Raw genomic sequence first — 57671 nt, forward strand, 5'->3', positions numbered from 1 at the left:
GAACGCCGCCATCGCCTCGGCCTTCGTCATGCCGCCGTCGACCACGGCCGAGGCGGCGGCGACCTTCTGCTCGTATGTGTACCTGGCCTGCTTGCCGTCCATGGATAGCAGCACCTCGCTTCCGAACGACCGGTATACGTAGAGCCATTGTCTCACGGTGTCGCGCGGGACCGACAGCGCCTTCGCCGCCGACTCGGAGCCGTGGCCTCGCTCGAAGAGCCCGATCGCCGCCTTCCTGGCCACGATGTCGTGCTTCACCCTCAAGTCGACACGCATAAAAAGCCTCCCATTTCTCATGTCCAAGAAATGGGAGGCAGTTCACTCGCATGGGCTGTGGGGTTTTTCCTTTTAGCGATTGAGCACGCCGACAAGATAAAAGGACGGCCCCGCATCTCCCCTATCTGGAGAAATGCGGAACCGTCCCGTATATCGAACTACAAGCGAAATCGCCGATTAACGGCGCGCAGCCTTCACAAGCTCGGCGACCTTGGCGACGACCTCGTCGATCGCCACGTCCTCGCGCTCGCCCGTGGCACGGTCCTTGAGCTCGACGGTGCCGTTCTTAAGGCCACGCTTGCCGAGCACCACCTGATACGGGAAGCCCATAAGGTCATTGTCGGCAAACTTAAAGCCGGGACGCTCATCGCGATCGTCGACGACAACCTCGATACCCTCGGCGCACAGGCCATCAACGATCTGCTCGCAGACGGAAGCGCACTCCTCCTTCTTGGGGTCGAGCGGAATCACCGCGACCTCGTACGGAGCGACGGAGACCGGCCAGACAATGCCGTGCTCGTCGTTGTGCTGCTCCACGACGGCAGCGAGCGAGCGAGACACGCCCACGCCGTAGCAACCCATGATAAGCGGCTTCTCCTTGCCGTCCTCGTCCATAAAGGTGGCCCCCATGGCCTCGGAGTACTTGGTGCCCAGCTGGAAGACCTGGGAAACCTCGATGCCGCGGGCAGCGGAGAGCGGCTTGCCGCAGTGCGGGCAGGGGTCGCCGGCGACAACGGTGACCAGATCGGCCCACTCATCGACGGTAAAGTCGCGCTCGGGGCAGGCACCGGTAAAGTGATAATCGACCTCGTTGGCACCGCAGGCCCACTGCTTGGAATCGCGCAGGCTCTCGTCGCACACCAGACGAATGCCATCGGGCAGGTTAACCGGTCCGATAAAGCCCTTGTGCAGACCGTTCGCCTGAAGCTCCTCGTCGGTCATCATGCGATAGCCCTTGCCAAAGACGTGCTCGGCCTTGCAATCGTTGAGCTCGTGATCGCCCGGAACAATGGCCACGACCGGCTTGCCCTCGGCGTCGATGAGTGCCAGCGACTTGCGCGTGCCGTTCTCGGGGAACCCAAAGAACTTAGCAACAGCCTCAATGGTGCCCATGCCCGGAGTCTCAACCTTGGTGAGCGTACCGTCACCAGGACCCTCGGTCACGACGACCTTGGTGCTTGCCGCCTCGTCATCGGCAGCAAAGCCGCAATCGTCGCAGTAGACGAGCGAAGCCTCGCCGGCGTCGGCCAAAGCCATGTACTCGACGGAGGTATCGCCACCGATCTCACCGGAGTCGGCAACAACGGGCAGGGCCTTGATATAGCAGCGCTCGCAGATGTTAGCGTAGGCCTGCTTCATCTTGTCATACTCCTCCTGCAGGCTCTCCTGCGTGGCGGAGAAGCTGTAGGCGTCCTTCATGATGAACTCGCGACCGCGCATCAGGCCAAAGCGGGGGCGGAACTCGTCGCGGAACTTGTCCTGAATGTGGTACAGGTTGACGGGCAGCTGCTTGTAGGAGCGCAGCTCGTTGCGCACCAGGGCCGTGACGGTCTCCTCGTGCGTGGGGCCCAGGACGAACTCGCGACCATGACGGTCGTCAAAGCGCACAAGCTCCTTACCATAGGCGTCGATGCGGCCGGACTCACGCCACAACTCGGCGTCGACCATGATAGGCATCATAAGCTCCTGGGCACCGGCGGCATCCATCTCGTCGCGCACGATGTTCTCGATCTTACGGATCGAGCGCCAAGCAAGCGGCAGGTAGGAATACAGGCCGGCGGCCTCCTTGCGGATCATGCCGGCACGGAGCAGCAGGCGGTGACTGGCGAGCTCAGCGTCCGCCGGATCCTCTTTAAGCGTCGGCGCGTAAAGCTTAGACATGTACATTGCTCGGGTCATTTATTTCTCCTCAATAAGTTTGTCGACCTCGGCCATCAGCGCGTCGACAATTTGGTCCTCAGCTACTTTACCAATGATCTGGCCATGCGAAAAGAGCAAGGCCTGACCACGTCCGCAAGCAACGCCCAGGTCGGCATCAGAAGCCTCGCCGGGGCCATTAACGGCACATCCCATGACGGCAATCGAAAGCGGCGCGGCATAGTTCTTAAGCCGCTCGGTGACCTCCTCGGCGATGGGAATCAGGTTAACCTGGCAGCGGGCGCACGTGGGGCACGAGACAATCTCGGGACCACGGCGACGCAGGCCCAGCGACTGCAAAATCCCCCAGGCGACCGGCGGCTCCTCAACCGGATCAGCTGTGAGCGACACACGCATGGTGTCGCCAATGCCTTCGGAAAGCAAGATACCCAAGCCTACAGAGCTCTTGATGGTGCCCTGGAGCTTGGTCCCCGCCTCCGTCACGCCCAGGTGAAGCGGAACGTGTGGAATCTCACGCGACAGGGCTCGATAGGTATCGAGCGTCGTTTGCACGCTATGGGCCTTGGCCGAAAGCACAATGTTCGTAAAGCCGCGGTCCTCAAAGTGCTTGACGAAACGCTCGCTCGACATCACGAGCTTTTCGGGCTGCGTGAGGTCGTCGCGCTCAGCGATATCCTGCTCAAGCGAACCGGCATTGACGCCGATACGAATCGCACAGCCCGCGGCACCCGCGGCATCGATCACGGCATCGACCTTGGCCCAATCGCCAATGTTGCCGGGATTGATGCGGAGCTTGGCAGCACCGGCCTCCACAGCGCCGATGGCGAGCTTATGGTTAAAGTGAATATCGGCGACGATCGGCACCGGAGACTCAGCACAGATGGTGCGGAAACCCTCAAGCGCGGCCTCGGTGGGCACGCTCACGCGCACGATATCGCAGCCAGCCTGCACCAACGCGCACACTTGCGCAAGCGTTGCCTGGGCATCAGCGGTATCGGTACAGGTCATGGACTGAACCACGACCGGAGCGCCACCACCGATCTGCACGCCGCCCACATGCACGGGGCGCGTCAACTCGCGAGGCAAAGGATGGGATAAAGACAATCCAAACACTCCCCTACAGAATAAATCGAAGGATGTCGGAACGAAGCATATAGACAAACAGCAGCACAAAGAGCGCGATGCCCACATAGCTCACAATCGTCTGGACCTTGAGCGGAAGCTCGCGGCCAGCAATCTTTTGAATGATCTCGATGACCAGCTTGCCGCCATCGAGTGGTGGAATGGGCAGCAGGTTCATAAAGCCAAGCGAGAACGAAATGAGGGCGGCAAACGAAAGGAACGTGGCAGGGCCGGCAGCAGCAGCCTGTGAGGACATAACGCTAATGCCCACGATCGAAGAAGACTGATCGAGAATCTCCATCGTATGCTGCGGCTGGAGCAGGCGCATCACGCCCTCCGCTGTCTGCACGACATAGGAGAACGAAAGTCGAGCCGACGTGATGGGGTCTAAACGGACCACCTGCGTAGAGGCATACACACCTAGGCGCTCGTCCTCTTTGAGCGCAACCGCGGTCGAATGCTGCTTGCCGTCACGCTCGTACTCGATGGCGATATCGTCCTTACCGGCAGCCTTACCGATGGCATCGTAAACGTCCATCCAGGTAGAGCACGATACTCCGTCAACCGAAAGGATCGCGTCGCCGCCCTCGATACCCGCCTTGGCGGCAATAGACCCCTCGTCAACCTGACCGATCACGTTGGTATCCATCGGCACGGTGACACCCGCAATAGAGTAGATGCTCATAAGCAGCAAAAAGCCCGTCAGGATATTGACGAGAATGCCCGCGAGCAGCATAAAGGCGCGCTTGAGAAAGCCCTGGCCAAGATAGGTGTGCGAACGCTCTTGTGCAAGGAACTCGGCCTCGCCGCACGGCAGCTCCCACACATCGCCCTCGGCAGTTGAATGTTCGCGATCGAAACGGCGGCCGTCAAAGGTAGTGTAACCCGCCGCATCTCGCGGCAGCGTCTGATACTTGGTGGGATAGTAGCTCGGCAAGGGCTTCTCCCCTTCCTCATACCAGGGTGCGATGGAACCCCAGCCCAGCAACAGGGCGCATGCCTCGAGCACATCCTCCTCGGAAAGCTCAAGCTCGACAGCAAGGTCGGCCACGGTCACGCGACCATGACGATAGATAGCCGCGAGCACGCGATCGGCGCACGAGACGTCGGTCGGATCCATACCGCAGATGGCAGCGTAGCCACCCAGCAGCAGCGGGGTCACGCCAAACTTGGTTCCAATGCGACGCGACGTGTAATGGATGTCAAAGCGGCACGGCAGGCCCAAAAAGAACTCGGTCACACGGACGCCGCAGGCACGCGCCGCCAAAAAGTGGCCGCCCTCGTGCAAAAACACGAGGACGGAAAGCATCAGCAGGCCCCAAAAGACCGATGAGAGAACGCTCAGAACAGTATCCATAAAACGAAAAAGCAATCCTTATGGGTTAGGAACGGGTTGCGGCGAGTACCTGCGCAGCCTTTTCACGCGCCCACGCATCGATGTCGCGAAGCTGCTCAAACGAATCGACCGCCTGCATATCGTGGGCATCCATGCAGGATTCCACAATGCGATCGATATCGGTAAAGCTGCAGCCATCGTGCAGGAAGGCATCGACGGCGACCTCGTTGGCGGCATTGAGCACGCACGGCATGGTGCCACCCGTCTTGCCGGCACGCTCGGCCAGTGCCAGACAGCGGAAGGTATCCATGTCGGCAGCATCAAACGTGAGCTGTCCCAACTCGCGAAAATCGATACGAGGCGCCGGGGTATCCCAACGCTCGGGATACGAGAACGCGAACTGGATGGGAATACGCATGTCGGAAGCACCGAGATGCGCCATCACGGAGCCGTCGGCGAACTCGACCATAGAGTGAATCTTAGACTGACGCTGCACGACCACGTTAATGAAATCGAGGTCGCAGTTAAACAGATGCATGGCCTCAATGCGCTCCAGACCCTTGTTCATGAGGGTGGCGGAGTCGATGGTGATCTTGGCACCCATGGCCCACGTGGGATGTGCGAGAGCATCGGCACGCGTCACGCGATCGAGCTCGCCGCGCGTGCGGCCAAAGAACGGACCGCCCGAGCAGGTAAGCCAAATACAATGAGCCTCGCGTGGATTCTCCCCCAGATAGCACTGGTAGATGGCGGAGTGCTCAGAGTCGACTGGAATAAGCTGGCCCGGTTGCGCCAACGGCATAAGCAAGTCGCCACCGACGACGAGGGACTCCTTGTTGGCAAGGGCAAGGCGCTTATTTGAGGTCAAGGCCGCATGGCTCGCCTCGAGACCGGCGGCGCCCACAATAGCGACGAGCACGCAGTCGACATCGTCGCGACGCGCGAGCTCGCAAACCGCCTGCGCGCCAACGCCGAGCTTCGTTCCCTCGGGCAACTCCTGCAGCACGGCGTCATCGCCGTGAGCGACATCGGCCACGGCAACCGCCGGAACCGAGAACTCGCGGGCAGCGGCAACGAGCTCAGAGGTGCTGGAATTAACGGACAGCGCCGTCACCTGCAGGCGATCAGCATGCTGACGGCACACATCGAGTGCCTGGGTGCCGATAGAGCCCGTACAACCCAGGATGGCAACACGGAGGCGTCCATCGGGGCCATACGTCGTCTGGAATGACATTACAGCACGCCTCCGATCATCAAAAGCAGCTGAGCGGTAATGCAGCCAAAGATAAGCGAGTCGCTACGGTCGAGCATGCCGCCATGGCCCGGGATAAGGTTGCCGGAATCCTTGACGCCCACACCGCGCTTGATGCGCGACTCGATAAGGTCGCCGATAACGCCCAAAATGGACACGACCACGCCGCACAGCAGCGCATAGGGCAGGCTGAGCTTGTAGAAGTGCGTCGCCCACAGGATGAGCCAAATCAAAACCGAGCCCAGGATGCCGCCGACAAACCCCTCCCAGCTCTTTTTGGGAGAGATCTTGGGAACCATCTTGTGCTTGCCGATACGGCTGCCCACAATGTAGGCAAACGAATCGGAGACCCAAAGGGACGCGCAAACGCCCACTGAAAGCAGGGCGCCGGCAAAACCGGGCACGGCATCGCGCAGCAGCACGATAGCCGACAGCATAAAGCCAGTGTAGATGGGACCCATGAGCGTCACGGCCACATCAGAGATGCGGGTGCGCGGCGACCAGACATACCAAATGCCCACAGCGAGCATCAGGGCAAAAAGCAGGGCATTCAGCAACATCGAATCGCCCAACGCCGACAGCGGAAAGAGTACGGCGGCAGCGATACCCATGCGCTCGTTAGCCATCTTGCCATCGAGCCTCGTCATACGGAAAAACTCATAGCAGCACAGACCGCTCATGACGGAAACAAAGATGGCCGTGGGCACGATACCCAAAACCAGGCACAGGATAAAGACAACGGCGTAGACGATGCCAGCGGCGGCACGGGTAATAAAGCCCGCCAGCCACGAACCGGTGCCGCTCTTCGCTGCAGGCGCTCCCGCAGTGGCAGCTTTACGCGCAGGCGTCTTGGGAGCAGATGCCTTGGGACGATCGGACACGATTAAGCCTCCTCGGTCTTGCTCAGTCCACCAAACCTACGGTCACGGCCCTGATAGGCCAAAATGGCGTCGACAAGGCCCCAACGATCAAAGTCGGGCCAATAGGTATCGGTGACGTAGAACTCTGAATAAGCCACCTGCCACAGCAGATAGTTCGAAAGGCGCAGCTCACCAGAGGTGCGAATCACAAGCTCAGGATCGGGAAGACCAGCGGTATAGAGGTGGGAAGCCACCATATCGTCATCAATTGCGGCAGGATCGATCTTACCGGCGGCAGCGTCGAGTGCGATCTGACGGACAGCACGGGTAATCTCGGCGCGCGCGCCGTAGTTGACAGCAAGCGCCAGCGTCATACCGGTGTGATGGGCGCACTCGGCAAGACCGCGTTCAAAAACGTCGCGGGTCTTCTTGGGTAGCGCGGAAATGTCGCCCAAAAAGACAACGCGAACGTTTTCGCGCTTCAGAAGCGGCAGCTCGTCGATAAACGTCTTGGCAAACAGATGCATCAAGACGTTGACCTCATGCTGCGGGCGGCTCCAGTTTTCAGTAGAAAACGCATAGGCCGAAAGCACGTCGACGCCCAGACGCACGCAGGCGGTAATAATCTCGCGAAGGGAGACGATACCCGCCTTGTGGCCCTCGGTGCGTGCAAGACCGCGCGACGTGGCCCAACGACCGTTACCGTCCATGATGCACGAGATATGGTGCGGAATGTTATTGAGGTCAAGGTCGGAAAAACCGACGCCCGCAGGGGCGTCGGCAAAGTACTCGACCAGTTTATGCTCGTCGTATTGCACCTTAGATCTCCATGACCTCGGCTTCTTTTTCCTTCAGAAGCTCCTCGACCTTGGCGACATACTCATCAGTGTGCTTCTGGACCTTGGCCTGCTCGCGACGGACATCGTCCTCGGTGAGCTCCTCATCGCGCTCGAGCTTGTTGTTGAAGTCGCGACGGATGTTACGGATAGACACCTTGGCCTGCTCGGCGTACTCGCGGCACTCCTTGACGAGCTCGCGACGGCGCTCCTCAGTGGGAGCCGGGAACGGAAGACGGACGACGGTGCCATCGGAGTTGGGGGTAATACCCAGATCGGAAGCGCCGATGGCCTTGACGATAGCATTGATGAGCGCCTTGTCCCACGGCTCGATGAGCAGCATGTGGGCCTCGGGGGTCTTGACAGCGGCAACCTGCGTAACCGGCGTGGGAACACCGTAATAATCGACGGTGATGTCGGACAGAATGTTGGCATTGGCGCGGCCGGTACGAACCTTGGAGAAGTTATGCTTGAGGGACTCGAGCGACTTGTCCATATGGGCGGTGATGTTCTCTGCCATGCTTAATCCTCCTGATAGACGAGCGTGCCGACGGGCTCACCCGAAAGCGCGCGCTTGACGGTGTCCTCGCCATCGATGTTGAGGACCAAAATCGGCATACGGTTGTCCTGGCACAGTGCCGTAGCCGTGGAATCCATAACCTGCAGACCGCGGACGAGAACCTCGTGATAGGTAATCTTGTCAAAACGGACGGCATCGGCGCACTTGACGGGATCCTTGTCGTAGATGCCGTCAACCTTGGTGGCTTTAATCAGAATCTCGGCGCCGATCTCGCACGCACGAAGAGCCGCGGCGGTGTCGGTCGTAAAGTACGGATTGCCTGAACCGGCGGCAAAAATAACGACGTTGCCCTTGGAAAGGTGGTTGATGGCGCGGCGGCGAATATAGGGCTCGCAGATCTCGTTCATCTGGATAGCGCTCATCACGCGGCAGGGAACATCGTTATGCTCGAAGGCATCCTGCAGGGCGAGCGCGTTCATAACGGTTGCCAGCATGCCCATGTAGTCGGCCTGAGCACGCTCCATGCCACCGGCAGCGCCGGCCATGCCGCGGAAAATATTGCCGCCGCCGACAACGACGCCGACCTCATGGCCAACGGCTAGCAGCTCCTTGACCTGCTTGGCAAGATGGTCGGTAACCTTGGGGTCGATGCCATATTGGCCGTCGCCCATCAGTGCTTCGCCGGAAAGCTTAAGAAGCACGCGTTTATATCGGATGTCGGACAAAGCGATCCTCCTTTAATTAGACTCTCAATATGATATCAAAGGCTCTGATAAGAGCCATGAAAAAGCAGGCTGTGAGTAAAACCCACAGCCTGCTCATTACCAGCTACAAGAGCTTATTTACTCGCCACGGACCAGACGGTCAAAGGCAACGACGGTAATGGTGTCGCCGAGCTCCTTGGAGACCTGCTCAGCGTACTTCTTGATGGTGAGGGAGCTGTCCTTGATGAACTCCTGCTCGGTGAGCACGGACTGCTTGTAGAACTTCTCCAGACGGCCGATAGCCATCTTCTCCTGGATAGCCTCGGGCTTACCGGACTCGGCAGCCTGAGCCATGTAGATCTGCTTCTCGTGCTCGACGGTCTCGGCCGGAACCTGATCGCGGGTAGCACAGATCGGGGCGACGGCGGCAACCTGAAGGGCAACGTCGTGAGCGAAGGTCTTGAAGGATTCAGCCTGAGCGGTCTCAGCCTTCTCGAAGGCGAACTCGACGAGGACGCCGATCTTACCACCCATGTGGATGTAAGAAGCGAGCGCGCCGTTCTCAGCCTTGCGGGCAGCGAAGCGGGAGATCTTCATGTTCTCGCCCATGATGTGAATCATCTCGGTGAGCTCGGAGGAAACGGTCTCCTCGCCCATCGGCTTCTCGAGCAGAGCATCGACGTCAGCAGGCTCGGTGGTAGCGACAACCTCAGCGACCTTGGAAGCAAAGCCGGTGAACTTGGCGTTAGAGCCAACGAAGTCGGTCTCGCAGGAGAGCTCGAGCAGAGCGCCGGTCTTGCCATCCTCGGAGACGAACGCGGCGACAGCGCCCTCGTTGGTCTCACGGCCAGCCTTCTTGGCAGCCTTGGCAAGGCCGTTCTTACGCAGAACGTCGACAGCGGCGTCCATGTCGCCGTCAGCCTCGACGAGAGCCTTCTTGCACTCCATCATCGGGGAGTCGGTCATCTCGCGGAGCTGCTTGACCATAGCGGCGGTAATCTGGGCCATTGTGGTTCCTTTCAAAGAGATGAAAAAGAATTAACTAAGACTGATTTACTCGGCCTTGGGCTCAGCGGCCATCTCGGCCTCGGAGACCTGCTCCTTGCCGGAGCCAGCGAGGCAGGCGTCAGCCATGAGCTCGCACATAAGGGTGACAGCGGAGATAGCGTCATCGTTGCAGGGGATGCCGTACTCGACCTCGTCGGGATCGGAGTTGGTGTCGATCAGGGCGACGACGGGGATGTTCAGGCGCTGGGCCTCCTTGATGGCGTTCTCCTCGCGCTTGGTGTCGATGACGAAGAGAGCCTGGGGCAGACCCTTCATGTCGCGGGCGCCACCGAGGTTGGTCTGGAGCTTAGTGAGCTCCTTGCCGAGAACAGCCTGCTCCTTCTTGGGCAGAACAGCCATGCGGCCGTCCTCGACCATGGCCTCGAGCTCCTCCATGCGGTTGATGCGGGAGCGGATGGTGACGAAGTTGGTCAGCATACCGCCGAGCCAACGCTGGTTGATGTAAGGCATGTTGGCGCGCTCAGCAGCGTTCTTGACGGCCTCCTGAGCCTGCTTCTTGGTGCCGACGAACAGCACGTTGCCACCCTTGGCGACGTTCTTGACGAAGGTGTAGGCCTGGTCGGCGTCGAGGATGGTCTGCTTGAGGTCGAGGATGTAGATGCCGTTGCGCTCACCGAAGATGAACGGCTTCATCTTGGGGTTCCAGCGACGGGTCTGGTGACCGAAGTGGCAGCCGGCCTCGAGCAGGGTGCGGATATTAATCTTGGTAGCCATGTTAAACCTCCTGTGGTTTGCCTCCGCGCGGGGTCATCCTCCAAAACCAACCCGGACATGTGCTACCAAAGCCCGGGCACCACGGTATGAAGTAGCCGCGCGTGCGTGATAAAAACATGTTGCCGTGAAGCAACCCGATGAATGATAGCAGGAATGCATCTTCCTGCCAACCCGCAATCAAAACCACACACCTGAGTGCGGCGCGGGACGTCCCAGCCACTATTCGCCGCGGGGATGGGCTTGAGCCACGGCACGTTTGAGCCGATCGGGCGTGAGATGCGTGTAAATCTGCGTTGTAGACAGGCTCGCATGGCCCAGCAGCTCTTGAACCGAGCGCAGGTCCGCACCGCCCTCGAGCAAATCGGTCGCAAAGGTATGGCGCATCGCATGCGGGGCAATGTCGGCCGGAATGCCGGCGAGCGTCGCCAGCGTATGGAACCGCCGCCTGAGCATGGCGGCACTCATGCGATTGCCGCGCGCCGATATAAGCAGCGGATGCGGCCCGGTAGCGGGGTCACGGCGCTTTGCCTGAGCGAGCAACTCCGGCCTCCCCTCCTCAATATAGAGACGCGTCGCCTCGAGTGCGCGACGATACAGAGGGACGATACGCTCCTTGCTCCCCTTGCCCCAAAGTCGCAGCGTTCGCTCGGACCAACCAATAGACTCCACGTTGAGCGCCGCGAGCTCCGAGATTCGCGCGCCGGAGGCATAGAGCAACTCAAGCATCGCCGCATCGCGCAGTCCCGCGGGCGTCGAGGTATCAGGCGTCTTGAGCAGCGCCTCGACCTGCTTGGTCGTAAGGACGCCCGGCAGGTCACGCGGCAGCTTGGGCGATGCGATCGCCGAGACCGCATCGCCCTCGACAATCCCCTCGGCAGCCATCCAGCGATAGAGAGATCGGATAGCCGACAGGTGCGCCGCAAGCGTTCGGGGAGCCACCTGCTCACGCGAAAGCTCAGCAAGATAGCGACGAATGGTGCGCACGTCGGCAGCGAAAGCATCGATATCCTCGCGCTCGCACCAGGCAGCGAAGCGCTCCAGCCTCGAGCCATAGGCCGTCACCGTGTTGGGAGAAAGTCCCTCGACGCGTGCGATATAGGCGATAAACGAGTCGACGGTGTCGTACAGGTCAAAGGCTATGACCGGTCGCCTCCAAACAAGTCGGAACGCGTGGCCAAGTAGGCATCGAGGGCCTCGAGCGCACGGTCCGCATAGGCCTGATAGCGGTCGCGCTTGCTGCGGCGCTTACCGTCCTCGAGCGGCGGCACCAGGCCAAAGTTGACATGCATAGGCTGATAGCCCACGGTGGCAGGATCGGTCGCGTAGCCCACGAGCGCACCCAGGGCACCCACACGCGGCAACTCGACGCCCGCAGCACCGATAGCCTCGGCATAGGTGTTGAGCGCCGCGAGCAGACCTGTCGCCACGGCTTCCATGTATCCCTCGGTACCGGTGATCTGACCGGCCAGACGCACGCCGGTACCGGGCACGGCAAAGGTGCCATCGAGCACGTGCGGGGCGTCGACAAAGGTATTGCGGTGCATGACACCGTAGCGGAAGAACTCAGCGTTCTCCAGGCCCGGCACCATATGGAAGACGCGCTTCTGCTCGCCAAAGGTCAAGTTGGTCTGGAAGCCCACCAGGTTATAGGCGGTCTTCTCCTTGTTCTCGGCACGCAGCTGAATCGCCGCCCAGGGGCGACGTCCGGTACGCGGGTCGGTGAGGCCGACGGGCTTCATGGCGCCAAAGCGAATGGCGTCCTTGCCGGTGCGCGCAACTTCCTCGGCAGGCTGGCAGGCCTGGAACAGATCGCCGCCCTCAAAGTCTTTGAGCACCACGCGGTCGGCCGTGGTAAGCGCCTCGATAAAGGCCTCGTACTCCTCCTTGTTGAGCGGAGCGTTGAGATAGTCGCCGCTCCCCTGCTCCTCGTAGCGCGACTGCGAGAACAGCACGTCCATATCGAGCGTGGAGGCATCGACGATCGGCGCCGCGGCATCGAAGAACGCAAGGGCGTCGCCACCGACGAGCTTCATGACCTCTTCGCTCAGCGCCGGTGAACACAGCGGGCCCGCGGCAATGACCACGTGACCCTCGGGAATCTGCGTGACCTCGCCGTGCACGACCTCGATATTGGGACGAGCGGCAACCTCGGCCTCGACAAGCTCGGAAAACTTGACGCGGTCGACCGCCAAGGCGCCACCGGCGGGAACAGCCGCGCGATGGGCGCAATCGAGCAGGACTGAACCCATGCGCTCAAGCTCAGCTTTCAGCAAACCAGCCGCGGAATCCGGACGGGTCGACTTAAACGAATTGGAGCAGACGAGCTCTGCCAGATGATCGGTATGGTGGGCCGGGGAGCTCACCTGGGGGCGCATCTCGCACAGCTTTACGGCAAACCCGCGGTCTGCAAGCTGGATCGCGCACTCCGAACCCGCCAGACCGCCACCGATAACCGTCACCTGATCGAACTGCATCTGCAAACACCTTTCTAATTGACACGTTTTCCATTGTGACCGAAGGGTGTCTGGGCGTGAAGGGCAAACTTGGAGGGCGCATACCTTCCATCCATCATGCGCTCGATAAGGCCCTCGAGTTCAAGCGAACCCAAGAGTTTGAGTACGCCGACAGCATCGAGCGAGACGAGCGCCGCAATGTCGTCGACCTTGAGTGGAGAGGCGATGAGCGCATGCATCACGGTCTGCTGCGTTGGATTCAGGTCGGCAATGCCGGGAGCATCGGGGCGCGAGTAGCGCAGGGTGCCGTAGATGCGTGAGATAGCCATCTCGATAGATTCCTCGTCGATGATGCAGCAGGCACCGTTCGCAATGAGGTAATTCGTGCCACGCGACTCGGGCGATAGGATCGACCCCGGCACGGCAAGAAGTTCGCGCCCCAAATCCATAGCAGCCTCGGCTGTGGAAAACGTCCCAGAAGGCATACCCGCCTCGGATACAAAGAGGGCTTGCGACAGGGCCGCGATTACGCGATTGCGGCGCGGAAAGGCGAACTTGCGCGGACCCATGCCCCACGGAGAGATCGACACGACCGCGCCACCCGTATCAAGCGTGCGCGTAATCAGCCCCGCGCTCGAACGCGGGTAGACCACGTCGGCGCCCGTCCCCAGCACCACAACGTGTTTGCCGCCGGCGTTGACCGCAGCCCAACCCGAGGCCTGGTCACAACCGACCGCACCGCCCGAAACTACCGTCACTCCCGCCTCAACCGCCACCTTCGCCGCAAGCTCTGCCACGGCAAGACCATACGGCGAGGCCTTTCGCGCACCGATGATGGAGAGCGCGGGCGTCGAAAGCGCCTCGGGGTTGCCGCGCACATAGAGCGTCTGAGGTACATCAGAAAGCTCCAAAACGGTCTCGGGATACAACGCGTCACCTGGATGCAGCTCGAAGGTCCCCTCAACCATCATTGGTCCCTCCTTCCCTGGTACATCGCCGCCTCGAGCACGTGGTCCTGCGTCACCTGCTCGCTCTCGGCGACATCTGCGATCGTGCGCGCAATGCGAACAAGGCGCACGATGCCACGCCCTGTGAGATGCGTGCGCTTCGACAGGCCGAGCACACACTTCTCCGCCGCATCATCGAGCTCAAAGGTCGAAACGACGCCGTCAATGGACCGTGTCTCGTCATCCTCGGCCTCGGCATCCGCATCGTCCATGCGGGATTCGCGCCAAGCGCGAAAGGCGCGACCGCGCACAACGTAGTCACGTAACTCGGCCGACGACATGCCCTCCGCACCCTCGATAATCACTTGAGGGTCGGGACGGGTCACATCAATCATCATGTCGATACGGTCGGCCAAAGGACCGCGCAGTTTAGACCGATAGCGCTCGACCATCGCCGCCGAGCAGCGACACGGCACCTCGCGATCGCCCAAAAAGCCGCAGGGGCAGGGATTGCTCGCAGCCAGCAGCTGAAAGCGCGACGGGAAGGTAAAAGCCCCGTCGACGCGTACGATCCTCACGTAGCCGCGCTCGATGGGCTGACGCAGCGTCTGCAGCACGCCAGTGGGAAACTCGGCAAGCTCGTCCAAAAAGAGCACGCCGCCATGAGCAAGGCTGATCTCACCCGGGTGCACCGGGCGCCCACCGCCGATAAGGCCTGCGGTCGAAATACTGTGGTGGGGACTGCGGAAGGGGCGGTGCCCCGCCAACAAGCCATCAATGTTCTCACCCAAAACCGAATGGATGCACAGTGCCTCCTGCTGATCCTCAACGGAAAGCTCGGGTAGGATGCCGGTCATACGGCGTGCGAGCATCGTCTTGCCCGATCCCGGAGACCCGATCATGAGCAAGCCGAGTTCTCCTGCCGCCGCAAGCGCCATGCCGCGTTTAGCGACTTCCTGCCCCAGCACGTCGGCATAGTCGAGCTCGGGCTCAAAGGTCGCCTCGACACCCTCGGAATCCAAGTAGTGCCGTGCGGCATCGCCCATGCCGTGAGCAAGCTGAGACAGATGGTCGATAAAGCCGCAATCCACGCCCGCGAGTGGCACATGCTGGTCGGACCTGCCGGCGATAAAAGACAGCCCCATGTCGCGAGCCAATAGCTGAAACGCCACCTCGCCTTTGACAGGAAGCACCGTGCCGTCCAAGCCGAGCTCGCCGGCGATAAGACAACGATCGAGGTTGTCGCGGGGAATCTGACCATCGGCCGCTAGAACCGCGATGGCGATGGGCAGATCAAAGCCGCTACCGGTCTTGCGAATATCGCCGGGCGCCAGATTGACCGTAATGCCCGAGCGCGGGATCTCAAAGCCGGCCGAGCGCATCGCACAGCGAATACGACCACGTGACTCCATCACCTCCATACTCGGGATGCCGAGCATCTGAATGCCCGGAACGCCGCCGGCAAGCGAGACCTCGACCGTGACGTGAATCGCCTCGACGCCGCGGATGCAGGCCGCGTGAACGGCAAACGTCTCGAACGCCATCACGACACCTGCCAATCGAACGCGTTGTACTGGTGCTCGATCTCGGCAATATGCCCGTCGCGGATGGTGACGCCCACGGCATCGAAGCGAATCGCCTTGAGCGGATAATGCTCCATGAGATAGCAACTTGCGATGCGGCGGTAGCGGCGTTGCTTTTGGGCGTCCACGGCCTCCTCGGGAAAGACCCGCGTGTTGCAATCCAGCGCAACGCGTCTGGTCTTGACCTCGGCCATCACCACGACATCGTCGAGCTCATCGAGCAGCACCAGATCGGCCTCGCCCTCGGTGCAACGATAACCCTGCTCCAGCAAGGTGTAGCCGCGCTCGTTAAAGTAGTCGATGGTGATCAGCTCGCCCAGCATGCCCAGCTCGCGGGGACTGAGTCCCTTGATAAACTCGGGCGTCATCGCCCCGCAGTCGAGCTCGCCGTTTTCCCAACGCTCCTTGAGCTGCTGCGTCTTGCTCTTTTTGCTTGCGGCACTCATGGGGTCTCCTTTCCCGCACACTGCATTGCCCCGATGATGAGGGCACCTTTCATGCGGGTAAGTACCGGAAGCAAACCAAAAGCTGACCAAATGCCGACAAAAAACGGGCCGTACGCAGCAATGGTGCTGCATACGGCCAGCTACCAGCAGGTTTATAAAACCCCAGAGGTCCCTGTCTCCACAATTGGCCTAGAAAAGGCGCTCAGTCTGCAGAAAGTTTCCGCAAAAGCTCACGCGATGCAGCGGACAAAGTCCATGTTTGCGAATGGCCTCGATGTGCTCGGGGCTCGCATAGCCCTTCGACTCGGCCAGATGGTACTCGGGGTACTCGGCGTCGTACTCGACCATCATCTCGTCACGCGTGACCTTGGCCATGATGGACGCTGCGGCGATGCAGGCGATCTTGGCATCGCCTTTCACCACATCGCGCTCGTTAGGAACAGCGCCCAAGGGGTTGCCATCCATGAGGACCCAGTCGGGCTCGAGCCCCGTATCGGCCACGGCGCCCGCAACGGCGGTACGGATAGCACGGGCCATGCCCATCTCATCGATATCCTTAGGCGCGATATGGCAAAAACCAATCGCCGTCGCCACCTCGGCAATCTTCACTGAGAGCAACTCGCGGCGCGCCGGCGTGAGCTTTTTGGAATCGTTGATGCCCCAGACGCGCGGCTCCATGGGAAGGCACACGGCACACACCGTCAGGGGACCGGCCACCGATCCGCGACCCACCTCGTCGACACCAACGACCACCCCATCGCCGCCAAACTCATGCATAAGCTCGTACATGTCATTGACGCGCTCGCGCTCGGCAAGTTCCTTAGCATGGCGTTTGAGGGCGCGTTCACAAGCCTTGATCACCTGCTGGCGCGGGTCCTCGCGATAATGCTCCACGAGGGCGGGGATCTCCTCAAACGTTGCGCTCGCTAGCTCTCCGGCAACCTGCGATGCCGAAACCGAGCTCGTCATATTGGCCATACCAGGCCCTCCTTGCATGCAAATCAGATAAAAAGAAGGGCCACCCGAAGGTGACCCTTACGTCCAAACGAGTGGACAGACGCTGCGATCTTCTTAGCGCTTCTCGGGGATGCGAGCAGCCTTGCCCACCTTGTCGCGGAGGTAGTACAGCTTGGCGCGACGGACGCGACCATGACGAACGACCTCGAGCTTGGCGATCTTGGGGCTGTGAAGCGGGAAGGTACGCTCAACACCGACACCGAAGGACATCTTGCGGACGGTGAAGGTCTCGCGGGCACCGGCGCCGGCCATGCGGATGACGTCGCCCTGGAAGACCTGGATGCGCTCGCGGTCGCCTTCCTTAATGCGGTAGTGAACCTTGACGTTGTCGGCGACGCGAACCTGAGGAATGTCCTCGCGGATCTGCTGACGCTCGATTGCGCGGATGTAATCCATGTGCAATTCCTTACTCTTCTAGAGGTGCCGTACCACCATGGCCGGCACGTAGTTGAACAAACATATTCGAGTATACACGCGCGGGTTTCTGCTGCAAGAACAATTTTTTACGCAGACAAAAAGACAAAACCCGCACATGATAACCGCCCGTCTCACAAATGAGACGGGCGGCATGAGGGGGGGCTACACTAGGCGTCTACGCCCAAAACGTTAGGCGGAACGCTTGGCCTCGAGCTTGGCCTGGGCGGCCGCAAGACGTGCGAGGGGTACGCGATAGGGCGAGCAGGACACGTAATCCACGTCGGCCACGTTAAACAGGCCCTTGATGGACTTGGGGTCGCCGCCGTGCTCGCCGCACACGCCAAAGTGCATGTCGGGATTGGTGGCGCGACCCTTCTCGACGGCCATGCGCACCAGCTCGAGTACCGCCGAGTCGATGGTCTCGAAGGGGTTGTTCTTCAAGATCTTCTTGTGCATGTACAGCGGGATGAACTTGGCCTCGGCGTCGTCGCGGGAGAAGCCGAAGGTCGTCTGCGTGAGGTCGTTGGTGCCAAAGCAGAAGAAGTCGGCATGATGGGCGATCTCGTCGGCAACCATGCAGGCACGCGGCAGCTCGAGCATCGTGCCCACGGGAATGTTGAGCTCGACGCCCTCCTCGGCGGATACCTCGGCGATGACACGCTCGATGACCTCGCGCGTCTGGACATGCTCGGCCGTGATGGAAACGAGCGGAACCATGATCTCGGGGCGCGGGTCGACGCCTTCCTTGATGAGGCGGGCAGCAGCCGTGGCGACGGCGCGAACCTGCATGAGCGGCAGATCGCTAAAGACGACGGACAGGCGCACACCGCGCAGGCCGAGCATCGGGTTGGACTCGACCATGCCGTCGATACGACGCAGGCGGGCGCGCAGGGCTGCAAGCTCTTCCTCGCTGGCGCCGGCGGCTTCCTTCTTGGTGATGACGACCTCGAGCTCGCGAGGATTATCCAGGAACTCATGAAGCGGCGGATCGAGCAGGCGGACGACCACATCGCGACCGGACATGGTCTTGAACATCGCCAGGAAGTCCTCGGTCTGAACCTTGAGCAGGTCGGCCAGGGCCTGCTGCTTCACGGCCTCATCGTCAGACAGGATAAAGCTCTGGATGATGTTCTTGCGATCGCCCAGGAACATGTGCTCGGTGCGGCACAGGCCAATAGCCTCGGCGCCAAACTCGAGGGCGAGCTCGGCATCCTCGGGATTGTCGGCGTTGACGCGCACATGGTTGGCATGGCCACAGGTCTCGTCCAGGCGAATCTCGTCGGCCCAGGACAGGATGGTGTCCAGGTCGCCGGTAAGCTCGGCGGAGACCAGGTCGACGGGACCGTCGACGACGATGCCCTGGGTGCCGTCGATGGAGATGACATCGCCCTCGTTCAATACGCGGTCGCTGCCCTCGATGCGCACGACCTTCTCGGCGGCGTCGATGTGGAAGCGCTCAACGCCGCAGACGCAGGGCGTACCCATGCCGCGGGCGATAACGGCGGCATGGCTCGTCTTGCCACCGTGGCTGGTCAGGATGCCCTCGGCGGCGACCATGCCCTTCAGGTCGTCGGGGTTGGTCTCCCAACGAACCAGAATGACCTTGTGACCCTCGGCGGAACGCGCGACAGCGTCGTCGCTCGAGAACACGACCTCGCCCACGGCGGCACCGGGGCTGGCATTAAGACCGCTGGCGAGAGCCTCGTACTTCTTGGAGGCGTCAAACTGCGGGTGAAGGAGCTGGTCGAGTTGCGCGGGATCGATACGGCTCACGGCCTCTTCGCGGGTGATCAGGCCTTCCTCGACCATTTCGATGGCGATGCGCAGGGCGGCGGTGGCAGTACGCTTGCCCACGCGGGTCTGGAGCATCCAGAGCTTGCCCTGCTCGATGGTGAACTCGATATCGCACATATCGCGGTAATGATCCTCGAGCGTCAGGAACACGCGCTCGAGCTCCTCACCTGCGGACTCGAGGCCCGGGGTGGTCTTGAGGTCGGCGATGGGCTCGGTGTTGCGGATACCGGCGACGACGTCCTCGCCCTGGGCGTTGACCAAAAAGTCACCGTAGAACTCCTTGGTGCCGTCGGCCGGATTGCGCGTAAAGGCGACGCCCGTCGCAGAGGTCTCGCCCTTGTTGCCAAAGGCCATGGCCTGGACGTTGACGGCGGTGCCGAGCTCGTCGGAGATGCCGTGCTGTTTGCGATAGATGCAGGCGCGCTCGTTCATCCAGCTGCCAAAGACGGCCTGGATGGCAAGGCGCAGCTGGAGCTCCGGATCGTGTGGGAAGACGGGCTTGCCGTCAGCGACCTCGAGCTCGGGATACAGGGCGGCATCGACGTTCTCGGAGAAGATGCCCTTAAAAGTCTCGACGAGTTCCTGCAGGTCCTCGGCCGAAAGCTCGGAATCGACGCGAACGCCGGCGACCAGACGGGCCTGGGTCAGGGCGTTCTCGAACAGGTCGGCGTCAACGCCCATGACGACGTTGGAAAACATCTGGATAAAGCGGCGGTAGCTATCCCAAGCAAAGCGCGGGTTTTGCGTCTGGGCAATGAGACCCTGAACGGAGTCGTCGTTGAGACCCAAGTTGAGGACCGTGTCCATCATGCCGGGCATGGAAAACGGAGCGCCCGAGCGAACCGACACGAGCAGCGGATCGGAGGCGTCACCGAGCTTTTTGCCGCAGCGGGACTCGAGGTCTTCCTCGGCGGCAACGATCTCATCGAGCGCGCCTTCGGGCCAGACGTTGCCGGCACCGGAGTACTCGACACAGGTCTGGCAGGTAATGGTAAAACCACCGGGAACCGGCAGGCCGATGCGGCTCATCTCGGCAAGGTTTGCGCCCTTGCCGCCAAGCACGAAGTTCATGGACTTGTCGCCCTCGGTGACACAGGTGCCCTGGGCGTCGGTTCCAAAACGGTAAACCCTCTTGCAATCGCTCACGATACTTCCCCTTCCATGCGCTTACGCACACGACCGTGGTAACGAATCGACCCGCCAGATGCGGGCCATGAGGGAACTATACGGCGGGTTTTGAGCGGGCTTAAGCAGAGGATGCGCGGTTTGGTAAACGTGCTAAAACTGGCGGTAAATGGTAGGTAAAGGTGGTTACCTTATGAAGATACCACTGTAAGAAAGTGCAGGTCAGATGCGATATTTTTGCTAAATCGCTTTATCAAAATGCTGCTACTGTTAGGCTCGACGGGCGGCGCGGCGGGCACGGGCTTCTTGGATTTCCTCCAAGTGGCTAATGATCTCGGCAGCGCTCTCCTCGAAGGCCTTGCCGTCGGTACGCACCACAAAGCAGCCTAGCCGCTTCATGAGGGAACGGGCTTCCTCGAGCTCGCTGCGCACGCTCTCGGGCTCGGCATAGGAGCCGGCAACGGCACGAGCGTAGTCATCGCCCAAGCGGCTATCGCGAATTTCGGAAATCACATCGACGGTCGAAATCAGGCCGAACAGGCGCATCGGGTCGACCTCGTAAATCGACTTCGGCGGCTCCATGCCATGGGCCAACGGAACATTGGCAACCTTGTAGCCCTGATAAGCCAGATACATCGACAGCGGCGTCTTGGACGTGCGCGATACGCCCAGCAGCACGATATCGGCACCCGACAAATCGTCGCAACCGCGCCCGTCATCGTGCTCAACGAAATATTCCATGGCCTCGATACGATGGAAATAGCGGTCATCGGTCCTGTGAATCACGCCCGCGACGCCTTTGGGCGGCACACCGATGAGCGACGATAGCACGGCGAGCGTCGGGCCGATCAGGTCGACCGAGCGGATATGCAGCATACCCAGGTAATCGAGCACGCGGGCGCGCAGCGCCGGATCGACAATGGTATGGAACACGGCAATATCGCGATGGTCTGCATCGACACGCGGGCCCACAAATGACTTGACCTGCTCCACGGAGGTCACCTTGGGCAGGCGTAAAACGCGAAAAGCCCCTCCATCAAATTGCCCGGACGCCGCAAGCACCACCTCACAAGCGGTATCGCCGAGCGAGTCGGAGATAACGATAACGGTGGGACGAGCGGTGACCGGGCAATCCATGCGGGGCTCCTTTTGCGCTTACGCGCAGGCTGGCTTACTTTTTGCGGGCAAGCTCACCGATGTTGGCGATACCGGAGAAAACGGCCTCGAAGCGGTTGAGCAGCTTAAGGCGATTATCGCGAAGCTGCTCGTCCTTGTCCATGACCATGACCTCGTCGAAGAAGCGGTCGATCGGGGCGCGCAGGGCGGCAAGGGCGGCAAATGCGGCCGGGTAATCCTCGGCAGCAAGGGCGGCGTCGACAGCGGTCTGAGCAGCCTCGGAGGCATCGGCAAGCGCGAGCTCGACCTCGCCCATCAGGCTGCGGTCGTACTCCGCACCCAGCTCAGGCTTGGAGATGTGCGCGGCGCGGGCATAGGCGGTAGCCAGGTTATCGAAGGTCTCGGCGTCGTTCTTGCGGGCCTCGTCGAGGGCGGCGCAGCGGGCGAAGAAGATGGACGGGGCGATGATGTGCACCGCAGAGACGGCGGCAACGGTATCGGCCGGGATCTTTTCCTCGCGGGCCATGCTCACCAGGCGGCCATGGAAGAAGTCGCGAACCTGCTGGGCGACCTCGGCGGCGTCGAACTCAATGCCCTGCTCGCTATAGAGCTCAAGGGCAAAATCGATGAGCGACGTGGGGTCGATCGGCAGGCGATCGCGCAGGATGTTGATGATGCCGATAGCGGCACGACGCAGCGCGTAGGGGTCCGAAGAGCCGGTCGGGGGCTCGCCGATGGCAAAGATACCGGCGATGGTATCGAGCTTGTCGGCGCAGGCCACGATGCAGCCGGCGGTGCCCTCGGGCAGCTCGTCACCGGCAAAGCGGGGACGATAATGATCGCGAATGGCGTGGGCGACCTCGTCGTTCTCCCCCATCGCGGAGGCGTAATAACCGCCCATCACGCCCTGCTGGCTCGTGAACTCAACGACGGCGTTCGATACCAGGTCGGCCTTGCACAGGTGAGCGGCGCGAGCGGCATCGGCGGCAAGGTGGGCGCCCAGATGGGCCTCGCGGGCGATGGCGAGCGCGAGCTGCTCAATACGCTCGGACTTGGCGAGCACGCTACCGAGCTTCTCCTGGAAGGCGACCTTGGCCAGACGCTCGCGGAACTCGTCGAGGGAGATCTTCAGGTCCTCCTCGTAGAAGAACTTGGCGTCGTCCAGACGGGCGCGCACGACGCGCTCGTTGCCGTCAATCACGCGCTCGGCATTCTCGGGCTTGCTGTTGGAAACGACCACGAACTCACGCGTGAGCTTGCCCTCGCCGTCATAGATCGGGAAGTAGCGCTGGTTGGTGAGCATGGACTCGCAGATGATCTCGTGCGGGACCTTGAGGAACTCCTCGTCAAAGGTACCGACAAGCACCGTCGGCCACTCGCAGAGGTTAATGACCTCCTCGAAGACCTTCTTGGGCGTGTCAACATGACAGCCGGGGCGAGCGGCCTCGACCTCGGCGATACCGGCAAGGATGGCCTCGCGACGACGCTCGGCAGAAAGCACGCCGGCGTCCTCGAGCACCTGCTCGTAGACGGCGGGGCTGGCAACCACATGGTCACCAGGGCCAAGCACGCGATGACCACGCGTGGTGTTGCCGCTCGTCACGTCGGCAAACGACACGGGCACAACGTCCTCGCCCAGAAGGCAGCAGATCCAACGGACCGGGCGCACGAACGTCGCGTGCTCGTGGCCCCAGCGCTGGGAGCGGTAGTTGGGCCACTGCAGGCCGGCGATAGTCTTCTCGCACAGAGCGGTCAGAATCGGCGTAGCCGGTGCGGAGGGAATGTTCTTCTCGGCGAACACATACTCGCGACCGTCAGTGTCCTCGCGACGGACCAGGTCCTCGGCAGCCACACCGCACTTGCGGGCAAAGCCCTGGGCGGCCTTGGTGGCGTTACCGTCAGCGTCGAAGGCAATGTTGGCCGCGGGGCCACGCTTGACCTCGTGAACCTCATCGGTCGCGGTGGCGACGTCGGCAACGAGTGCAGCCAGGCGGCGCGGGCTCGAGATCACGCGGACCTCGCCGTGGGCCAGACCGGCCTCGTTGAGACCCTTGGCAATCATGGAGCCAAGCTGCTTGACGGCATTGTTCAGCGGTGCGGAGGGCATTTCCTCCGTACCGATCTCAAACAGGAAATCCTTAGCGTCTGCCATGGCTTACGCCACCTCGCCTTCCTGGTCGGCATTCTCGTTGACTCCGGCGACCACGGCCATGTAGGCCTCGCAGCACGCCTTGGCGACGGCGCGGACGCGCAGGATGTAGTTGGCACGCTCGACCGCGGACAGCGCGCCACGGGCATCGAGCAGGTTGAAAGCGTGGCTGCACTTCATGACACAGTCGTACGCCGGCAGCGGCAGCTTTCGTTCCAGGCAGGAATGGCACTCGGCCTCGTAGTCGTCAAACTTCTGACGCATCATCTCGACGTTGGCGACCTCAAAGTTGTAGGCGCTGAACTCGCGCTCGTTCTCGAGGAACACGTCGCCATAGGTCATGGGCGTGCCGTCGGGCAGGTAGCTCCACACCAGGTCGTAGACGGAGTTGACGCCCTGCGCATACATGGCGATGCGCTCCAGGCCATAGGTGATCTCGACAGGAACGGGGTCGACCTCGATACCGCCCACCTGCTGGAAGTACGTAAACTGCGTGACCTCCATGCCATTGAGCCAGACCTCCCAGCCAAGACCCCAGGCGCCAAGGGTTGGGCTCTCCCAGTCGTCCTCGACAAAGCGGACGTCATGGTCGTTGGGGTCCAGACCGATAGCGGCAAGAGACCCCAGGTAAAGCTCCTGGGCGTTGACCGGTGAGGGCTTGATGAGCACCTGGAACTGATAGTAGTGCTGCATGCGGTTGGGGTTCTCGCCGTAGCGGCCGTCAGCGGGACGGCGGCAAGGCTGCGCATAGCAGGTGCGCCACTCGGCGGGACCGAGCGAGCGCAGCGTGGTCGCGGTATGAAAGGTACCGGCACCGACCTCGGAGTCATAGGGCTGCATAATGACGCAGCCCTGCTCGCCCCAGTACTGTTGGAGGCGCAGGATGATGTCTTGGAAGGAAAGCGATGAAGCGTTCATGCCTCTAATATCCCCTCGTCGAAACGATTACACGGTTAGGTACTGTACTATAGCGGTTTTTAGTCGATAGCGCCGATGCGGTTGAGCGGCCAGTAGCGCACAAGCGCCACAGCGATCAAATCAGAGCGATCGACGGGACCAAAGTAGCGTGAGTCGGCAGAGTTTTCGCGGTTGTCGCCCATCACCCACACGCACCCGTCGGGAACGGTGTAGGGATAGCTTACCTGAGCACCGGGCGCTTGGACCGAAAGTGGCCAGCTCATGCCCGTCGTATAGTCCTCGTCGAGCGCTTGGCCGTCAACGACCACCTTGCCATCCTGCAGGTCGACCGTCTGCCCGGCCGTGGCAATAACACGCTTGACAAGAACATCATGCTCGGAGGTGCCATCGGGGTTGTGAAACACCACGATATCGCCCTGCTTGACGGGCTGACCGAGCTCGAGGCTCACCTTTTGTGCCAGGATCTGGTCGCCAATCTCGATCGTGGACTCCATGGAGCCGGTGGGCACCACAAAGGGCTCGACCACAAAGGTGCGGATCAGGAACGTGGCCACGAGCGCGATCGCGATGACCGCAATCCACTCAAAAGCGCCCCTCAACGCGGAATGCTGCGATGGAACCATTCTCACTCCTCGCTCTGCGAATACGAAGCGTCCAAAATCTCCTGCGCGTACGCACGCTCCTGGGGCGTAAGGCGCGCCGTCTCGATCAGATCGGGACGCCAGCGGCAGGTGCGCTCGATGGCGTTCTTGCGACGCCAGGCATCGACCTTGGCGTGATCGCCACTCACGAGCACCGGCGGCACGCCCTCGCCGTTGAACTCGGCGGGACGGGTGTACTGCGCGTACTCGAGCAGGCCTCCGTCCTCGGCGGTCGAGAACGACTCGTCCACATTGCTCATCTCGTCGCCCAGGGCGCCGGGAATCAGGCGTACGACGGCATCGGCAACGACCATAGCGGGAAGCTCGCCGCCCGTAAGCACGTAGTCGCCGATCGACAGACGCTCATCGGCATACGCATACGCACGCTCGTCGACGCCCTCGTAGCGACTGCACACAAACAGCAGACGCTCGCTTTTGAGCAGGCGCTCGGCCACATGCTGCGTAAAGGGCTCGCCACAGGGGGTAAAAAACACCACCGTCGGCTTGGGACCCTCTGCGCTAATGGCCTCGATGGCCTCTGCGATAGGCTCGACCTTCATGAGCATGCCCTGCCCGCCGCCGTACGGCTCGTCATCGACGGTACGATGGCGGTCGTGCGTCCAGTCGCGCAGGTTATACGCCTTAAAATCAAAAAGGCCGGCCTTGCGGGCGCGGCCCAAAATCGACGTGGACATGACGGGCTCAAACATCTCGGGAAAGACCGAAAGGGTCTCGATCAGCATGTTGTCCTCCCTACTTGTCCATATCGATCAGGCCGTCCATCACGTGGACGGAAATTGTTCCTGCATCGGGAAGATCGAGCACGACCTGCTCGATCACGGGAATCAGTACCTCGCCGTACCGATCACCCTCGACAACCCAAACATCGTTAGCGGGCGTCGACATGATCTCGACAATCGTGCCGAGCGAACCGAAGCGCTCGTCGACCACCTCGCGACCCATCAGGTCGGTATAGGCAGCGTCGAGCGAATCGAGCTCAAAATCGTCACGATTTGCCAGCACGTAGCATCCCGTGATGCCCTCGGCGGCCGTCAAGTCGTCAATGCCCTCAAACGAGACCAGATCGCCATCGCCCGTATCGGTGACGGACACGACCGTGCAAAAGCGGTCGCGCTTGAGCGCCGGCGGCGTCAGGGCGACGCGCATACCAGGCTCTAATACAGAAGGAAGCCCCCGCAGCGGCTGCGCGAGGACCTCCCCCTTCCTTCCGTGCGGCTTGACCACACGGGCGATGTTTTTGTACTGGGACCTCAAGGTCCTAGCCCAGAACCTCTACCTCGACAGCAGTGTCGAGGCGAGCGGCCAGTGCACGGGCGAGCGTGCGAATGGCCTTGATGGTACGGCCACGACGGCCGATGACCTTAGCGACGTCATCCTCGGCGACCGAAACCTCAATCGTAGAGGCGTCGTCGCCATCGATGACCTCAAGGCTCACGGAATCCGGGTCGTCGACGATCTGAACAACGAGATATTCGACGAGATCGGCGATGCGATCTGAGAGCATTGCCTCACCCTCGAGCTGTGCAGCGTCAACCTCAGGCACGATTTACTCCTCGGCGCCCTCAGCGGCCTCAGCGGCAGCCTTAGCGGCCTCGGCCTCTTTGGCGAGCTGCTTCTTGGACTTCTTGACGACGGTCTCGGTCTTCTCGCCCTCGTTGGCGGCCTTGACCAGAGCGGCGACAGCGTCGGTGAGCTGAGCGCCCTTGGACTGCCAGTCAGCGATCTTCTCGAGATCGAGGTTGATGGTCTTGGGGGTGGTCATCGGGTTGTAGCGGCCAACCTCCTCGATGATACGACCGTCACGCGGGGCGCGGGAATCGGCGACGACGACACGGTAGTACGGACGCTTCTTAGCGCCGTGACGAGCAAGGCGAATCTTGACTGCCAAAGGAAACTCCTCCAACCAAGCAGCTTTAGGCTGCAACTACAAACAAACAGTTGAACATAATACGCCATCGACGCGGGCAGGTGAAGTCCGTGAGACCAACTTCTTCGGTGTAGTCGAGGGCAAATCCATATCTTAGACAAGAATTCGGGATTTGCAAGCACATACACGCACCCCACATGAGCTGCGCGGTATACTCATGACATGGAAAGACGCGAACATACATACGGTTATGAGGATGCCATGGGCGTCACGCCGCCTCCCTGGACGGGTCCGGCGGTGGGCCTGATGGACCTCGATGCGTTTTTTGCGAGCGTGGAAATGCTCGATCATCCCGAATGGCGCGGAAAGCCGCTCATCGTGGGCGGAGACGCCGATTCGCGCGGCGTCGTGTCCACGTGTTCGTATGAGGCACGTCGCTTTGGCGTGCACTCCGCCATGGCCTCGGCCGAGGCACGGCGCTTGTGCCCGCAAGCCATTTGGACGCATGGGCATTTTGATCGCTATCGTGAGGTCAGCGCGCAGGTCATGGCGATTCTTGCCGAGGAGACGCCGCGCGTGGAGCGCGTATCCATCGACGAAGCCTTTATCGATATCACACCGGGTCGCTTCGCGCCCGAAGACCCGCTGCTGGTTGCGCGACGAATAAGCGACCGCGTGGCAGGGCTGGGAGTGACCTGTTCCATTGGCGTGGGCTGCAACAAGACGGTCGCAAAGATCGCAAGCGAGCGTGACAAGCCGTTTGGATTGACGATTGTGCGCCCCGGAACCGAGCAGCGCTTTTTGGCCGCGCTGCCGGTATCTGCCATGAGCGGCATCGGGCGCTCGGCCGAGGAGCGACTGCGCCGCATGCGCATCTACACCCTCGGCGAGCTATCACGTGCACCGGAATCCACCTTGGCCTCTATTTTTGGCGTCAACGGCGAACGCATGCGCCAGCGTGCGCTGGGACTCGAAATCTCCGAAGTCACGAGCCTCGATGAAGAGCGCGAGGTCAAGTCGGTCAGCAATGAACGCACCTTTGCTAAAGATTTAACTGAGCGTGGGGATATTGAGGCGGCGATTGCGCTGTTGGGAGAGTCAGTGGGACGCCGCCTGCGCCGTCAGGGGCTGACGGGTGCCACGGTAACGCTCAAGCTTAAGTATTCGTATGGCAGCGGGCGTACGGCACAGCGCCGGCTGCCTCATCCGACCGACGATGAGAACATCTTCGTGGCGGTTGCACTCGAACTGCTCGACAACATCTGGCAGGATGGCATGCATGTTCGCTTAGCGGGCATCGGCATGAGCGACTTCGACCACCAAGGCGGCATCCAGACTGACCTGTTCTGCGAGATCGATGACCGCGGAGCCCAATCCAGCGACCGCCGCGACCTCTCCGTCGCCATCGACGCCGTCCGAGACAAATTCGGCGACACCGCCCTTTCCTTCGGCCGCCAATCCCGCTTCAACGATTAACCGCCTTTGGGCAAAAAGAAAGCCGGGCAGGTGCGGAAAACCGCACCTGCCCGGCGATATGCGTGAGGGTAGCTAACCCCGTCTCAAATGAGCTACTAGAGGAGGTTGAGGGGGAGCTGGGGGGCGTCGCCCCAGAGCTTTTCTAGGCGGTAGAAGTCGCGGGCTTCAGGAGTGAAGACGTGGACGACAACCGAACCGTAGTCCATGAGCATCCAGGTCTTCTGCTCGCGGCCCTCGATGGAGAACGGATGCTCGCCGCAAGCCTCGGCGACCTTCTCCTCGATCTCGTCGACGATAGAATCGACCTGGCGGTTGTTGGTACCGGTGGCAAGCACAAAGTAGTCGCATACGTCGGAAAGCTCGGTCAGGTCGAGCACCTGAACGTCCTCGCCCTTCTTGTCGTAGGCGGCCTGCGCGGCGGCGCGGGCGACATCCTCGGCGGCAACACCGCTCGCGGACAGCGAGGCAGCGGTGCGGTCGGACGTGGCAACAAAACTCTTGTGCTCCACACCTTCAAGAATCTGATCGTCGGTCATGGTCTCATCGGCCATGGAATACCTCTTTCTAGACAGCCCAAGCTAGCGCAGCTGGGCGTAATGGTTGTAAATCATAATAGCCGTGGGATAAAGATAACGCCCGGACTGGATCACATAGACCAGACCCTGCGCAAAACAGGAGAAGAACAACTCGTCGAGCGAGGACTTCCCCACCATCTTGCGCAGCGCATGGGCATAATCGCCGTGGCGGTTGGGTTCGATAGCATCGGCCACAAAGACCACCATATCGAGCGGCGTCATGTCGCAAGCGCCCACGGTGTGACGGTCGACAGCCTGAAAGACCGCCGGCGACAGCTCGGGAAAAAGCTGCGGAAGCTCATAGGCGGCAACCGGGCCATGCAAAAGCGGCGTCGCGGCAGACGGAGAGCCGGCAATCTTAATGCCGTAATGCAGAGCGCGCGTAACCAGCTCGTCGTCGGAGAGCACTTTGTCCCAGTCATGGATCAGACCGGCAGCAGCGGCATCAAAGCGGTCAACGCCGTAGACCTCGGCCAGATGAAGTGCGGTCTCGGCAACACCCAGCGAATGCACATAGCGCTTGCGCTTATCCTTCATGCGAACATCGAGCAGCTCTTGAATGCGCTTGAGCAGCGCGCGTTCATCGCCCTCAAACTGATCCTCTACCGACAACGTAGACCCCCATCACTCAAAATCTTCTTGGCCCAAATCGGCATATAGCCTGCGTTTGCGAATGTAGCCGAGCACGGACTCGCTCGTAAGATAGCGCACGCTCATACCGCGGGCAACTCGCTTACGAATGTTCGTCGAGCTGATCGCCAGCGCCGGAATCTGAATATAGCGCACGTCGAACGGCAGCCCCGACTCTTTGATTCGGGCACGCGCCGTATCGATATCAAAGCCCGGTCGTGTCGCCGCAATAAAGGTAGCAAGCTCAGCGATTCGTTCGGCATCATGCCAGGTCACAATATCGATAATCGCGTCGGCGCCCGTAATAAAGTAGAGCTTTACCTGCGGCGGGTAAAAGTCGCGAAGGGCATGAAGCGTATCGGCCGTATAGGTTACGCCCGGACGGTCGATCTCGAACCGGCTCGCCAAAAAGGCCGGGTTCGCGGCGGTGGCGAGGACCGTCATGGCATAACGGTCCTCGGCAGGCGTCACCGGCTTGTCAAGCTTAAAGGCAGGAGAGCCCGCCGGCATAAAGAGCACGGCATCCAAGTCGAGCGACTCGCGCGCCTGCTCGGCGGTCACCAGGTGCCCGTAATGGATGGGATCAAAGGTGCCACCCATAATGCCGAGCCTAAACTCCTGCCCGTCCTCAAGAGGAAGCTCGGGCAGACCGATTCCACCGCGCAGCGACATGGCCTACTCGCCCTCCGAGGTCTCGGCATCGTCCGCGGCATCCACCGCATCGACAATCTCGACGCCCTCATCCGAAGCATCGGTCACGTCAATGGCCTCAACGGCAACGTCCTCGCCAGCATCCTCGAGCTCCTCGTACTCCGAGAAGTCTTCGGCGCCCTCAAAGTCAAAGGCGCGCTGGCAAATGAGGACCTCGTCGCCCGCACGGCAACCGGCCTTCTCGAGCGCGTCGTCAACACCCATACGCGCAAACTTATGCTGCAGGTAAATGACGGCTTCCTCATTTTCCCAGTCGGTCTGGATGACCATGCGCTCGATGGCACGACCGACCACGCGGAAGGCACCGGGCTCTTCCTGGACAATGCGGAAACGCTTCTCACGCTGCAGGCGACGGCGCTCCCACTCATCGTCGCGCAGAACGACCGGCTCATCGGAGACAGCCAACTCGGCACGCAGCTTAGCCACCTGCTCGCCCACGGCAAGCATCAGCGTGTTGAGGCCGGCGCCCGTCACAGCAGACACGGCAAAGAACATATGGCCATCATCGAGCGCTGCGCGCTTGAGGTCGGCAATCTTGTCGGCCGTGCCCGGCGCGTCGCACTTGTTGGCAACGACGATCTGCGGACGCTCAGAAAGCTCAGCGCCATACTGCTCGAGCTCACGGTTGATGATATGGTAATCCTCGACCGGATCGCGATCCTCAAAACCACCCGTCATGTCGACGACGTGCATAATCAGGGCCGTACGCTCAATGTGGCGCAGGAACTGGTGACCCAGGCCCTTGCCCTCGCTCGCGCCCTCGATAAGACCGGGGACGTCGGCAACGACGTAAGAATATTCGCCGGCACGCACCATGCCGAGGTTCGGCACGAGCGTGGTAAACGGGTAGTCGGCAATCTTGGGACGGGCGGCACTCATGCGCGCGATGAGCGATGACTTACCCACCGAGGGAAAGCCCACGAGCGCGGCATCGGCCATAAGCTTCATCTCGAGCTCGATCCAGTGTTCCACGGCAGGCTCGCCGAGCTGGGCAAACGCGGGCGCGCGACGCACGGACGTCACAAAGTGCGTGTTACCCAGACCGCCGGCACCGCCGGGCGCCACGACAACGCGCTCGCCGTCGTGCACCAGGTCGGCAATCTCGAACATAGGGGTCTGCGTCTCGGGATCGAGCTCGCGGACTACGGTACCCATGGGGACTTTCAAAATCAGGTCCTCACCGCTTTTGCCGTTGCGGCGGGCACCCTGGCCATGCGTTCCGCGCTCGGCACGAAAGTGATGCTTAAAGCGGTAATCGATCAGCGAAGACAGCTGAGCGTCGGCCTGGATGACGACATTGCCGCCACGACCGCCGTCGCCGCCATCGGGGCCGCCCTTGGGAACAAATGCCTCGCGCCTAAACGACATGCATCCGGCTCCGCCGTCGCCGCCGCAAACGTTAATTCGGCTGATATCGGTGAACTGTGACAACAGAATCGCCTCCTACAAAAAAGAGGGAGACCCTTGAATCCTAAAACTCAAGTGCCTCCCACATATGTGCTCTATGAAGGGTGAATTACGCGTTCGCGAGCGGGCGTACGCTGACCCTGTGCTTGATACCCTTGTGGAACTCAACGGTACCGTCGACCAGCGCGAACAGCGTGTCGTCCTTACCACGGCCAACGTTCTCACCCGGGTGGATGTGCGTGCCGTGCTGACGGACGAGAATCGTGCCCGTGGTTACCGTCTGGCCGGCATAGCGCTTCGTGCCAAGGCGCTGACCGCGGGAGTCACGGCCATTACGGGAGGAACCGAGTCCTTTTTTGTGTGCCATTGTGTATACCTACTCTTTCGTTACGAGTGTAATCTACTCGGCGACGGGAGCCTCGGCAACAGCCTCAGCCTCTGCCTTGACAGCCTTCTTGGCGCGGGAGGTAGCCTGAACCTTCACAATCTTCAGCTTGGTGAGCTGCTGACGGTGACCCTTCAGACGACGATAGCGCTTGCGCTTGTGGAACTTGAAGACCAGCTGCTTCTCGCCCTTGAACTGCTCAACGATCTGAGCGGTAACCTTGGCCTTGGCCAGCTTGTCGGGATCGGTGACGATCTTCTTACCATCGTTGAGGAAGATAACCGGCAGGGTGACCTTGTCGCCCTCATTGCCCTCGATCTTCTCGACGGTGATGACATCGTCGGTGGCGACCTTGTACTGCTTGCCGCCCGTGTTAACGATTGCGTACATGTTTACTTGCCCTTCATGCATCAGTTAGTGCAACAGCCGAATATAGTAGCAGGCGAAAATACCCCCGTCAACGAGTATGTGGAGCAAATCCACAAGTTCGCACAGGTATGGGGCTGACGAGTCGGCCCTCGTCGTCCTCGCATGCTTGATTCTGACGCTCGACATCGTAGGAGCAGATGGTCACGAGGTCTTGCATACCGGTGGAAACAATAGGTGCATCCACGCCCGGGGTCAAGCCCTGCAACAAAACATCAGCAGCAGAAAGCAAAATTTCCGGACGCATGGAGCCCTCGTTGTCGGCATGGGTGTCGAGCATGAGCACCAAATGGTCCGGGCGCTCCCCCGCCGTGAGCTCATAGCCCACGAGTGTGTGATCCAAATCCAAGCGCTTGCTCTTTTTTCCGCGCGCGTAGTCGATGCCATGGCCCGCGCGCAGCGTGTCGATCGCACGATGCACCTCGTCGGCGCTTACGGGCGCCTCGGGGTCCAGATGCAGGTCGATGCGATACGACAGGCGCGTGAGCTGCGCCGTCAACGCCGGCGTGCGCACGTCGATGTACGCCGCCTCGATGGGCGCCAGATCGGCCGGAGACGCCGCAGCCAGGCGCCCAAACGCCTCGTCGAGCGCCACGAACTCGGTCATAAACAGGTCACACCACTCGCAGGTCGACGACGTGCCCACCGGTAGCGCCGAAGAGAAGCCAACGCGCATGTGCGGAGAGAAGCCCTGCGTGACGGCATAGGGAAGTCCCGCACGGCGCACGATGCGCTCAATGGTATGGATTACTTCGAGATGACCCAAGTACTTAAGACGATCGCGCTTGCCATAGCGAACACGAAGCCTAAAGAGCGAGGGGTTGTCGGTCAGGCGCTCACTCATGCGCGATCACCCATCAATACATTCTTGGCGTGGAGCGTGGGGCAGATCCCGCAGCCGGTGCACGACGTGCGGGTGCAGTCGGGAGTCGTGACGCCCTCGAGCGAGCGACGGTACTCGCGCTCGAGGAAGCCGCGCGTGCAGCCGGGGCTCACGTGCTCCCACGGCAGGCGCCAGTCCAACTCGTAAGGCAGGTGTACGAGCTCGTTGAGGTCGATGCCGTTTTTGGCAGCAGCCTCCTTCCAGTTCTCGAGCGAGAAATGCTCTACCCAGGCGTCAAAGCGAGAGCCCGAACGCCAAGCATCGATGATGACGGGCGTCATGTCACGACCGGCGCGGGAAAGCGCGGCCTCGATGAGCGAGGTCTCGGCATCGTGGTAATGCACGCGGACGGCACGGTTGCGAACACTCGTGATAAGCAGCTTCTGGCGACGCTTGACGTCGTCGTAGTCGAGCTGCGGGCACCACTGGAACGGCGTGGCGGCCTTGGGGATAAAGACCGAAACCGAGATGGACACCGAAATCGAGCCGCGACGAGCCTTGGGCACCACGGAACGACCGAGCTCCAGCACGTGATCGGCCAGATTGGCGATGGCCACGATGTCCTCATCGCGCTCGCCGGGAAGGCCCATCATAAAGTAGAGCTTCATGCGGTTCCAGCCGGCCTCGAAGGCCGCCTTGGCCGCACGGTCCAGGTCCTCCTCGGTCACGTTCTTGTTAATGATGTCGCGCATGCGCTGGCTGCCGGCCTCGGGCGCGAACGTCAGGCCGCCCTTCTTTTCGCCGGCGACCGACTCGGCCATATCCACGCCAAACGAATCCAGGCGCTGCGACGGAATAGACACGCGAATACCCGTATCCTCCAGGCGACGGTTGAGCCTGCCGAGCACGTCGCGAATGCAGGAGTGGTCGGTCGTGGAGAGCGAGGTCAGCGACACCTCGTCATAGCCGGTCTTTTCCAGACCCTGAATCACCGACGAGACGATCTGGTCGGCCGAGCGCTCGCGCACCGGGCGATACGTCATGCCGGCCTGGCAAAAACGACAGCCGCGGGCGCAGCCGCGCAGGATCTCGATAGACAGGCGGTCGTGAACCAGCTGTGCATAGGGCACGCACGACTGCGACAGCGGATTCGTGGCGCCGAAATCCTCGACGACGCGCTTGTAGACCACGGTCGGCGCATCCTTGCCCTCACGCGGCACGGTGTAGCCATGCGGCGAGCAGGGCTCGTCGTGACGAACCTCATAGAGCGACGGCACGTAGTTGCCGGTAATGGATGCAAGCTGCTCGACAATCTGCGCGCGCGGGACCCCTTCGTCACGCAGGCGGCGATGCAGCTGGCAGGTATCGAGCAGCGATTCCTCGCCCTCACCGATGAGGATGGCATCGAAGAAGGCCGCGTACGGCTCGGGGTTGTACACCGAGGGGCCGCCGGCGATGATAATGGGGTCGTCCTCGGTGCGGTCAGCCGCTAACAGCGGAATACCAGCGAGGTCGAGTGCCTCGAGGAAGTTCGTCACCGCCATCTCGTGCGGCACATGCAGGCCGACGATATCAAACGAAGCGACCGGCGCTGCACCCTCGAGCGAGAGCAGCGGAATGCCTGCCTCGCGCATGGCGTCACCCATATCGGGCCACGGCACATAGCCGCGCTCGCAGGAGATGCCCTCGGCCTGGTTAAGGATGTTGTAGAGGATGGCAATGCCCTGGTTGGGCAGACCGACCTCGTACACATCCGGGTAGATCAGGCAGCAACGGTAGTCGGCATCGGCCTTGGAAAGCGTGCCCCACTCGTGATCGATATAGCGGCTCGGTTTCTCGACCTTGGCGAGCAGCGGCTCAATTAAATGAAAACAGTCTTGGTATGCAACGCGCAACGGAAAACCCCTAAGCTGCGAGATCGGATGCGTCCTGGTAGGACGCCATAGGACGGGTAGCGCCCGCGACCGTGGTCACCAGATCGCGAACGCGGGAGAACGTGGCAGTGACCACCTCGTTGGCACGGCTGTAGTCGACATCGCGCTCGTAGAGCGAAACGAGCGCACGGCCCATGCCATAGGTGCCCGCGGCGGCAGTGAGCGCCTTGACGGCAAACCCAATATGCGGCGTCTGCTTGACGAGCGCGCGGGTGACCGCGCGGATCACAAGACCGCCGGCAAGCACGCCCGCGACCTCGTAGCCACGCTCTGGCTTAATGCCGCGTCCAAAGACGGCAGCGAGCTCAAAGAGCATGCCCACCTGCGCCAGCGCCATAACGGGATAATCGGCGCCCGGCAAAAACACCAGCGCACCGGTCGCCATATTGGTGAGCGCGCACGAGGTGATGATACGATTGGCTGCCGCAATGCGCATGAAGGCAAAGTTCGCCGCAAAAGCCGTTTCCTTGTCGGTGCGATCGAGAATCCAGCGAGCAAGCGTCTCGAGCAGATACGTCTTATCGGTTGCCGCTACCACGCCGAGCATGGGCGTGGACTCCTCGATAAACGGCACCTCCACAGCAGACTCGGCAAGCACGCACACGGGCGCGCCGGCGATCACGAGCTCCTGCACGGCACTCTCCAAGCGGTCGGAACCACACGAGAGCACCAGCACCACATCGGTATCGGTCTTTGGAGCAATTCGCTCCTCCCCCAGACGCTCGACGCGCACAATGCCCGAGGTCGTCTGCGGCACAAAGGCGTCACGCACCGTCTCGGCCAGAAAGCGCGAGGCGGACGAATCCAGATAGACCGAGACGCGCACCGGCGTATCGGAATCCTTCTTAACGGACGCGCCCATCTTAAAAGCGCGGGTCAGCTTATCTACGGGAATTTTCATAGCAAACCCCTCCAGCGGTTACGCGGCGCCCGAACGATGCCGCCATATGGATTGTACGATACCCACCGTCAGCAGCTGGATCATCATCGAAGACGAACCAAAGCTAATAAACGGTAGCGGAATACCGGTAATCGGCATCATGCCGATGCACATGCCGATGTTCTCGAAGGTCTGGAATGCCCACATGCCGACGATACCTACGCACGACAGACGCAGGAACAGCGACTCACACTTAAAGGCGACGCGAATCGTCGAAAAGATCAGCAGCACGTAGAGGCACAAGAGAAAAAAGGAACCGCAAAAACCAAAGGTCTCGGACAGGAAGGCGAAGACGAAGTCGGTGTGGAACTCAGGCAGAAAGCCGCCGGCCGACTGCGTCGCGTGGCCCAAACCCTTACCAAAGAAGCCGCCCGAGCCAACGGCGATAAGCGACTGCTGCAGGTTGTAGGCATCGTCCGAATCGGCATTATCGGGGTCGATAAAGACCGTCAGACGGTTCATCTGATACTGCTTGATGAGCACATCGTGGCCGAGCAACGAATCAAAGACCGAATCGAGCGCCAGAACGAGGGCCACCAAGCCCACGAGAAGGGCCAGGGTCGACAGCACCCATTCGCGGCGTGCACCGCTCATACAAATGACGATGGCGCCCGAAACCAGCACGACCAGGCCCGAGCCCAGGTCGCCCATGGCAACGACGGCCAAAAACGGAATGGACAGCATGCCGCAGAGCTTGACGTAGTCGCGAACGGTATCGATGCGACCGTTATACTGCGAGCCAAGCGTAGCAATAAAGAAGATGGTGATGAGCTTGGCAAGCTCAACCGGCTGGAATGTCAAGCCGATACCGGGAATCTTGATCCAGCCCGTCATGCCCAGACCGCCCGTATAGGACAGACCCGGAATCTTGGGCGAGAGGATCACGATCAAGTCGATGACGAGCAACGCCGTCGAGAAATTGGAAATACCGCGCAGGTCGGTACGCCAGACCAGCACCGCCAGCACCGCTCCGATGCCAATTCCCAGCAGATGGCGTGAGAACGAGGCATCGGCCTTAAACTGCGAAGCCGACCAGATAATGATGGCACCGTAGGCGACGAGCGCCACTGTAGCCACGAGCACACCGATATGCACCTTTTGGCGAAACGTGCCGCGCGAGGCCGAAAGTTGCTTGTTGACGCGGTCCAGGCTGCTGCGAGAGCCGGTCTTGGTTGAACGGAACAGATCCGCCGGAGAAAAATCCATCGCAACCTCCTATCGAACCGAAGAATCGCCCGAGGCCGAAGAGGTATCGGGCTCGTCATAAATCACACCGAACACGTCGCGCACGACATGCATCGCGGTATCTGAGCCGCCGCCGCCCTGCTCCAGGACAGTAGCGATGACATACTTGGGGTCATCGGCCGGTGCATAGGCGCAGAACCACGCGTATTCGTCCTCACCGCTTTTCTCGCCCGTGCCCGACTTGCCGTATACCTGCGGCGTCAGGGTGCCAAAGTGAGCCGCCAGGGACGTCGATGCCGTGTAAATCACGTCGTGCATGCCGTTGCGCACAAGAGCCAAATCCGAATCGCTGTTGATCTTGGCCTCCAGGCGCTTCTTCTTGCCCTTGCCGTTGTATTTATAGGCATCGCCGTCGCCATCGCGCGACACGGCAGACAAAAACACGTGAGGCACGTACTGTTTGCCGCCGTTGGCAAGACCCATATAGGCACACGCCATCTGCAGGGGCGTCACCAGAATGTCACCCTGACCGATGGCAATGTTGGTCATATCGCCGGCATTCCACTTGCGGCCCTCGGCAGAGGCGTCGGTGAAGTACGACTCTTTCCACTCGGCATCGGGAATACGGCCCGCGCCCTCACTCGGCAGATCGATACCGCAGGTCTTGCCTAGACCCCAGCGACGAAAGACCTCCTGCAGGCCCTCGGAATGTTTCTCGTCATAAAAGAACGCCTTGCCCATGTCGTAGAAGACAGGGTCGCACGAGTTGGCGATTCCCGACTGCAGCGTCATGGTGCCGTGGCCGGAATGCAGCCAGCAGTACTTGCCCCACGACTTGCCCAGACCCGTCCAATAACCCGTGCAGTTGGTCGTCTGCCCCGACGTGTAGGTTCCAAACTCAAGACCGGCCAGCGCCGAGAGCGGCTTGATGGTCGAGGCCGACATGTACTGTCCGCTAATGGCGCGGTTGAGCAGCGGGTGCGAACCCTTGTCATCATTGAGCTCGGTCCACACGTCATTTGAGACGCCGCCGATAAAGACGGACGGATCGAACTTGGGCTGGCTCGCCATGCCCAGGATCTCGCCATTGTTGGGATCGAGACACACTACAGCGCCGTTGCCGGCATTGCTGTAGCCAGTGGTCTTGGCAAGCTCGATAGCGCTCGCCAGCGCCGTCTCACAGGCCTGTTGGATCTTAAGGTCGAGCGTGAGCTTAATGTCGGAGCCGGCCTTCGCGGGCACGGCGCCGGCCTGACCGGTCACATTGCCCGAGGCATCGACCTTGACGGTCTGCTCGCCACGAATACCCTGCAGCAGGTTTTCGTAGTAGCTCTCAACGCCCGCCTGGCCCACGATATCGCCCGACTGGTACGTAATCTTGCCAGCAGAAGCATCATCATCGCCAGAGGTTTTCTTATTCTGGGCCTCGAGCTGCTCGGAGGTAATGGTGCCGGTATAGCCCAAGATATGGCATGCCGTCTCACCGTATGGATACTGGCGCTCGGTACGCTCGGCAATCTTGACGCCCGGGAACTCGCCGGCGTGTTCCTTGATATAGGCAACCGTGGAGCGACGGACGTCCGTCGCGATGGTATGCAGGCTCTGAGCGCCCTCTGTATTGTCCTGAATATTGCGAAGGACCGCCACATAAGGCATTCCAAGCACGTTGGCAAGATGGCGAACCAGAACCTCATCCTCGGCAAGGTCGCGGTAGGCCACGACAGCAAGTGAGGGACGGTTCTGGACAAGCGCCACGCCATTGCGGTCGAGGATGCGGCCGCGCACAGCGGGTGTGGTAACGGTGCGAGTCTGATTACTATTGGCCTGCTTCTCGTAATAGTCCGACGAGACCATCTGCATGCCCCACAGCTTGACGGCAAGTGCCGCAAACATCGCGCCCACACCCGTGGTGAGGATGGAAAAGCGGCCCTTAAAGGCGGTCGCCGCGGTATTGCCCTCGCCCTCGGTGGCGCGCGGGGCCGTTCCATGCTGTGTATCGTAGGTAAAACGGGAATCGCCTCGACGCATGATGACCAGCGCGACCACGATGGCCACAACCAGCACGATACCGGCGATAATAACCGTCATCTGGGAAGACATCTACGGGCCTCCCCTATTTGAGCTTGCGGGTCTTGGGCTTAAAGCGCATACCCGTCTGGCGTCCGCCACGTGCGGAGAATCCATAGCCGGACTGCGGCACGACGCCGGACATCAAAAACGGAATGGCAACCAGACCCGTCAGGATCGAGGACGGCAGCGCATGGCCGAAGATCGCCACGACAAAGCTCGTCTCCAAACCCATAAACAGCAAGACGATGCTGTAGATCACATTAATGACGAGCGCGAAGGCGCCCACAGTGACGCCGCGCGCACTCGGGGTACCGCCCGTCTGACCGACGGCGCTGTGCACCAGGGCAAAAGAACCCACGGTCAGCAGGAGCGACATAACGCCCACCGGCACGGCAGCGGACAGGTCATAGAACAAGCCGCTGCAAAAACCGCACACGACGGCACGGGTCGGGTCGCCCGAGAACACGCTTAGGCACACCAGGATAATCATGAAGTTGACGCGACCGCCCGCAATGGAGATCTGCGGTGCCAGGCCTGCCTGCAGCAGCACGCACACGATGGCGGCGATTACAAACGTACGGGAGCTCATCCCCTGCTCGTGTAGATCCATGGACATGCCCCCTATTCGCTCGAGCCGGAATCGGTCGTCTCGGACGCGTCGGAACTGTCATCCGAACTCTCGTCCTTCGTCTTGGTCGCAGCGTCGCGCGACGTTCCCTGCGGCGTGCTATTAGCGGTGCTCACGTCCTCATCCGAAGCCGACTGTTCGTCGGTCAGCGAGGTGATGACCAGCACTTCCTCGTTGTTCTCGGCCGTGGTCTGAGCGCGCACCACAATGGTGTAGTACACGTCGTTTGCCGACTTCTCAACCGACGAGACGGTGCCGAGCGGTAGACCCTTGGGGAATACACCGCCAATGCCCGAGGTCACGATGATGTCGCCAACCTTAACATCGGAGTCGACGCTCACGTACTCAAGACGCAGCGTGCCGTCAGCCTGACCCTGCAGCATGCCCTGGGCGCGCGTGTCCTGTACCATGGCGGACACACCCGAGTTCTCGTCGCCAATAAGGCGCACGGTAGAGGTCTTGGCCGATACCTCGATAATCTGACCGATAACACCGGCAGAACTCGTCACGGGCATGTTGATGGTAAGGCCGTCGGCAGAGCCCTTGTCGATGGTTACGGTCGAGGTCCAGGCATCGCCCGAGGCACCAACGATACGAGCAGCGGTCGATTTGAGGTTGTAGGTCGACTGCAGGCCGACCAGCCCCTCCAGACGCTCGGCGGTCTTTTGAGCCTCGGAGAGCTCAGCAACCTTAGAGGTCAGCTCCTCGTTTTGCTTCTTAAGCTCGTCAAGCGTGTCCTGCGACGCCGTAAGGTTAGAGAACACGTTGCCGATCGCATTGAAGGGGGCCGCCACAGCCGAGCCCACAAAGCGCACCGGCGAGGTAATCGTCGTCACGCCCGAACGCACGGCATGAATCGGCCCAGCCTCGCCCTCGCGGATGTAAAACGTGAGCAGCAACACCGAAATCAGGCTGAAAACAATCAACGGGCGCATACCCGTTGATTGTCGCTTGGTATTCAGATTTGTGGAGAAACCCGAAGATCGTGCCAAATGGAATCCACCTTTTGGAAATTAAGCATTGGTCTGGACGAAGCCGCCATCAAACGCATTGGCCTCGAGCACGCGGGCACAGCCGTTAACGACGTTATCGAGCGCCGTGGGGCTGACGTTGACCGAAACACCGGTCTCATCGCGCAGGCGCACGTCGAGACCGCGCAGCAGCGCGCCGCCACCAGTCAGCAAAATACCGTAGTACATAAGGTCCGAGGCAAGATCGGGAGGCGTAGCGTCGAGTGCGTCCTTGACGGCCTTGGCCATCTCGTCGAGCGGCTTGTTGAGCGCGCGACGAATCTCCTCGCTCTCGATGCGCACGGTCTTGGGCAGACCGGTGATCACGTCGCGGCCGTTGACCTCGACGTCGAGCTCGTCCTTGAGCGGCACGGCGGAGCCGACCTTGATCTTGATGTCCTCTGCCGTACGCTCGCCGATGGCCAAGTTGTAGGCATCACGAACGTGCGTGAGGATGGCCTGATCGAACTCGTCGCCGGCAATACGGATGGACTGCGAGACGACGATGCCACCCATAGCGATAACGGCAACCTCGGTGGTACCGCCACCGATGTCGATGACCATGGAGCCGGTGGGTTCCTCGACGGGCAGATCGGCGCCGATAGCGGCGGCCATAGGCTCTTCGATCAGATAGGCCTGGCGAGCGCCGGCCTGGATCGTGGCCTCAAAGACGGCACGCTTCTCGACCGACGTGACACCGGAGGGAACGCAGACGACAACGCGCGGACGCGGGGTCCACGGATAGCGCTTCTCGGACGCCTTGTCGATAAAGTAGCGAAGCATAGCCTCTGTAACATCGAAGTCGGCGATGACGCCGTCCTTCAGGGGACGAACGGCCACGATGTTGCCGGGCGTACGGCCGAGCATGCGCTTTGCCTCGATACCGACCGCCAGGATGCGCTCGTCGTTCTTGTCGATGGCGACTACAGAGGGCTCGCGAATGACGATGCCCTTGCCGCGCACGGAGACAAGCGTATTGGCGGTGCCGAGGTCGATGGCAAGATCGCCCGCATAGCTACCGAAGAACATATCCATCAAAGAAAACAACGCAACTCCTGATGTGTTGGATAATTGCTGGAAAACTACTAGCTCATCATACTAGCGCAAGCCCGGCACCTCACTTGCGGTGAAGCGCCGGGCAAAGCTAAATCCCATAAGGTCACTACTGGTTGTCAGCAGCCGAGAAATCCATATCGAGCGAGGAAACGGCCCAGCCAATATGGTTGTCGGAGCGCACGAATTTGACGGTGTACTCCTGCTCGCCGCCCTTGGACAGCGATGCCTTCACCTTAGCGGTCGTCTCGGTCATGGACTGATCCATGCCTTCGACGGACACAGTGGCACCCTGCGGAATCGAGGAGATGATCATCGACTTAGCGTCCTCGGACAGGCTCGAGGCCAGGCAAGACTCGGCCTTTGCCGTGTCACCGTCGCCGGCAGCCTGGAACAGATCGGAAACGACAGACTCCTGGGACGGGAAACCAAAGCCGCGCGTGTAGGCAAAGCCCAGACCGCCCACGGCGATCAAAATGAGCAGAAGCAGCACGATGAAGACTTTGAGACCCGTGTGGCGGTGGCGACGACGGACCTTGGCCTGCTTACGATCCTGACGGTCCTGCTGGACCATCTCTGACTCGGACAGCGTAAAGAAGCCGGTGTCCGAGGGATCGGGCATAAACTGGCCGGTCGCGCCCGTAGGATCGAGCGGATCGACGGCAGGAGCGTCCATCGCGGGCGCCGGAGCCGTGGCCATAGCCGTCTGGGCAGACAGTGCGGCAAGCGAATCGTGTACGCGGGCAAGCTCATCGGCCTGCTCGGAGGTGAGCTGGTAGATGCCATCGGCAGTGGCAGCGTTAAAGGCGTCGAGTGCGTCGGACGGACGGCCGGCGGCAGAAAGCGCCTGACCCATGCCGGCGTTGAGCGCACGCGTGTCGTCGCGGGGGCCGGCAAAGTCGATAGCCGTGCGGTAGGTCTCCACGGCATCCGCCGGACGGCCGAGCTTAATGAAGCAACGACCGAGCTCGCCGAGTGCGGCGGCAGGAGCCGGATTGGCGCCGTCGATGGCGGCCTGACGGAAGGCAGTACCCGCATTGGCATAGTCGCCTGACTGGAACAGCGCATTGCCCAGGCCCAGATAGGCCTTGAACGGCGTGGCATAGGAAGCATCCTGCGTAGCAGCAGAGAACGCCTGAGCGGCCGTCGTGTAGTCGCCCACGGCGGCGAGCGCCTTGCCGCGGTTGGTGAGCAGCGCGCCGCGCTTGCCGTAGGTACCGTCGTTGAGGGCGGCGGCATAGGCCTCGGCGGCCTCGGCATACATGCCCAGGTGCATCAAGGCGTTGCCACGGAGGTGATCGGCCTCGCCCATAATCTCATCGGGAGTCTTTGCCGCCCCAAGCATCTGGGCTGCAGCGGAAAAATCACCCGCGCGGTAAGCGGCGCGGCCCTGTTGGATCAGCTGGCTATTCAAGGAAGTCCCCTTTACTCGTGAACGATCTCGACATGGACGATCTCGTCGCCGGCACGCAGCTGCGAAATCACATCGAGACCCTCGACCGTGGTACCAAAGACGGTGTAACCGGAATCGAGGTTATGCTGGGCACCCAGGCAGAAGTAGAACTGCGAACCCGCGGAATCGGGGTCCATGGAGCGTGCCATGGCAAGGGCACCATCGACATGGCTGTTGCGCGGATTGGTGGCAAACTCGCCCTTGATGCAGTAGCCGGGACCACCGGTACCGGGCATGCCGTCGGGGCCCTCAAGACCGGCAGCGACGTCGGCGCCGGACATATCGCGGGTATTGGGGTCGCCGCCCTGAATGACAAAGCCGGGCACATAGCGATGGAACTTAAGGCCATCATAGAAACCCATCGTGGAAAGCTCGCAGAAGTTCGCGACATGAATGGGAGCGCCCTCGCCGTCAAACTTGACCTTGATGGTACCCTTCGACGTCTCGATAACGGCGCACTCGTCGCCGGCAAGCTGATACTCGGGCGTGTAGAGCTCTTTCTTAAAACCAAACATGTGGTTCCTTCCTCGTGCGTTTAAAGCATATTTGTACGAATTGTAGCAATAAGCATGCGCTTACATCAATTGCGCACGTAGGTTATGCCGACTATGGCGAACTAATTTTAGGAACGCTGCTGCGGCTTCCAGGAACCCACATTGGCGTCGTACTGGTTCAGCGCGCTGTTGCCGCCCTGCGCGATGGGCGCCAGGATCTCGCTTTGGTGGGAACTCATCGACTCGCCATCGGGAATGGCCAGCGAGATGTCCCAACTCTGGCAGATCACGTCGACACGCTCGAACATCCACTCGGCAAGCTGCTTTAAGTGGGCGATGTCATCCGCATAGACCGTATCGTCCTGATACTTAAGGTTGTTGAGCTCATCTTGCGTCTTTTTGATCTGGTCGCGCAGGGCGTAGGCACTCTGCGACAGCTCCTGACGGGTGGACAGCGGCGATCGGAGATAGCCGTTGTTAAAGGAATCGATGACCTCGCCGATCTGGTCCTCGTCACCGTAGGACACGATAGTCTGATACAGACCGTCGAGCCTGGTATAGAGCTGATCATCGGTGAGCACGGTTTCTTCCTGGACCACCTCGGCAGAATCGTCCTGCTTGGTATCGTCCTCAGTCGCCTCGCCCTTTTGGCGCGTAGGGAAGGTCGTCTGCGCGGCCTGGCCAAACTGGTCATAGAAGCCAGGCATGACACCCATGGGATCGGCTGTCACGAACCAATAGGCACCGCCGCAAAGGACGGCAAGGACCGCGATGACGATGAGCGGCTTGGGGATATGACGCTTGTGCTTGTGATAGGCGTCCTCGTCGGGGTGCACCTTGCGCTTGGGTTTTTGAGCATCGTCATGCAGGGAAACGGGCGTGGGAATATCGACCTTGGGGATACCGAAATCCTTATCGAAAGCCGGCAGCACGCAGGTCTCGTTAGGATCAGCGGCATCCGAAAGCACCGCAGCGGCAGAGGCCGGCGCATGCGGAACCTCGGTATCGATCTGCTCTTGCGTTAGGCGCGGAAAGCCCGCCGTGCGGCCCGCTGCCAGGTCGGATGCGGCCGCGTCCTCGGAGAGGATACCCGGAGCGGGGCGTCCGCATTTGGGGCACGTACGATCATGCGGAGAAAGACGGGCACCGCAGCCCTCACAGAACACGAACTCGGTGTGCTCGGGACCATCGCCCGGACCCACATAGGCGTTGCAGTAGGGGCAGAACGAGGCGCCGTCCTCGATAGTCTTAAGGCAATGCGGGCAGATCACGGCATCCTCTTTTCGAAGCAATTCAAACAATCGAGGTTAGAGCATAACATCGCCACGGCCCCACAGGAACAAGGCACCAATTCAACATCGCCAGGGCGCGTAGCTACTTCTTCTTTTTGCTTGGCATCGAGACTTTGATGCCTTGGGCGGACTTGGTCACACGAGAGCGCTTAGCTCCGGTACTCTTCTTTTTCTTGGGCTGGGCCTGGCCCACGCCCTCGAGTGCGCGGGCCTCGGCCTCGCGAGCGGTGCGATCTTCGCGGCGCTGCGCCATGTCGGCGGCGACGCGCTTGGCAAAACGCTCGGCCGTCGAACCCGTCGAGCTCACCTTGCCGCCACCGCGACCCAGGCGGACGTGCACACCGCGGCCAAAACCAGTTGCGGCATGACGACGACGCGGCTTGAGCGAATCCATCATCGTGGCGAGCTTAAAGAACACCGAGCAGGTAAAGACCACGATGACAGCCAAGATAACCATCTGGCCCATCGACAGGTTGGCAATAGACAGCAGCCCCGGGAACCCGATAACGCCCACCAAGATGCCGGCGACTACAAACACAAAGAGCACCACACGTAAGGGCGTGAGCGGCTGCGAGATCCGCCAGATCAGGCTGACGCTCGCCGCGCACGACGTAAGCAGGCACATCGTAGACAGCGTGAGCTGGCTAAAGCCAAACACGCGCGCCACAAAGATATCAAGCGCCGCAGCCAAAATGACCGCAATCGACGCTGGCAGTGCACGCTTGAGCACGTTGGTCAAAAACGCACCCTTCACGCGAGCATTGTTGGGCTCCAGGCCCAACACAAAGCCCGGCGCGCCGATGCAGAAGAAGTTGATGAGCGTCATCTGGATGGGCTCGAAGGGGTACGGCGGCAGCGCGATGCACAGCGCCGCCAGGCCCATCGAGAACAGCGTCTTGGTCAGGAACAGCGACGCCGAACGCTGCAGGTTGTTGATGGAGCGACGGCCCTCGGCCACCACGGCGGGCATCGAGGCAAAATCGTTGTCGACGAGTACGATCTCGGCCACGTTGCGCGCGGCATCGGAGCCGGCCGCCATGGCCACGGAGCAGTCGGCCTCCTTAAGCGCCAGCACGTCGTTGACGCCGTCGCCCGTCATGGCCACGGTGTGCTCTCGGCGCTTGAGCGCCTGCACGAGCTCGCGCTTCTGCTGCGGGGTCACACGACCAAAGACATGGTAGCGGTCCACTGCGGCATCGAGCTTGGCCGGCGTATCGAGCGTCGTGGCGTCCACATAAGCGTCCGCCCCCGGCACGCCCACCACGCGCGCGATCGACGACACCGTACGCGGGTCGTCGCCACTGATCACGTTGAGGGTCACGCCCTGCTCGTTAAAGTAGCCGATGGTCTCGGCCGCCGAGGTACGGATCTCGTCGCGGATGGTCACAAAGCCCACGGGCTCGGCCTCGCCCACCATATCGCCATCGGGCGTAAAGCCGTCCACGCGCGCCACCACGAGCACGCGGCAGGTATCGGCAAGCTCGGCCACCCGGTTCTCGACCTGGGCAAACGCACGATCAGAGAGCACAAACTGCGCGGCGCCCATCACATAGGAGCCCTGCGCAAACGAAGCACCACTCCATTTTTTAGACGACGAGAACGGAATGACCGACAGCGGCTCAGACACCTCGACCGGGCGATCGGCGTAATAGTTGAGCAGCGCCTGGCAGGTCTCGTTGGCATCGGCCGAAGTCGCACGCGCGACGTTAGCCAGCGCAAAATCGAGCACCGTGGTATCGACGGGAACGGCCGCCTCGTCCGAGCCGGCGCCTAGGCTCACGCCCTCAACCGGCAGCGGATACGTGCCCTCGACCTCCATGCGGCCCGACGTGATGGTGCCCGTCTTGTCCAGGCACAGCACGTCGACGCGAGCGAGCGTCTCGATGCAGTAGAGCTGCTGCGCCAGCACCTTGCGGCGGGCCAGGCGCACCGTGGCGATGGCGAGCACCGACGAGGTCAGCAGCACCAGGCCTTGCGGGATCATGCCCAGCAGGGCGCCCACCGTGGACAGTAGCACCGACGAAGGCACATGACCAGCCAACAGCTCGGAGAAACACCACGAAAGCGCGCTATCGCCCGGGGTTCCCGCGGCATCCCACAGCTCGCTCACACTCGAGGTAAACAACGCCAAACCGAGCGGGATCATGATGATGCTCGCAAAGCGCACGATGGCGTTAAGCGCGTTCATGATCTCGGAATTGACCTTTTTGACGTACTTGGCCTCGTTATTAATTTTGGCCACGTAGTTGTCGGCGCCGACATGAATCACGCGGGCGCGCAGCAGGCCCGAGTCGATAAAGCTACCGCTCATGAGCTCGGAACCAGGCTGTTTCTTAATAAGGTCGCTCTCACCCGTCAGCAGGCTCTCGTTCACGAGTGCCTCGCCCGAGACCACCACGGCGTCAGCGGGAATCTGGTCGCCGCGCCCCAGGCGAATGATATCGTCGAGCACGATCTGGTCCAGGTCGAGCTCCACCTCGACGCCGTCGCGCACCGCGATGGCCTTCTTGGAGGTCAGCAGCGTGAGCTTATCGACCATCTTCTTGGAACGCATGGACTGAATGACGCCAATAGCGGTATTGAGGAACACCACGAACAGGAACGTCAGATTCTTAAACGAACCGGTCAAAATGACCAGGAACGCCAAGATCACGTTGATCAAATTGAACAGCGTGCAGAGGTTCTCGATGATGAGCTCTTTGACCGACTTGGTCTTGAGTTCCATGTTGCGGTTGATCTTACCGGCGGCGATGCGCTCCTCGACCTCGGCGGTCGAGAGTCCGCGCTCGATATCCGTTACTGCCATACCACGTCCCATCACGTCGCGTCGGTATAAGAAAAACCGCCCGGACCATGCGAGGTTCGGACGGTCTTACGTTCGATGGTGCCCCATGTTGGATTCGAACCAACGACCTTCTGCTCCGGAGGCAGACGCTCTAATCCCCTGAGCTAATAGGGCGAACGACTGGCATTATACCCAAGTGCGTCATGGGCTAACAAAAGAAAAGAAAAAGCTTTGCAATTCCGTGGGAGACGAGGCGCAACGGCCCACTTTAGAAGGCAAAAGCGAGTCAGATAGTATAAACTCACATGCACCATATACACGGCTCGCGATGCGGGCCGTTTTTGCAAAAGTTATCCATCGAGGTGAGAGGCACACCATGATTGCAATTTTAAAGCAGAGCGCCAGCGACGAGGCCGTAAGCCATATCGTCAGCTGGATTGAGAAAAAGGGTCTGAAGACCGATGTCTCGCGCGGCGAGAACGAGACGATCATCGGCCTGGTGGGCGATACGACCAAGGTCGACCCGTTCCTGCTCGAGTCCATGGACGTCGTCGAGCGCGTGCAGCGCGTCTCCGAGCCTTTTAAGCGTGCCAACCGTAAGTTCCACCCCGAGGACTCCGTCATCGACTGCGGTCACGGCGTCAAGATCGGCGGCGACCAGTTCCAAGTCATCGCCGGCCCCTGCTCCGTCGAGGGCGAGAACCTCATTCGCATCGCACGCCGCGTGAAGGCCGCCGGCGCCACGATGCTGCGCGGCGGTGCCTACAAGCCCCGCACCTCCCCCTACGCCTACCAGGGCATGGGCCCCGCCGGCCTCGACCTGCTGTGCGAGGCGTCTGCCGAGCTCGACATGCCGATTGTCACCGAGATCATGGACCCACGCGACGTGCAGGTCTTCCTTGACAAGAAGATTGACGTCATGCAAATCGGCGCCCGCAACGCCCAGAACTTCCCCCTGCTCAAGGAGGTCGGCAAGACCCAGACCCCGATTCTGCTCAAGCGCGGCATGTCCGGCACGATCGACGAGCTGCTCATGGCTGCCGAGTACATCATGAGCGAGGGCAACGACAACGTTATCCTGTGCGAGCGCGGCATCCGCACCTTCGAGACCCGCACCCGCAACACCTTCGACCTCAACGCCGTGCCGGTGCTGCACCACCTGTCGCACCTGCCCGTCGTCGCCGACCCCAGCCACGCCACCGGCTACACCCGCTACGTTGAGCCCATGGCGCTCGCCGCGACCGCCTGCGGCGCCAACGGCCTGGAGATCGAGGTCCACGACGAGCCGAGCCGAGCCTGGTCCGACGGCGCCCAGGCCCTCACCCCCGATCAGTTCGACGACACCATGCGCCGCATCCGAGCCATCCGCGAGGTTGTCTGCCAAGAGACCATGGAGTAGCCCATGGGTACGGTGAGAAACGCGCGCGTTAACCAGGGCGGCCCCAAGTGCGCCGGCATCGTCGGCCTTGGCCTCATCGGCGGTAGCTTTGCCCGCGGCTATGCACAGGCGGGCGTCCGCGTGCTGGCCTGGGACCCCGATGACGATGTCATGACGGCCGCCAGCATGGGCACTGTCGCCGGAGAGCTCAACGACAAGACACTCTGCGAATGCGACATCATCGTCCTGGCTTGCTACCCCGAGGCCTGCATCGAGTGGCTCGAGGCGCATGCCCAGGCGCTCGCCGACGCCACCGACACCGAGGCCATTATGGGCCCCGTGGTGATCGACACGGTGGGCGTCAAGGACATCGTGTGCGAACGCGCCTTTGAGCTTGCCCGCGAACACGGCTTTTACTTTGTGGGCGCGCACCCCATGGCGGGCACCCAGTTCTCGGGCTACGCGCACTCCCGCGCCGACCTGTTCCAGGGCGCCCCGCTCGTGCTCGTTCCGCCCGCGGTGGACGATGCCCTTAAGCTGGAGCTCTTGGGGCAGGTGCGCGAGATGGTGCGCCCCTTGGGCTTTGGCAAGTTCAGCGTGACCAGCGCCGCCGAGCACGACCGCGTCATCGCCTTCACGAGCCAACTTGCGCACGTGGTGTCCAACGCCTACGTAAAGAGCCCGACCGCCCAGGTCCACCACGGTTTTTCGGCCGGTAGCTACCGCGATCTCACCCGCGTGGCGCACCTCAACCCGCAAATGTGGTCCGAGCTCATGATCGACGACGCCGACGCGCTTGCCTTCGAGATCGACCACCTGATCGACTCGCTTGGCGCCTACAGCCGTGCGCTCAAGAACCGCGACCAGCGCTATCTGGAGAATCTCCTTGCCGAGGGCGACCGCATCAAGCGCGCACTCGACGACGAGGCCTCCCACTAGACCACCTATCACGCCAGGTCGAAAGGACCGAAGCTTATGGCGATTACCATCGATATCGACACTGCACGCCCCTACCAGGTGCATGTTGGCACGTTTTTGCTGGAGCAGGCGGGACCGCTCGTGCGCGCCACTGCCGGCGGCGCCAAGGCCGTCATCGTAACGGACACCAACGTGGGCCCGCTCTACCAGATGCCCGTTAAGCAGAGCCTGGAGGCGTCTGGCTACGAGGTAAGCATCTGCACCTTCGAGGCCGGCGAGGCCCATAAGCGCGCCGAAACCTATGTTGCCATTTTGGAGTTTGTGGCCGAGCACGAGCTTTCGCGCTCCGACGTGATCGTGGCACTCGGCGGCGGCGTCGTGGGCGACGTGGCGGGCTTTGTGGCCGCCACCTACATGCGCGGCTGTAAGTTTGTGCAGATCCCGACGAGCCTGCTCGCCATGGTGGATTCGTCGGTGGGCGGCAAGACCGCCATCGACCTGGCTGCCGGCAAGAACTTGGCCGGCGCCTTTTGGCAGCCGAGCGTGGTTATCGCCGACGTGGGGTGCCTAGCCACCCTCACGCCCGAGCAGTTCGCCGACGGCTGCGGCGAGGTCGTCAAGCACGCCGTGATCGCCGACCCGGAGCTTTTCGCCGAGCTGGAGAAGACCCCGCTCACGCTGGAGCTGCTCAACCGCGATGTGGCGCGCGTAGCGCTCATCATCGCCCGCAATATCGACATCAAGCGCGCCGTGGTCGTTGCCGACGAGCGCGAGACCAACCAGCGCAAGCTCCTCAACTTTGGACACAGCGCCGGACACGCCGTCGAGGCCTGCGAGCACTTTGAGCTCGGACACGGCAACTGCGTGTCGATCGGCATGGGCATCATCACGCGCGCCGCGGCCCTGCACGGCATTTGCGATGCTGCACTGCCCGGTCGTATCGAGGAGCTCTGCGCCCGCCATGGCCTCAAGACCCGCTGCGACCTAGATGCCGATGCCGTTTTTGCCGAGGCGCTCCACGACAAGAAGCGCGCGGGCGACACCATCGACCTGGTGATTCCGCACGGCATCGGCCGCTGCAGCATCGACCGCACGCCGCTTTCCACTTTCCACGAACTCATTGCCGAGGGCCTCGGCCAGAAGGGAGACGCATTCGCATGCTAGCCCGCATCACCCCGTCCCCGCTTAAGGGCACCGTTCCCGCCATCGCGTCCAAGTCGATGGCGCATCGCCTGATCATCTGCGCCGCGCTTGCCAACGGCGAGACGCACGTTACCTGCAACACCACCTGCGCCGACATCGAGGCTACGGTGCGTTGCCTTACGGCACTGGGCGCTCGCATCGAGACCGTCGAGGATGGCTTCCAGGTCCACCCCACCATGAAGAGTGTTGAGTTTGGCCTGCTCAAAGCACTTGCGGGTGGCATGCTTGACTGCGGCGAGAGCGGCTCCACACTCCGCTTTATGTTGCCCGTCGCCTGCGCGCTGGGCGCCGAAGCGACTTTTGTGGGTCAGGGACGCTTGGGCGCCCGCCCGCTGTCCCCGCTCTCGGACGAGATCATCGCCGCCGGCTGCGACTTACAGGGTCTGGGCGGCTTTCCGCTCAAGACGAGCGGCCGCATGCGCCCGGGCACCTTTATCCTGCCGGGCAATGTGAGCTCGCAGTATATCTCGGGCCTGCTGCTGGCAGCCCCGCTGCTGGCCAAGCCCTCCTGCGTGCAGGTGACCGGCCTTATTGAGAGCCGCCCCTACATCAACCTGACGATCCAGGCCATGAAGGCCTTTGGCGTCGAGGTCAACGTCGAGCGTATTCCGGCCAAGGACGGCCAGCCCGAGGTCACGAACTTCCGCGTGAGCAGCGGCTCGTACCGCACGCCCGGCAGCGTAGCCGTCGAGGGCGACTGGTCCAACGCCGCCTTTTGGCTGTGCGCCGGTGCCATCGGCACCGACCCCATCACCGTCGAGGGCGTGTCGCTGAGCTCCGCACAGGGCGACCGCAACGTGCTTGCCGCGCTTTCGCGCTTTGGCGCCCGTATCGTGCGCTCCACCAACGCCGCCACCGTGCAGTCCGACAAACTTGCCGGCTTTGAGATGAGCGCCCACGACATTCCCGACCTGGTACCCGTTATCTCGGCCGTGGCCTCGCTGGCGCAAGGCCGCACGTTCATCCGCGATTGTGCCCGCCTGCGCATCAAGGAATCCGACCGCCTGGCCACAACCACCCGCGAGCTCACTGCGCTGGGCGCGCAGGTGCGTATTGCCGGCGACGACCTCATCATCAAGGGCGTCGATGCCTTCACCGGCGGTGAGGTCGATTCGCACAACGACCACCGTATCGCTATGATGGCCGCCATCGCCGCGAGCCGCGCCACCGGCGAGGTCGTAATCCACGGCGCCGAGGCTGTCAACAAGTCCTATCCCGATTTCTTCGACCACTACCGCCTGCTGGGCGGCAAGGTCACGCTCGAGGAGGAATAGCATGTCCTCGACCTTTGGCAACGTCTTGCACTTAAGCATCTTCGGCCAGTCGCACTCTCCCGCTATCGGCTGCTCGCTCGATGGCATCCCGGCGGGCATCGCCGTGGACCAAGAGAAGCTGCAGGCCTTCCTCGACCGTCGCGCCCCCGGTCGCGACGAGACCGCGACCAAACGCCGCGAGGCCGACGCCGCCCACATCATCGCCGGTGTTGTCGATGGACATACCACCGGAGCGCCCATTGCAGCGATTATCGAGAACACCAACACGCGCTCCAAGGATTACTCCGAGCTGCGCCGCAAGCCCCGCCCCGGGCACGCAGACTTTCCGGCGCGTGTGAAGTACCACAACATGCACGACGTCGCCGGCGGCGGGCACTTCTCCGGCCGTCTGACGGCCCCTCTATGCATCGCCGGCGGGATCGCGCTGCAGGCGCTCGAGGCCCGCGGCATTCAGGTCATGGCACACGTCGCGCAGATCGGCGGCATCTCCGACCTGCCGATGGACGATATGGTCTATCGTGAGGCCGACCGCAAGGCGATCCTTACGAACGATCTGCCGTGCATTGACGCCGCCGCAGCCGGTCGAATGCGTGAGGAGATCCTAGCCGCGCGCGACGAACTCGACAGCATCGGCGGCATCGTGGAGTGCGGCATTTACGGGCTTCCCGCGGGCATCGGTGACCCCATGTTCGACGGCATCGAGAACCGCATCGCGCAAATCGCCTTTGGCATTCCCGCCGTAAAGGGTGTGGAGTTTGGCATGGGCTTTGCCGTGGCCGCCATGCGCGGCAGCGAGAACAACGATACGTATCGCATCGATGCAGAGACCGGCGGGATTGCGGTCGAGTCCAACAACGCCGGCGGCATTCTGGGCGGCATCTCCACCGGCGCGCCCGTCATGTGGCGCATGGCCGTAAAGCCGACGCCCTCCATTGGCCGCGAGCAGCAGACCGTAGACATGGACGCTATGGAAAATGCCGAGCTCTCGGTCCACGGCCGCCACGATCCCTGCATCGTCCCTCGAGCCGTCCCCGTTGCCGAAGCAGCCGCGGCGCTCGCCATCTGGGACGCCCTCCTCGAGGACGCCGCCCAGCTCTAACCCGCCCACCCCGGGCAATGATTCACGAAAGGGGTCCCTATGGACCTTGCTGACATCCGCCAGACCATCGATGGCATCGACACCACGCTCCTCAGCAGCTTTGTCGAGCGCATGGACATTGCCACCGAGGTCGCCAAGTCAAAAATCGAGATGGGCAAGGCCGTCTTCGACCCCGCCCGCGAGCGCTCCAAGCTCAACAACCTCGCCAGCCGCGCGCCCGAGCGCTACGAGGCGCAGACCATCACCCTGTTCCGTCTCCTCATGAGCATGAGCAAGGCCGAGCAGCAGCGCTACATCAACGAACTCAAGGGCATCACCGTCTCGCAAAAGGCACACGCCACGGCTGCAGCCTCCGACACGCCTTTCCCCCAGACCGCCAGCGTCGCCTGCCAGGGCGTTGAGGGCGCCTACAGCCAGATCGCCGCGTGCAAGCTCTTTGCCGTGCCCGATATCGCGTTCTTCGAGACCTTCGAGGGCGTCATGCGCGCCGTACGCGACGGCTTTTGCGAGTTTGGCGTGCTGCCCATCGAGAACTCCACCGCTGGCTCGGTCAACGCCGTCTACGACCTGCTCGCCCAGTTCAACTTCCACATCGTGCGCTCGCTGCGACTCAAGGTCGACCACAACCTGCTCGTCAAACCCGGCACCAAGCTCGCCGACGTGCGCGAGGTCTACAGCCACGGTCAGGCCATCGCGCAGTGCGCTATCTTTATCGAGTCCCACGACCTGCACGCCACCAAGTACCCCAACACGGCCATGTCGGCCGAAATGGTCGCCAGCTCCGAGCGCACCGATGTTGCTGCCATCGCATCGCGCAGCTGCGCGGCACTCTATGGCCTGGAGGTGCTGGAGCCCAATATCCAGGACTCGGACAACAACTATACGCGCTTTGTCGTCATCAGCCGCGAGCCGCGCGTCTACCCCGGCGCTAATCGCACCTCGCTCATGATCACCACGGCCAATGAGCCGGGCGCGCTCTATCGCGTACTCGAACGTTTCTACGCGCTCAACATCAACCTCATCAAGCTCGAGAGCCGTCCCATCCCCGGTCGCGACTTTGAGTTTATGTTCTACTTTGACCTGGACTGCCCCTTTGGCAGCAAGGCCCTCGACGACTTGCTCGACTCGATCGACGACGTATGTGAGAGCTTCACCTACTTTGGCAGCTACACGGAGGTGCTCTAGATGACCGATACCGCCGCGACCCGCCCCTACGGCGTCCTGGGCCGCGTGCTGGGCCACAGCTACACCCCGACCATCTACAAGGAGCTCGCTGGGCTTGAGTACGTGCGTTTTGAGCGAGAGCCCGAGGATCTTGAGGCCTTTATGACCGGCGACGAATGGGAGGGCACCAACGTGACCATCCCCTACAAGCGCGCCGTCATGGACTACCTGGACGAGTTGAGTCCCCTGGCCGAGCGCATGGGCAACGTCAACACCATCACACGCCTACCTGACGGTCGCCTGCGCGGCGACAACACCGACTACTTTGGTTTTCGGTGCCTGGTCGAGGAGCTGGGTGTAGAGGTTACCGACAAGAAGGTCCTTGTGCTCGGTGCCACCGGTGGTGCCGGCACCACGGCCAGCATGGTGCTCGGTGACCTTGGCGCCACCGTGGTGCCCGTGGGCCGCACAAGCGAGGTCAACTACGGCAACCTCGCACTGCAGTCAGATGCCGCGTTGCTTGTCAACTGCACGCCTGCCGGCATGTTCCCCCACTGCCCCGACGCTCCCTGCACGCTCGAAGGCCTCGATGCACTCGAGGGCGTCATCGACATTGTCTACAACCCCGCCCGCACGGGTCTGATGCTCGAGGCTGAGCGCCGCGGCATCCCCTGCATCGGCGGCCTGCTGATGCTCGTTGCCCAAGCGGCACAGGCCGTCGAGCGCTATACCGGCCAGGTCACCCCGCGCGAGCGCATCCTGGACGTAACGGAGCGCTTGTCACGTCGCGAACAGAACATCGCGCTGATCGGCATGCCGGGTTCGGGCAAAACCCGCGTGGGCGAGCAGATCGCAATGCTGACGGGTCGCGAGCACATCGACCTGGACCGCGCCCTCGAGGAACGCCTCGGCATGCCCTGTGCCGACTATATCGTCGAGCGCGGCGAGGCGGCCTTCCGCGAGCAGGAGACGGCGGCCCTGGCCGACATCTCCAAGCGCAGCGGCCTGGTGCTTTCCACCGGCGGCGGCGTGGTAACGCGCGACGAGAACTATCCGCTGCTGCACCAGAACAGCCAGATTGTGATGCTCAACCGCAAGCTCGACGAGCTCGCCCACAAGGGCCGCCCCATCACCGCCCGCGATGGCATCGACAAGCTGGCCGAGCAGCGTATGCCGCGCTACCGCGCCTGGGCCGACTGCATTATCGACTCACGCGACTGCGCCACCAACACCGCCCAAGCCCTCCTCGACACCCTCCCACCCACTCTCTAACCAAAACCACCACAAAGGGGACAGGCACCTTTGTGGTGGTTTTCCAACCGAAAAGGAAGCATCCATGAAAGCACTCGTCATCAACGGCCCCAACCTCAACATGCTCGGCATTCGCGAGCCAGGCATCTACGGCAGCGACAACTACGACCGCTTAGTGCAGATCTGCCAGGAAGCGGGCGCCGCACAGGGCTTCGACGAGGTCGAGGTCTTCCAGTCCAACCACGAGGGCAGCATCGTCGACAAGATACAGGAGGCCTACGGCAAGGTCGACGGTATCGTCATCAACCCGGCGGCTTACACGCACACGAGCGTGGCCATCCTGGACGCGCTCAAAGCCGTCGCTATCCCGGCTGTGGAGGTCCACATCAGCGCCGTCGAGACCCGCGAGGACTTCCGCCAGGTAAGCTACGCCCGCCCGGCCTGCTTCGCCACCATCACCGGCGAAGGCCTCCAAGGCTACGCCCACGCGCTGGAGCTGCTGAAAGAGCATCTCGAAAAGTAAAATGCCAACCGCAACAAACAGCAGCGGCTTGCTCGCGCTCGGCTCCAGCAGCACACAAGATGAAAAAAGCCCAGACCACCAAGCGGTCTGGGCTTAATAAACGATGGTGCTCCATGGCGGATTCGAACCGTCGACCTTGGGATTAGAAGTCCCCTGCTCTATCCAACTGAGCTAATGGAGCAAATAACCGCACGCCCAAGCAAGCGCAAGCCTGTCAGGCGCAAGTAATTATAACCTAGTTGAACTGCTCGCGGTACGCCTTGCAGACCTCATCAACCGGGCCGTCCATGCGAAGGTCACCCTTCTCAATCCAAACGGCACGCTGGCAGATGCGCTCAACCTGCTCCATGGAGTGCGAAACGAACAGAACCGTCACGTCGCCGCTCTGGATAAAGTGCTGGATGCGGGCCTCGCACTTCTGCTGGAAGAACACATCACCGACGGACAACGTCTCGTCAACGATCAGAATATCGGGCTCGGTAATCGTCGCGATTGCAAAGGCGATACGCGCCACCATGCCCGAG

At 61.5% G+C, this 57671-nt stretch carries 54 protein-coding genes, 2 tRNA genes and 1 pseudogene (1 of these 57 running past the window's edge); 9 read left to right on the forward strand and 48 right to left on the reverse strand.

The genetic code is table 11. The annotated features are described in order from the left end of the window. The 27 genes and pseudogenes from JMJ97_RS00925 to rpsP form a co-directional block, all read right to left on the reverse strand. Positions 1-276: pseudogene (locus JMJ97_RS00925) on the reverse strand (helix-turn-helix domain-containing protein); the annotation flags it as partial. 177 nt (positions 277-453) lie between these two features. Further along, positions 454-2175, reverse strand: a complete 1722-nt coding sequence (locus tag JMJ97_RS00930; RefSeq protein ID WP_260698836.1) for a proline--tRNA ligase — start codon at positions 2173-2175, stop codon at positions 454-456. Next, positions 2176-3258 (reverse strand): flavodoxin-dependent (E)-4-hydroxy-3-methylbut-2-enyl-diphosphate synthase, encoded by a 1083-nt coding sequence (gene ispG / locus JMJ97_RS00935; RefSeq protein WP_260698837.1) that lies wholly within the window; start codon positions 3256-3258, stop codon positions 2176-2178. It lies immediately after the preceding gene. 13 nt (positions 3259-3271) lie between these two features. Continuing rightward, positions 3272-4633 (reverse strand): M50 family metallopeptidase, encoded by a 1362-nt coding sequence (locus JMJ97_RS00940; RefSeq protein ID WP_260698838.1) that lies wholly within the window; start codon positions 4631-4633, stop codon positions 3272-3274. A gap of 25 nt (positions 4634-4658) precedes the next feature. Continuing rightward, positions 4659-5846, reverse strand: a complete 1188-nt coding sequence (dxr, locus tag JMJ97_RS00945; protein ID WP_260698839.1) for a 1-deoxy-D-xylulose-5-phosphate reductoisomerase — start codon at positions 5844-5846, stop codon at positions 4659-4661. Further along, on the reverse strand, positions 5846-6745 hold the full coding sequence (locus JMJ97_RS00950) for a phosphatidate cytidylyltransferase (RefSeq protein WP_233524910.1): 900 nt from the start codon (positions 6743-6745) through the stop codon (positions 5846-5848). Before JMJ97_RS00950 ends, dxr begins: the two co-directional genes overlap by 1 nt. 2 nt (positions 6746-6747) lie before the next feature. After that, positions 6748-7542: an isoprenyl transferase gene (locus JMJ97_RS00955; protein WP_260698840.1), complete on the reverse strand. Its 795-nt coding sequence runs from the start codon at positions 7540-7542 to the stop codon at positions 6748-6750. 1 nt (position 7543) lies between these two features. Then, the gene (gene frr, locus JMJ97_RS00960; protein ID WP_006236112.1) at positions 7544-8080 is read right to left on the reverse strand and encodes a ribosome recycling factor; all 537 of its coding nucleotides are present in this window, start codon (positions 8078-8080) and stop codon (positions 7544-7546) included. A 2-nt stretch (positions 8081-8082) separates the two neighbouring features. Beyond that, positions 8083-8805, reverse strand: coding sequence for a UMP kinase (gene pyrH, locus JMJ97_RS00965; protein ID WP_035138557.1), 723 nt, complete (start codon positions 8803-8805; stop codon positions 8083-8085). A 117-nt stretch (positions 8806-8922) separates the two neighbouring features. Further along, positions 8923-9792: a translation elongation factor Ts gene (tsf, locus tag JMJ97_RS00970; RefSeq protein ID WP_260698841.1), complete on the reverse strand. Its 870-nt coding sequence runs from the start codon at positions 9790-9792 to the stop codon at positions 8923-8925. A 45-nt stretch (positions 9793-9837) separates the two neighbouring features. After that, the gene (rpsB, locus tag JMJ97_RS00975) at positions 9838-10566 is read right to left on the reverse strand and encodes a 30S ribosomal protein S2 (protein ID WP_006236109.1); all 729 of its coding nucleotides are present in this window, start codon (positions 10564-10566) and stop codon (positions 9838-9840) included. A gap of 219 nt (positions 10567-10785) precedes the next feature. Then, positions 10786-11706, reverse strand: a complete 921-nt coding sequence (locus tag JMJ97_RS00980) for a tyrosine recombinase XerC (protein WP_260698901.1) — start codon at positions 11704-11706, stop codon at positions 10786-10788. After that, entirely contained in the window at positions 11703-13040 is a 1338-nt protein-coding gene (gene trmFO, locus JMJ97_RS00985) for a methylenetetrahydrofolate--tRNA-(uracil(54)-C(5))-methyltransferase (FADH(2)-oxidizing) TrmFO (RefSeq protein WP_260698842.1), read from the reverse strand. The genes JMJ97_RS00980 and trmFO overlap by 4 nt, the downstream gene beginning before the upstream one ends. 14 nt (positions 13041-13054) lie before the next feature. Beyond that, the gene (locus JMJ97_RS00990) at positions 13055-13987 is read right to left on the reverse strand and encodes a DNA-processing protein DprA (RefSeq protein WP_260698843.1); all 933 of its coding nucleotides are present in this window, start codon (positions 13985-13987) and stop codon (positions 13055-13057) included. Then, the gene (locus tag JMJ97_RS00995; protein WP_035138568.1) at positions 13987-15510 is read right to left on the reverse strand and encodes a YifB family Mg chelatase-like AAA ATPase; all 1524 of its coding nucleotides are present in this window, start codon (positions 15508-15510) and stop codon (positions 13987-13989) included. The genes JMJ97_RS00990 and JMJ97_RS00995 overlap by 1 nt, the downstream gene beginning before the upstream one ends. Beyond that, complete coding sequence (locus JMJ97_RS01000; protein ID WP_152068233.1) at positions 15510-15995, reverse strand: YraN family protein; 486 nt, start codon at positions 15993-15995, stop codon at positions 15510-15512. The genes JMJ97_RS00995 and JMJ97_RS01000 overlap by 1 nt, the downstream gene beginning before the upstream one ends. Positions 15996-16184: 189 nt before the next feature. After that, positions 16185-16973 (reverse strand): ribonuclease HII, encoded by a 789-nt coding sequence (locus tag JMJ97_RS01005; protein WP_260698844.1) that lies wholly within the window; start codon positions 16971-16973, stop codon positions 16185-16187. 93 nt (positions 16974-17066) lie between these two features. After that, positions 17067-17408 carry a 50S ribosomal protein L19 gene (rplS, locus tag JMJ97_RS01010; RefSeq protein WP_006236098.1) on the reverse strand — a complete coding sequence of 114 codons (342 nt, stop codon included), beginning with the start codon at positions 17406-17408 and terminating at the stop codon, positions 17067-17069. Positions 17409-17618: 210 nt separating this feature from the next. Beyond that, the gene (gene ppdK, locus JMJ97_RS01015; protein ID WP_260698845.1) at positions 17619-20369 is read right to left on the reverse strand and encodes a pyruvate, phosphate dikinase; all 2751 of its coding nucleotides are present in this window, start codon (positions 20367-20369) and stop codon (positions 17619-17621) included. Positions 20370-20618: 249 nt separating this feature from the next. After that, positions 20619-21485 carry a pyruvate, water dikinase regulatory protein gene (locus tag JMJ97_RS01020; protein ID WP_260698846.1) on the reverse strand — a complete coding sequence of 289 codons (867 nt, stop codon included), beginning with the start codon at positions 21483-21485 and terminating at the stop codon, positions 20619-20621. 34 nt (positions 21486-21519) lie between these two features. Further along, positions 21520-23616: a glycine--tRNA ligase subunit beta gene (glyS, locus tag JMJ97_RS01025; protein ID WP_260698847.1), complete on the reverse strand. Its 2097-nt coding sequence runs from the start codon at positions 23614-23616 to the stop codon at positions 21520-21522. A gap of 3 nt (positions 23617-23619) precedes the next feature. Then, positions 23620-24531 carry a glycine--tRNA ligase subunit alpha gene (locus JMJ97_RS01030; protein ID WP_260698848.1) on the reverse strand — a complete coding sequence of 304 codons (912 nt, stop codon included), beginning with the start codon at positions 24529-24531 and terminating at the stop codon, positions 23620-23622. 59 nt (positions 24532-24590) lie between these two features. Beyond that, positions 24591-25154 (reverse strand): signal peptidase I, encoded by a 564-nt coding sequence (lepB, locus tag JMJ97_RS01035; protein WP_260698849.1) that lies wholly within the window; start codon positions 25152-25154, stop codon positions 24591-24593. A 2-nt stretch (positions 25155-25156) separates the two neighbouring features. After that, positions 25157-25915, reverse strand: coding sequence for a tRNA (guanosine(37)-N1)-methyltransferase TrmD (gene trmD, locus JMJ97_RS01040; RefSeq protein WP_117654832.1), 759 nt, complete (start codon positions 25913-25915; stop codon positions 25157-25159). 10 nt (positions 25916-25925) lie between these two features. Continuing rightward, a complete protein-coding gene (gene rimM / locus JMJ97_RS01045) occupies positions 25926-26417 on the reverse strand; it encodes a ribosome maturation factor RimM (RefSeq protein WP_233546451.1) in 492 nt (163 codons plus the stop codon). Positions 26418-26451: 34 nt separating this feature from the next. Next, entirely contained in the window at positions 26452-26697 is a 246-nt protein-coding gene (locus JMJ97_RS01050; RefSeq protein WP_171021534.1) for a KH domain-containing protein, read from the reverse strand. A 42-nt stretch (positions 26698-26739) separates the two neighbouring features. After that, complete coding sequence (gene rpsP, locus JMJ97_RS01055) at positions 26740-27081, reverse strand: 30S ribosomal protein S16 (RefSeq protein WP_260698850.1); 342 nt, start codon at positions 27079-27081, stop codon at positions 26740-26742. A gap of 201 nt (positions 27082-27282) precedes the next feature. Here rpsP and dinB point away from each other — a divergent pair, with 201 nt between their 5' ends. Next, entirely contained in the window at positions 27283-28536 is a 1254-nt protein-coding gene (gene dinB / locus JMJ97_RS01060) for a DNA polymerase IV (RefSeq protein WP_422110713.1), read from the forward strand. Between the two features lie 95 nt (positions 28537-28631). Here dinB and rsfS read toward each other — a convergent pair whose 3' ends face one another. The 19 genes from rsfS to JMJ97_RS01155 form a co-directional block, all read right to left on the reverse strand. Next, a complete protein-coding gene (gene rsfS / locus JMJ97_RS01065) occupies positions 28632-29087 on the reverse strand; it encodes a ribosome silencing factor (protein ID WP_260698852.1) in 456 nt (151 codons plus the stop codon). Positions 29088-29114: 27 nt separating this feature from the next. Then, the gene (yqeK, locus tag JMJ97_RS01070; protein WP_260698902.1) at positions 29115-29648 is read right to left on the reverse strand and encodes a bis(5'-nucleosyl)-tetraphosphatase (symmetrical) YqeK; all 534 of its coding nucleotides are present in this window, start codon (positions 29646-29648) and stop codon (positions 29115-29117) included. Positions 29649-29735: 87 nt separating this feature from the next. Next, positions 29736-30413 (reverse strand): nicotinate-nucleotide adenylyltransferase, encoded by a 678-nt coding sequence (gene nadD / locus JMJ97_RS01075; protein WP_055285119.1) that lies wholly within the window; start codon positions 30411-30413, stop codon positions 29736-29738. Positions 30414-30416: 3 nt separating this feature from the next. After that, entirely contained in the window at positions 30417-31883 is a 1467-nt protein-coding gene (obgE, locus tag JMJ97_RS01080) for a GTPase ObgE (RefSeq protein WP_260698853.1), read from the reverse strand. Positions 31884-31968: 85 nt separating this feature from the next. Further along, positions 31969-32226, reverse strand: coding sequence for a 50S ribosomal protein L27 (rpmA, locus tag JMJ97_RS01085; protein WP_006236075.1), 258 nt, complete (start codon positions 32224-32226; stop codon positions 31969-31971). A gap of 33 nt (positions 32227-32259) precedes the next feature. Next, entirely contained in the window at positions 32260-32634 is a 375-nt protein-coding gene (rplU, locus tag JMJ97_RS01090) for a 50S ribosomal protein L21 (protein ID WP_035138585.1), read from the reverse strand. A 67-nt stretch (positions 32635-32701) separates the two neighbouring features. Continuing rightward, positions 32702-33514 carry a TIGR03936 family radical SAM-associated protein gene (locus JMJ97_RS01095; protein ID WP_260698854.1) on the reverse strand — a complete coding sequence of 271 codons (813 nt, stop codon included), beginning with the start codon at positions 33512-33514 and terminating at the stop codon, positions 32702-32704. Continuing rightward, positions 33511-35388, reverse strand: coding sequence for a TIGR03960 family B12-binding radical SAM protein (locus JMJ97_RS01100; protein WP_260698855.1), 1878 nt, complete (start codon positions 35386-35388; stop codon positions 33511-33513). Before JMJ97_RS01100 ends, JMJ97_RS01095 begins: the two co-directional genes overlap by 4 nt. A 10-nt stretch (positions 35389-35398) precedes the next feature. Further along, entirely contained in the window at positions 35399-36328 is a 930-nt protein-coding gene (locus JMJ97_RS01105; protein WP_006236071.1) for a YcjF family protein, read from the reverse strand. 18 nt (positions 36329-36346) lie between these two features. Further along, positions 36347-37573 (reverse strand): FtsW/RodA/SpoVE family cell cycle protein, encoded by a 1227-nt coding sequence (locus JMJ97_RS01110; RefSeq protein WP_260698856.1) that lies wholly within the window; start codon positions 37571-37573, stop codon positions 36347-36349. A 9-nt stretch (positions 37574-37582) separates the two neighbouring features. Then, a complete protein-coding gene (mrdA, locus tag JMJ97_RS01115) occupies positions 37583-39652 on the reverse strand; it encodes a penicillin-binding protein 2 (protein WP_260698857.1) in 2070 nt (689 codons plus the stop codon). Positions 39653-39665: 13 nt separating this feature from the next. After that, positions 39666-40232, reverse strand: coding sequence for a rod shape-determining protein MreD (locus JMJ97_RS01120; RefSeq protein ID WP_161115637.1), 567 nt, complete (start codon positions 40230-40232; stop codon positions 39666-39668). 11 nt (positions 40233-40243) lie between these two features. Next, positions 40244-41185, reverse strand: coding sequence for a rod shape-determining protein MreC (mreC, locus tag JMJ97_RS01125; RefSeq protein WP_117770377.1), 942 nt, complete (start codon positions 41183-41185; stop codon positions 40244-40246). Positions 41186-41263: 78 nt separating this feature from the next. Beyond that, complete coding sequence (mreB, locus tag JMJ97_RS01130) at positions 41264-42295, reverse strand: rod shape-determining protein (RefSeq protein ID WP_006236061.1); 1032 nt, start codon at positions 42293-42295, stop codon at positions 41264-41266. Between the two features lie 127 nt (positions 42296-42422). Continuing rightward, positions 42423-43727: a tetratricopeptide repeat protein gene (locus tag JMJ97_RS01135; RefSeq protein ID WP_229090668.1), complete on the reverse strand. Its 1305-nt coding sequence runs from the start codon at positions 43725-43727 to the stop codon at positions 42423-42425. Positions 43728-43738: 11 nt separating this feature from the next. Next, a complete protein-coding gene (locus JMJ97_RS01140) occupies positions 43739-44281 on the reverse strand; it encodes a peptidylprolyl isomerase (RefSeq protein WP_006236059.1) in 543 nt (180 codons plus the stop codon). Between the two features lie 107 nt (positions 44282-44388). After that, entirely contained in the window at positions 44389-45531 is a 1143-nt protein-coding gene (locus JMJ97_RS01145) for a zinc ribbon domain-containing protein (RefSeq protein ID WP_260698858.1), read from the reverse strand. A gap of 103 nt (positions 45532-45634) precedes the next feature. Continuing rightward, entirely contained in the window at positions 45635-48358 is a 2724-nt protein-coding gene (locus JMJ97_RS01150; RefSeq protein ID WP_260698859.1) for an HAD-IC family P-type ATPase, read from the reverse strand. Positions 48359-48434: 76 nt separating this feature from the next. After that, a tRNA-Arg gene (locus tag JMJ97_RS01155) sits at positions 48435-48511 on the reverse strand. A gap of 202 nt (positions 48512-48713) precedes the next feature. On the opposite strand from JMJ97_RS01155, the gene aroF reads away from it, so the two are divergent. From aroF to aroQ, 8 genes are all read left to right on the forward strand, one after another. Further along, entirely contained in the window at positions 48714-49736 is a 1023-nt protein-coding gene (gene aroF / locus JMJ97_RS01160; protein WP_260698860.1) for a 3-deoxy-7-phosphoheptulonate synthase, read from the forward strand. 3 nt (positions 49737-49739) lie between these two features. Next, positions 49740-50654, forward strand: a complete 915-nt coding sequence (locus JMJ97_RS01165) for a prephenate dehydrogenase (protein ID WP_260698861.1) — start codon at positions 49740-49742, stop codon at positions 50652-50654. Between the two features lie 36 nt (positions 50655-50690). After that, a complete protein-coding gene (gene aroB / locus JMJ97_RS01170; protein WP_260698862.1) occupies positions 50691-51797 on the forward strand; it encodes a 3-dehydroquinate synthase in 1107 nt (368 codons plus the stop codon). Then, a complete protein-coding gene (gene aroA / locus JMJ97_RS01175) occupies positions 51791-53110 on the forward strand; it encodes a 3-phosphoshikimate 1-carboxyvinyltransferase (protein ID WP_260698863.1) in 1320 nt (439 codons plus the stop codon). Before aroB ends, aroA begins: the two co-directional genes overlap by 7 nt. A 1-nt stretch (position 53111) precedes the next feature. Then, positions 53112-54209 (forward strand): chorismate synthase, encoded by a 1098-nt coding sequence (gene aroC, locus JMJ97_RS01180; protein WP_260698864.1) that lies wholly within the window; start codon positions 53112-53114, stop codon positions 54207-54209. Between the two features lie 39 nt (positions 54210-54248). Next, positions 54249-55394 (forward strand): prephenate dehydratase, encoded by a 1146-nt coding sequence (gene pheA / locus JMJ97_RS01185; RefSeq protein ID WP_260698865.1) that lies wholly within the window; start codon positions 54249-54251, stop codon positions 55392-55394. Further along, positions 55395-56645 (forward strand): shikimate kinase, encoded by a 1251-nt coding sequence (locus JMJ97_RS01190; protein ID WP_260698866.1) that lies wholly within the window; start codon positions 55395-55397, stop codon positions 56643-56645. It begins immediately after the preceding gene. 64 nt (positions 56646-56709) lie between these two features. Further along, entirely contained in the window at positions 56710-57147 is a 438-nt protein-coding gene (aroQ, locus tag JMJ97_RS01195) for a type II 3-dehydroquinate dehydratase (protein ID WP_260698867.1), read from the forward strand. Positions 57148-57251: 104 nt separating this feature from the next. Here aroQ and JMJ97_RS01200 read toward each other — a convergent pair. Both JMJ97_RS01200 and JMJ97_RS01205 read right to left on the reverse strand, forming a co-directional pair. Beyond that, positions 57252-57328, reverse strand: a tRNA-Arg gene (locus tag JMJ97_RS01200). Positions 57329-57382: 54 nt separating this feature from the next. Continuing rightward, positions 57383-57671, reverse strand: partial view of an ABC transporter ATP-binding protein gene (locus tag JMJ97_RS01205; RefSeq protein ID WP_006236046.1) — the end only. It continues 479 nt past the right edge of the window; only the last 289 of its 768 coding nucleotides appear in the window; its start codon lies beyond the right edge, outside the window; its stop codon occupies positions 57383-57385.

Origin of the sequence: Collinsella aerofaciens (assembly GCF_025289055.1) — a bacterium.
Lineage (GTDB): Bacteria > Actinomycetota > Coriobacteriia > Coriobacteriales > Coriobacteriaceae > Collinsella.

Bases quoted from the DNA above. Each gene is read 5' to 3' on its own strand.
- JMJ97_RS00930 (WP_260698836.1), bottom strand. From the start codon at position 2,175: ATGACCCGAGCAATGTACATGTCTAAGCTTTACGCGCCGACGCTTAAA.
- JMJ97_RS00940 (WP_260698838.1), bottom strand. From the start codon at position 4,633: ATGGATACTGTTCTGAGCGTTCTCTCATCGGTCTTTTGGGGCCTGCTG.
- dxr (WP_260698839.1), bottom strand. From the start codon at position 5,846: ATGTCATTCCAGACGACGTATGGCCCCGATGGACGCCTCCGTGTTGCC.
- frr (WP_006236112.1), bottom strand. From the start codon at position 8,080: ATGGCAGAGAACATCACCGCCCATATGGACAAGTCGCTCGAGTCCCTC.
- tsf (WP_260698841.1), bottom strand. From the start codon at position 9,792: ATGGCCCAGATTACCGCCGCTATGGTCAAGCAGCTCCGCGAGATGACC.
- rpsB (WP_006236109.1), bottom strand. From the start codon at position 10,566: ATGGCTACCAAGATTAATATCCGCACCCTGCTCGAGGCCGGCTGCCAC.
- trmFO (WP_260698842.1), bottom strand. From the start codon at position 13,040: ATGCAGTTCGATCAGGTGACGGTTATCGGTGGCGGTCTGGCGGGTTCG.
- JMJ97_RS00990 (WP_260698843.1), bottom strand. From the start codon at position 13,987: ATGGTTGAGGGGACCTTCGAGCTGCATCCAGGTGACGCGTTGTATCCC.
- JMJ97_RS00995 (WP_035138568.1), bottom strand. From the start codon at position 15,510: ATGGCGTTCGAGACGTTTGCCGTTCACGCGGCCTGCATCCGCGGCGTC.
- JMJ97_RS01000 (WP_152068233.1), bottom strand. From the start codon at position 15,995: ATGAGTGCCGCAAGCAAAAAGAGCAAGACGCAGCAGCTCAAGGAGCGT.
- JMJ97_RS01005 (WP_260698844.1), bottom strand. From the start codon at position 16,973: ATGGCCAATATGACGAGCTCGGTTTCGGCATCGCAGGTTGCCGGAGAG.
- rplS (WP_006236098.1), bottom strand. From the start codon at position 17,408: ATGGATTACATCCGCGCAATCGAGCGTCAGCAGATCCGCGAGGACATT.
- JMJ97_RS01020 (WP_260698846.1), bottom strand. From the start codon at position 21,485: ATGGATTGCCCGGTCACCGCTCGTCCCACCGTTATCGTTATCTCCGAC.
- glyS (WP_260698847.1), bottom strand. From the start codon at position 23,616: ATGGCAGACGCTAAGGATTTCCTGTTTGAGATCGGTACGGAGGAAATG.
- JMJ97_RS01030 (WP_260698848.1), bottom strand. From the start codon at position 24,531: ATGAACGCTTCATCGCTTTCCTTCCAAGACATCATCCTGCGCCTCCAA.
- lepB (WP_260698849.1), bottom strand. From the start codon at position 25,154: ATGGTTCCATCGCAGCATTCCGCGTTGAGGGGCGCTTTTGAGTGGATT.
- trmD (WP_117654832.1), bottom strand. From the start codon at position 25,915: ATGCTGATCGAGACCCTTTCGGTCTTTCCCGAGATGTTTGAGCCCGTC.
- JMJ97_RS01050 (WP_171021534.1), bottom strand. From the start codon at position 26,697: ATGCTCTCAGATCGCATCGCCGATCTCGTCGAATATCTCGTTGTTCAG.
- dinB (WP_422110713.1), top strand. From the start codon at position 27,283: ATGGAAAGACGCGAACATACATACGGTTATGAGGATGCCATGGGCGTC.
- rsfS (WP_260698852.1), bottom strand. From the start codon at position 29,087: ATGGCCGATGAGACCATGACCGACGATCAGATTCTTGAAGGTGTGGAG.
- yqeK (WP_260698902.1), bottom strand. From the start codon at position 29,648: ATGAAGGATAAGCGCAAGCGCTATGTGCATTCGCTGGGTGTTGCCGAG.
- nadD (WP_055285119.1), bottom strand. From the start codon at position 30,413: ATGTCGCTGCGCGGTGGAATCGGTCTGCCCGAGCTTCCTCTTGAGGAC.
- rpmA (WP_006236075.1), bottom strand. From the start codon at position 32,226: ATGGCACACAAAAAAGGACTCGGTTCCTCCCGTAATGGCCGTGACTCC.
- rplU (WP_035138585.1), bottom strand. From the start codon at position 32,634: ATGTACGCAATCGTTAACACGGGCGGCAAGCAGTACAAGGTCGCCACC.
- JMJ97_RS01095 (WP_260698854.1), bottom strand. From the start codon at position 33,514: ATGAGTGAGCGCCTGACCGACAACCCCTCGCTCTTTAGGCTTCGTGTT.
- JMJ97_RS01105 (WP_006236071.1), bottom strand. From the start codon at position 36,328: ATGAAAATTCCCGTAGATAAGCTGACCCGCGCTTTTAAGATGGGCGCG.
- JMJ97_RS01110 (WP_260698856.1), bottom strand. From the start codon at position 37,573: ATGGATTTTTCTCCGGCGGATCTGTTCCGTTCAACCAAGACCGGCTCT.
- mrdA (WP_260698857.1), bottom strand. From the start codon at position 39,652: ATGTCTTCCCAGATGACGGTTATTATCGCCGGTATCGTGCTGGTTGTG.
- JMJ97_RS01120 (WP_161115637.1), bottom strand. From the start codon at position 40,232: ATGGATCTACACGAGCAGGGGATGAGCTCCCGTACGTTTGTAATCGCC.
- mreC (WP_117770377.1), bottom strand. From the start codon at position 41,185: ATGCGCCCGTTGATTGTTTTCAGCCTGATTTCGGTGTTGCTGCTCACG.
- mreB (WP_006236061.1), bottom strand. From the start codon at position 42,295: ATGGATATGTTCTTCGGTAGCTATGCGGGCGATCTTGCCATCGACCTC.
- JMJ97_RS01140 (WP_006236059.1), bottom strand. From the start codon at position 44,281: ATGTTTGGTTTTAAGAAAGAGCTCTACACGCCCGAGTATCAGCTTGCC.
- JMJ97_RS01150 (WP_260698859.1), bottom strand. From the start codon at position 48,358: ATGGCAGTAACGGATATCGAGCGCGGACTCTCGACCGCCGAGGTCGAG.
- aroF (WP_260698860.1), top strand. From the start codon at position 48,714: ATGATTGCAATTTTAAAGCAGAGCGCCAGCGACGAGGCCGTAAGCCAT.
- JMJ97_RS01165 (WP_260698861.1), top strand. From the start codon at position 49,740: ATGGGTACGGTGAGAAACGCGCGCGTTAACCAGGGCGGCCCCAAGTGC.
- aroB (WP_260698862.1), top strand. From the start codon at position 50,691: ATGGCGATTACCATCGATATCGACACTGCACGCCCCTACCAGGTGCAT.
- aroA (WP_260698863.1), top strand. From the start codon at position 51,791: ATGCTAGCCCGCATCACCCCGTCCCCGCTTAAGGGCACCGTTCCCGCC.
- aroC (WP_260698864.1), top strand. From the start codon at position 53,112: ATGTCCTCGACCTTTGGCAACGTCTTGCACTTAAGCATCTTCGGCCAG.
- pheA (WP_260698865.1), top strand. From the start codon at position 54,249: ATGGACCTTGCTGACATCCGCCAGACCATCGATGGCATCGACACCACG.
- JMJ97_RS01190 (WP_260698866.1), top strand. From the start codon at position 55,395: ATGACCGATACCGCCGCGACCCGCCCCTACGGCGTCCTGGGCCGCGTG.
- aroQ (WP_260698867.1), top strand. From the start codon at position 56,710: ATGAAAGCACTCGTCATCAACGGCCCCAACCTCAACATGCTCGGCATT.